The 55,549-nt window shown below is 67.2% G+C and carries 55 protein-coding genes and 1 CRISPR repeat array (1 of these 56 only partly in view); of the genes, 31 read left to right on the forward strand and 24 right to left on the reverse strand.

Going from position 1 to position 55,549, the window contains the following annotated elements:
- The 5 genes from ntrC to glnA all read right to left on the reverse strand — a co-directional run.
- Positions 1 to 1,317 (reverse strand): nitrogen regulation protein NR(I) (ntrC, locus tag CR157_RS13740; protein WP_258364175.1); only part of this gene is annotated, 1,317 nt, incomplete at its 3' end.
- Positions 1,310 to 2,356, reverse strand: coding sequence for a nitrogen regulation protein NR(II) (gene glnL, locus CR157_RS13745; RefSeq protein ID WP_110284105.1), 1,047 nt, complete (start codon positions 2,354 to 2,356; stop codon positions 1,310 to 1,312). The genes ntrC and glnL, both read right to left, overlap by 8 nt.
- Positions 2,357 to 2,644: 288 nt before the next feature.
- Positions 2,645 to 2,821, reverse strand: a complete 177-nt coding sequence (locus CR157_RS22625; protein WP_181422067.1) for a hypothetical protein — start codon at positions 2,819 to 2,821, stop codon at positions 2,645 to 2,647.
- Between the two features lie 93 nt (positions 2,822 to 2,914).
- Positions 2,915 to 3,493 carry a DUF4124 domain-containing protein gene (locus CR157_RS13750; RefSeq protein WP_110284106.1) on the reverse strand — a complete coding sequence of 193 codons (579 nt, stop codon included), beginning with the start codon at positions 3,491 to 3,493 and terminating at the stop codon, positions 2,915 to 2,917.
- A 178-nt stretch (positions 3,494 to 3,671) separates the two neighbouring features.
- Positions 3,672 to 5,078: a glutamate--ammonia ligase gene (gene glnA, locus CR157_RS13755; RefSeq protein ID WP_110284107.1), complete on the reverse strand. Its 1,407-nt coding sequence runs from the start codon at positions 5,076 to 5,078 to the stop codon at positions 3,672 to 3,674.
- Positions 5,079 to 5,636: 558 nt separating this feature from the next.
- Here glnA and CR157_RS13760 point away from each other — a divergent pair.
- Complete coding sequence (locus CR157_RS13760) at positions 5,637 to 6,176, forward strand: hypothetical protein (protein WP_110284108.1); 540 nt, start codon at positions 5,637 to 5,639, stop codon at positions 6,174 to 6,176.
- 13 nt (positions 6,177 to 6,189) lie between these two features.
- Here CR157_RS13760 and CR157_RS13765 read toward each other — a convergent pair whose 3' ends face one another.
- Positions 6,190 to 6,780 (reverse strand): helix-turn-helix domain-containing protein, encoded by a 591-nt coding sequence (locus CR157_RS13765; RefSeq protein ID WP_258364176.1) that lies wholly within the window; start codon positions 6,778 to 6,780, stop codon positions 6,190 to 6,192.
- A gap of 200 nt (positions 6,781 to 6,980) precedes the next feature.
- On the opposite strand from CR157_RS13765, the gene tdh reads away from it, so the two are divergent.
- From tdh to CR157_RS13810, 9 genes are all read left to right on the forward strand, one after another.
- Positions 6,981 to 8,006, forward strand: coding sequence for an L-threonine 3-dehydrogenase (gene tdh, locus CR157_RS13770; protein ID WP_110284109.1), 1,026 nt, complete (start codon positions 6,981 to 6,983; stop codon positions 8,004 to 8,006).
- Positions 8,007 to 8,010: 4 nt separating this feature from the next.
- Positions 8,011 to 9,210 (forward strand): glycine C-acetyltransferase, encoded by a 1,200-nt coding sequence (gene kbl, locus CR157_RS13775; protein ID WP_110284110.1) that lies wholly within the window; start codon positions 8,011 to 8,013, stop codon positions 9,208 to 9,210.
- 194 nt (positions 9,211 to 9,404) lie between these two features.
- The gene (gene typA, locus CR157_RS13780; RefSeq protein ID WP_110284111.1) at positions 9,405 to 11,231 is read left to right on the forward strand and encodes a translational GTPase TypA; all 1,827 of its coding nucleotides are present in this window, start codon (positions 9,405 to 9,407) and stop codon (positions 11,229 to 11,231) included.
- A gap of 191 nt (positions 11,232 to 11,422) precedes the next feature.
- On the forward strand, positions 11,423 to 11,749 hold the full coding sequence (locus tag CR157_RS13785) for a hypothetical protein (protein WP_110284112.1): 327 nt from the start codon (positions 11,423 to 11,425) through the stop codon (positions 11,747 to 11,749).
- Positions 11,750 to 11,929: 180 nt separating this feature from the next.
- Positions 11,930 to 13,375 carry a sodium-dependent transporter gene (locus tag CR157_RS13790; protein ID WP_110284113.1) on the forward strand — a complete coding sequence of 482 codons (1,446 nt, stop codon included), beginning with the start codon at positions 11,930 to 11,932 and terminating at the stop codon, positions 13,373 to 13,375.
- Between the two features lie 90 nt (positions 13,376 to 13,465).
- A complete protein-coding gene (locus CR157_RS13795) occupies positions 13,466 to 14,236 on the forward strand; it encodes an ABC transporter ATP-binding protein (protein ID WP_110284114.1) in 771 nt (256 codons plus the stop codon).
- A gap of 81 nt (positions 14,237 to 14,317) precedes the next feature.
- Positions 14,318 to 15,022, forward strand: a complete 705-nt coding sequence (locus CR157_RS13800) for an ABC transporter ATP-binding protein (protein WP_110284115.1) — start codon at positions 14,318 to 14,320, stop codon at positions 15,020 to 15,022.
- Between the two features lie 46 nt (positions 15,023 to 15,068).
- Entirely contained in the window at positions 15,069 to 16,076 is a 1,008-nt protein-coding gene (locus CR157_RS13805; protein ID WP_110284116.1) for a branched-chain amino acid ABC transporter permease, read from the forward strand.
- Complete coding sequence (locus CR157_RS13810; RefSeq protein ID WP_110284117.1) at positions 16,073 to 17,371, forward strand: branched-chain amino acid ABC transporter permease; 1,299 nt, start codon at positions 16,073 to 16,075, stop codon at positions 17,369 to 17,371. The genes CR157_RS13805 and CR157_RS13810 overlap by 4 nt, the downstream gene beginning before the upstream one ends.
- Positions 17,372 to 17,451: 80 nt before the next feature.
- On the opposite strand, the gene CR157_RS13815 is transcribed toward CR157_RS13810, so the two are convergent.
- The gene (locus CR157_RS13815) at positions 17,452 to 18,657 is read right to left on the reverse strand and encodes an ABC transporter substrate-binding protein (protein ID WP_373681020.1); all 1,206 of its coding nucleotides are present in this window, start codon (positions 18,655 to 18,657) and stop codon (positions 17,452 to 17,454) included.
- Between the two features lie 247 nt (positions 18,658 to 18,904).
- Here CR157_RS13815 and CR157_RS13820 point away from each other — a divergent pair, with 247 nt between their 5' ends.
- Entirely contained in the window at positions 18,905 to 19,663 is a 759-nt protein-coding gene (locus tag CR157_RS13820) for a dienelactone hydrolase family protein (RefSeq protein WP_110284574.1), read from the forward strand.
- A gap of 1 nt (position 19,664) precedes the next feature.
- The gene (locus CR157_RS13825) at positions 19,665 to 20,720 is read left to right on the forward strand and encodes a C45 family autoproteolytic acyltransferase/hydolase (protein ID WP_110284118.1); all 1,056 of its coding nucleotides are present in this window, start codon (positions 19,665 to 19,667) and stop codon (positions 20,718 to 20,720) included.
- 16 nt (positions 20,721 to 20,736) lie between these two features.
- On the opposite strand, the gene CR157_RS13830 is transcribed toward CR157_RS13825, so the two are convergent.
- Positions 20,737 to 21,012, reverse strand: coding sequence for a hypothetical protein (locus CR157_RS13830; RefSeq protein WP_110284119.1), 276 nt, complete (start codon positions 21,010 to 21,012; stop codon positions 20,737 to 20,739).
- A 26-nt stretch (positions 21,013 to 21,038) separates the two neighbouring features.
- Between CR157_RS13830 and CR157_RS23225 the strand changes: the two genes are divergently transcribed.
- The gene (locus tag CR157_RS23225; protein ID WP_110284120.1) at positions 21,039 to 21,263 is read left to right on the forward strand and encodes a DUF6746 family protein; all 225 of its coding nucleotides are present in this window, start codon (positions 21,039 to 21,041) and stop codon (positions 21,261 to 21,263) included.
- Positions 21,264 to 21,285: 22 nt separating this feature from the next.
- Here CR157_RS23225 and CR157_RS13840 read toward each other — a convergent pair whose 3' ends face one another.
- From CR157_RS13840 to casA, 9 genes are all read right to left on the reverse strand, one after another.
- Positions 21,286 to 21,876, reverse strand: coding sequence for a DUF4202 domain-containing protein (locus tag CR157_RS13840; protein WP_110284121.1), 591 nt, complete (start codon positions 21,874 to 21,876; stop codon positions 21,286 to 21,288).
- A gap of 77 nt (positions 21,877 to 21,953) precedes the next feature.
- Positions 21,954 to 22,775, reverse strand: a complete 822-nt coding sequence (locus CR157_RS13845; RefSeq protein ID WP_110284122.1) for a CmcJ/NvfI family oxidoreductase — start codon at positions 22,773 to 22,775, stop codon at positions 21,954 to 21,956.
- A gap of 785 nt (positions 22,776 to 23,560) precedes the next feature.
- A CRISPR array of direct repeats spans positions 23,561 to 25,785; the repeat unit is 29 nt; unit sequence CGGTTGAGCCCCGCGCCTGCGGGGATCGG.
- A 110-nt stretch (positions 25,786 to 25,895) separates the two neighbouring features.
- Positions 25,896 to 26,189 (reverse strand): type I-E CRISPR-associated endoribonuclease Cas2e, encoded by a 294-nt coding sequence (gene cas2e / locus CR157_RS13850; RefSeq protein ID WP_110284123.1) that lies wholly within the window; start codon positions 26,187 to 26,189, stop codon positions 25,896 to 25,898.
- Positions 26,189 to 27,109, reverse strand: a complete 921-nt coding sequence (gene cas1e / locus CR157_RS13855) for a type I-E CRISPR-associated endonuclease Cas1e (RefSeq protein ID WP_110284124.1) — start codon at positions 27,107 to 27,109, stop codon at positions 26,189 to 26,191. The genes cas2e and cas1e overlap by 1 nt, the downstream gene beginning before the upstream one ends.
- Positions 27,110 to 27,133: 24 nt before the next feature.
- Positions 27,134 to 27,832: a type I-E CRISPR-associated protein Cas6/Cse3/CasE gene (gene cas6e / locus CR157_RS13860; RefSeq protein WP_110284125.1), complete on the reverse strand. Its 699-nt coding sequence runs from the start codon at positions 27,830 to 27,832 to the stop codon at positions 27,134 to 27,136.
- Positions 27,832 to 28,587 (reverse strand): type I-E CRISPR-associated protein Cas5/CasD, encoded by a 756-nt coding sequence (cas5e, locus tag CR157_RS13865; RefSeq protein WP_110284126.1) that lies wholly within the window; start codon positions 28,585 to 28,587, stop codon positions 27,832 to 27,834. The genes cas6e and cas5e overlap by 1 nt, the downstream gene beginning before the upstream one ends.
- A gap of 9 nt (positions 28,588 to 28,596) precedes the next feature.
- Complete coding sequence (gene cas7e, locus CR157_RS13870; protein ID WP_110284127.1) at positions 28,597 to 29,670, reverse strand: type I-E CRISPR-associated protein Cas7/Cse4/CasC; 1,074 nt, start codon at positions 29,668 to 29,670, stop codon at positions 28,597 to 28,599.
- A gap of 38 nt (positions 29,671 to 29,708) precedes the next feature.
- On the reverse strand, positions 29,709 to 30,383 hold the full coding sequence (casB, locus tag CR157_RS13875; protein ID WP_110284128.1) for a type I-E CRISPR-associated protein Cse2/CasB: 675 nt from the start codon (positions 30,381 to 30,383) through the stop codon (positions 29,709 to 29,711).
- Positions 30,380 to 32,062: a type I-E CRISPR-associated protein Cse1/CasA gene (gene casA / locus CR157_RS13880; RefSeq protein ID WP_110284129.1), complete on the reverse strand. Its 1,683-nt coding sequence runs from the start codon at positions 32,060 to 32,062 to the stop codon at positions 30,380 to 30,382. Before casA ends, casB begins: the two co-directional genes overlap by 4 nt.
- Positions 32,063 to 32,280: 218 nt before the next feature.
- Between casA and CR157_RS13885 the strand changes: the two genes are divergently transcribed.
- Positions 32,281 to 32,712, forward strand: a complete 432-nt coding sequence (locus CR157_RS13885; protein WP_110284130.1) for a DUF29 domain-containing protein — start codon at positions 32,281 to 32,283, stop codon at positions 32,710 to 32,712.
- A gap of 8 nt (positions 32,713 to 32,720) precedes the next feature.
- Here CR157_RS13885 and cas3 read toward each other — a convergent pair whose 3' ends face one another.
- The gene (gene cas3, locus CR157_RS13890) at positions 32,721 to 35,399 is read right to left on the reverse strand and encodes a CRISPR-associated helicase Cas3' (RefSeq protein WP_110284131.1); all 2,679 of its coding nucleotides are present in this window, start codon (positions 35,397 to 35,399) and stop codon (positions 32,721 to 32,723) included.
- 150 nt (positions 35,400 to 35,549) lie between these two features.
- Here cas3 and CR157_RS13895 point away from each other — a divergent pair, with 150 nt between their 5' ends.
- The gene (locus tag CR157_RS13895; protein WP_110284132.1) at positions 35,550 to 36,419 is read left to right on the forward strand and encodes a WYL domain-containing protein; all 870 of its coding nucleotides are present in this window, start codon (positions 35,550 to 35,552) and stop codon (positions 36,417 to 36,419) included.
- A 151-nt stretch (positions 36,420 to 36,570) separates the two neighbouring features.
- Positions 36,571 to 37,230: an SOS response-associated peptidase gene (locus CR157_RS13900; RefSeq protein WP_110284133.1), complete on the forward strand. Its 660-nt coding sequence runs from the start codon at positions 36,571 to 36,573 to the stop codon at positions 37,228 to 37,230.
- 24 nt (positions 37,231 to 37,254) lie between these two features.
- Here CR157_RS13900 and CR157_RS13905 read toward each other — a convergent pair whose 3' ends face one another.
- From CR157_RS13905 to CR157_RS13920, 4 genes are all read right to left on the reverse strand, one after another.
- Entirely contained in the window at positions 37,255 to 38,535 is a 1,281-nt protein-coding gene (locus CR157_RS13905) for a Y-family DNA polymerase (RefSeq protein ID WP_110284134.1), read from the reverse strand.
- Positions 38,532 to 38,972, reverse strand: coding sequence for a LexA family protein (locus tag CR157_RS13910; RefSeq protein WP_110284135.1), 441 nt, complete (start codon positions 38,970 to 38,972; stop codon positions 38,532 to 38,534). Before CR157_RS13910 ends, CR157_RS13905 begins: the two co-directional genes overlap by 4 nt.
- Before the next feature lie 366 nt (positions 38,973 to 39,338).
- Entirely contained in the window at positions 39,339 to 39,500 is a 162-nt protein-coding gene (locus CR157_RS13915) for a DUF3309 family protein (RefSeq protein ID WP_110284136.1), read from the reverse strand.
- Between the two features lie 418 nt (positions 39,501 to 39,918).
- Positions 39,919 to 40,671 (reverse strand): HIRAN domain-containing protein, encoded by a 753-nt coding sequence (locus tag CR157_RS13920; RefSeq protein WP_110284137.1) that lies wholly within the window; start codon positions 40,669 to 40,671, stop codon positions 39,919 to 39,921.
- Between the two features lie 220 nt (positions 40,672 to 40,891).
- Between CR157_RS13920 and CR157_RS13925 the strand changes: the two genes are divergently transcribed.
- On the forward strand, positions 40,892 to 41,893 hold the full coding sequence (locus tag CR157_RS13925; RefSeq protein ID WP_110284138.1) for an aldo/keto reductase: 1,002 nt from the start codon (positions 40,892 to 40,894) through the stop codon (positions 41,891 to 41,893).
- A gap of 134 nt (positions 41,894 to 42,027) precedes the next feature.
- Here the strand turns inward: CR157_RS13925 and CR157_RS13930 are convergent, their stop codons facing one another.
- Together CR157_RS13930 and CR157_RS13935 are read right to left on the reverse strand one after the other, a co-directional pair.
- Positions 42,028 to 42,261: a hypothetical protein gene (locus tag CR157_RS13930; protein WP_110284139.1), complete on the reverse strand. Its 234-nt coding sequence runs from the start codon at positions 42,259 to 42,261 to the stop codon at positions 42,028 to 42,030.
- 206 nt (positions 42,262 to 42,467) lie between these two features.
- Positions 42,468 to 43,061, reverse strand: coding sequence for a malonic semialdehyde reductase (locus tag CR157_RS13935; protein ID WP_110284140.1), 594 nt, complete (start codon positions 43,059 to 43,061; stop codon positions 42,468 to 42,470).
- Between the two features lie 169 nt (positions 43,062 to 43,230).
- Here CR157_RS13935 and CR157_RS13940 point away from each other — a divergent pair, with 169 nt between their 5' ends.
- From CR157_RS13940 to CR157_RS14000, 14 genes are all read left to right on the forward strand, one after another.
- Positions 43,231 to 43,896: a hypothetical protein gene (locus CR157_RS13940; protein ID WP_110284141.1), complete on the forward strand. Its 666-nt coding sequence runs from the start codon at positions 43,231 to 43,233 to the stop codon at positions 43,894 to 43,896.
- Between the two features lie 103 nt (positions 43,897 to 43,999).
- Positions 44,000 to 44,905: a metal ABC transporter permease gene (locus CR157_RS13945; protein ID WP_110284142.1), complete on the forward strand. Its 906-nt coding sequence runs from the start codon at positions 44,000 to 44,002 to the stop codon at positions 44,903 to 44,905.
- A 147-nt stretch (positions 44,906 to 45,052) separates the two neighbouring features.
- Positions 45,053 to 45,208, forward strand: a complete 156-nt coding sequence (locus tag CR157_RS22630; RefSeq protein ID WP_181422068.1) for a hypothetical protein — start codon at positions 45,053 to 45,055, stop codon at positions 45,206 to 45,208.
- Complete coding sequence (locus CR157_RS13950; protein ID WP_110284143.1) at positions 45,208 to 45,945, forward strand: metal ABC transporter ATP-binding protein; 738 nt, start codon at positions 45,208 to 45,210, stop codon at positions 45,943 to 45,945. The genes CR157_RS22630 and CR157_RS13950 overlap by 1 nt, the downstream gene beginning before the upstream one ends.
- Positions 45,939 to 46,829, forward strand: a complete 891-nt coding sequence (locus CR157_RS13955) for a metal ABC transporter permease (protein WP_110284144.1) — start codon at positions 45,939 to 45,941, stop codon at positions 46,827 to 46,829. The genes CR157_RS13950 and CR157_RS13955 overlap by 7 nt, the downstream gene beginning before the upstream one ends.
- 37 nt (positions 46,830 to 46,866) lie before the next feature.
- The gene (locus CR157_RS13960) at positions 46,867 to 47,946 is read left to right on the forward strand and encodes a metal ABC transporter solute-binding protein, Zn/Mn family (protein ID WP_110284145.1); all 1,080 of its coding nucleotides are present in this window, start codon (positions 46,867 to 46,869) and stop codon (positions 47,944 to 47,946) included.
- A gap of 90 nt (positions 47,947 to 48,036) precedes the next feature.
- On the forward strand, positions 48,037 to 48,720 hold the full coding sequence (locus CR157_RS13965) for an ABC transporter ATP-binding protein (RefSeq protein WP_110284146.1): 684 nt from the start codon (positions 48,037 to 48,039) through the stop codon (positions 48,718 to 48,720).
- Positions 48,707 to 49,390: a TVP38/TMEM64 family protein gene (locus CR157_RS13970; protein WP_110284147.1), complete on the forward strand. Its 684-nt coding sequence runs from the start codon at positions 48,707 to 48,709 to the stop codon at positions 49,388 to 49,390. The genes CR157_RS13965 and CR157_RS13970 overlap by 14 nt, the downstream gene beginning before the upstream one ends.
- Before the next feature lie 145 nt (positions 49,391 to 49,535).
- The gene (locus CR157_RS13975) at positions 49,536 to 52,019 is read left to right on the forward strand and encodes an ABC transporter permease (protein WP_110284148.1); all 2,484 of its coding nucleotides are present in this window, start codon (positions 49,536 to 49,538) and stop codon (positions 52,017 to 52,019) included.
- A complete protein-coding gene (locus CR157_RS13980) occupies positions 52,016 to 53,149 on the forward strand; it encodes a lipocalin-like domain-containing protein (protein WP_110284149.1) in 1,134 nt (377 codons plus the stop codon). The genes CR157_RS13975 and CR157_RS13980 overlap by 4 nt, the downstream gene beginning before the upstream one ends.
- Positions 53,150 to 53,209: 60 nt before the next feature.
- Positions 53,210 to 54,127, forward strand: coding sequence for a LysR family transcriptional regulator (locus tag CR157_RS13985; RefSeq protein WP_110284150.1), 918 nt, complete (start codon positions 53,210 to 53,212; stop codon positions 54,125 to 54,127).
- Positions 54,128 to 54,215: 88 nt separating this feature from the next.
- Positions 54,216 to 54,599 carry a DoxX family protein gene (locus CR157_RS13990; RefSeq protein WP_110284151.1) on the forward strand — a complete coding sequence of 128 codons (384 nt, stop codon included), beginning with the start codon at positions 54,216 to 54,218 and terminating at the stop codon, positions 54,597 to 54,599.
- A 67-nt stretch (positions 54,600 to 54,666) separates the two neighbouring features.
- The gene (locus tag CR157_RS13995; RefSeq protein ID WP_110284152.1) at positions 54,667 to 55,404 is read left to right on the forward strand and encodes a dioxygenase family protein; all 738 of its coding nucleotides are present in this window, start codon (positions 54,667 to 54,669) and stop codon (positions 55,402 to 55,404) included.
- Positions 55,405 to 55,488: 84 nt separating this feature from the next.
- A protein-coding gene (locus CR157_RS14000; protein WP_110284153.1) for a hypothetical protein crosses the window boundary here: on the forward strand, positions 55,489 to 55,549 show its 5' portion. 287 nt of this gene lie beyond the right edge of the window; only the first 61 of its 348 coding nucleotides appear in the window; it begins with the start codon at positions 55,489 to 55,491; its stop codon lies off the right edge, out of view.

The following is a 55,549-nucleotide window of genomic DNA, read 5'->3' on the forward strand; positions in this document are numbered from 1 at the left end:
ACCGCCGGTGTGCTTGAGCGCCGTCTCGATCAGGATCTTCTCGAAATCCGGTACCGCTTCCTCGAGCAGATGGGTGTGGCCGGCGGCCAGCGCCCGGTCGGCCCAGTCGCGGAAGGCCGCGCGCCAGTCGCCGGTGGCGGCCTCGCCGCCACTGCCGTCGCGCAGCTCCGGCGGCAGGTCCTCGATCAACACTTCGCGCCCCGAGGCCATCACCGTCAGCCAGCGGCAGGTGTTCTCGAGCTGGCGCACGTTGCCCGGCCAGGGCAGCCGGGTCAGGTGCTCCTCGGCCTCGGCGGTCAGCACCTTGACGTCGGTCGAGAGTTCCTTGGCCGCCTCGGCCAGGAAGTGGCGCGCCAGCCGCGGGATATCCTCGCGCCTCTCGGCCAGCTTCGGCAGGTGCACCCGGATCACGTTGAGGCGGTGAAAGAGGTCCTCGCGGAAACGGCCGTCATCCACCAGCGTCTCCAGGTTCTGGTGGGTGGCGGCGATGATCCGCACGTCCACCTTCACCGGGGTATGGCCCCCGACCCGATAGAATTCGCCGTCGGCCAGCACCCGCAGCAGCCGGGTCTGGGTCTCGGCGGGCATGTCGCCGATCTCGTCGAGGAACAGGGTGCCGCCGTTGGCTTGCTCGAAGCGCCCCTGGCGCTGGGCGGTGGCACCGGTGAAGGCGCCCTTCTCGTGGCCGAACAGTTCGGACTCGATCAGGTCACGGGGAATCGCCGCCATGTTCAGCGCGATAAAGGGCTGTCCTCCCCGGGGACTGTGTTGGTGGAGGGCACGGGCGACGCGCTCCTTGCCGGTCCCCGACTCGCCATTGATCAGCACCGTGATATGGGAGTGCGACAGGCGGCCGATGGCGCGGAACACCTCCTGCATGGCCGGCGCCTCGCCGATGATCTCGGCGTCGAGCCCCTCGGGCACGCTGACCGGGCGCTTGCGCTCGCGGGCGTGGGCCACGGCGCGGCGTACCAGGGCCAGTGCCTCGTCGACGTCGAAGGGCTTGGGCAGGTACTCGAAGGCACCGCCCTGGTAGGAGGCGACGGCACTCTCGAGGTCGGAATGGGCGGTCATCACGATGACCGGCAGGTCGGGGTGGGCCTCGCGCACCCGCGACATCAGGTCCAGGCCATCGATGCCCGGCATGCGGATATCGGTGACCAGCACGTCGGGCGGGTCGTCGAGCAGCCGGCCGAGGGCGGTATCGGCGCGCTCGATGCACTCGACCTCCAGGTCGGGCTGGGCCAGGGCGCGCTCCAGCACCCAGCGAATGGCACGATCGTCGTCGACGATCACGACACGTGCGGCATCAGTCATGGCGCTTCTCCAGCGGAATCAGCAGTCGGAATTCGGTTCGGCCAGGCGAGGAGTCACACTCGATCAACCCCTGGTGCTGGTGCAGGATCGCCTGGGCGATGGACAGGCCCAGGCCGCTGCCGTCGGCCCGCCCCGAGACCATCGGGTAGAAGAGCGTCTCGCGCAGCGTTGCGGGAATGCCCGGGCCGTTGTCGATGATCCCCACCTCGCACACCAGCCGGTGGCGCTCGGCCCCCAGGGTGAACTGGCGACGGGCCCGGGTCCGCAGCACCAGCCGCGGCTCGGGGATGCCGGCCTCGGTCATCGCCTCCACGGCGTTGCGTGCCACGTTGAGCGCCGCCTGGATCATCTGCGACTCGTCGCCGGCGAGATCGGGCAGGCTGGGATCGTAGTCGCGCTCGATATGCACCCCAGACTGCTCGACGATCAGCAGCGAGCGTACTCGTTCCAGCACCTTGTGGATGTTCAGCGGCTCATGGCGGGCCACCCGGTTGGGGCCCAGCATGGAGTCCACCAGGTCGCGCAGGCGGTCGACCTCCTCGACGATGATATGGGTGAACTCCTTGAGCCCGGGATCGTCGAGGTCACGCTCCAGCAGTTGGGCGGCGCCGCGGATCCCGCCCAGGGGGTTCTTGACCTCGTGGGCCAGTCCGCGGGTCAGTACCTTGATGGTCTCCTGGCGGGTCATCAGGGCCTCCTCCCGGGAGATGCGCATCAAGCGGTCACGCGGCTCGATTTCCAGCAGCAGCTCGTCGGCGCTGAGTGGCGTGACCGTGTAGTCCACCGTGAGCGCCTCGCCACCGACCACCACCAGTCGCGCCTCGCGCTGGGTGAAGGGGTGGAACTCCTCGCGGGCCTTGTCGAGCACCTCGGCGATGCCGTCCTCACTGCCCACCACAGTGGTGAACGCGACGCCCTCGACCCGACTCAGGCTGACGGCCAGCAGGGCCTCGGCCGAGGGGTTCATCCAGCACAGGCGCAACCGGCCATCCAGCAACAGTACCGCCGTGGTCAGGTGCTCCATCAAGCGTTGATACATCGGGTCTTCTCGAATCATGGCGTTGTCCCGCTCACCGTCCGTGGAGGGGCTGTGACCTCTCGGCTCCCACCGCCCCGTCCGGACATGGCAAGGCGTGCTGCCCATAGCACTGCAAGAAGCGCGCCAGCACCGGAAAGAGCGTCCTGGCGCCGTTTCGGTGCCCTCATGCCCCCCTTTTGTGCACCAAAATAGTGCATTGAAGAAAGTGGCGCACGAAAGCGAGCCAGTGGATCGTCCCGCTGCACCAGCAACGGGAATGTTAGCCCAGGGCGGGCACCAGGGGGGCCGTCAGGGGTGATGGGGGTCGAAGCGTCGCTTGAATCGGCGCCTCCCTTTCGGTCCGTCGAGTTCGTCACGGGAGGGCGAACGGCGCTCGAGGCGACGCCTCTCGCGGCGCCGCTCCTCCCGGTCCAGGGACTGGAACTCCAGGTCGACACTGCGGCGAATCCGCTCGGCGCGATCCATGGGATCAAGGGGCCGCTCGTCACGCGTCACGTCACGACAGGGCCTCGGACTGCCGTCCGGGCACAACGGCCGGGGTGCCCGGCGAAGGGGCAGCTAATCGGGGCGGTTGGGATTCTGGGGCAGGTTGACGCTGGCCCGCTGCACGTAGAGGGTCACCGGCGGGGTACGATGGCGGACCTCGCCGTTGGCATCGAGCAGCTCGGCCTGCAGCACGTGCTCGCCGCGATCCAGGTTGGTGAGCATGAAGGCGCTGGTGTGCATGGCCGACTGACTGACCTGGCCATCCAGCAGCAGGCGCACCCGATGATCCTCGCGCAACTCGGGCTCGATGCCGAGCTCCACCTGCACATTGCCGGCATGGCCGGTCGGCAGCGTCTCCTCATGGGCCGGCGCGAGGATCCGGAAGCCGTCGTAGGGCATGAAGGGCTGCCCCGGCGAGGCGCTCACCGCCGCCGCACCGCTGCCCTCGACCCGCGGCACCGCCTGCTCCCGGCGCACCTCGCGGGAGGGCACCACGGTGAGCGGCGAGAGCTCGACCTCCTCGCCGCCGCGGTCCGGATTGTCGGTGAAGACCACATTGCCCTGGGCATCGGTGGTGCGGTAGATGGTCTGGGCCTGGGCCGCGAGACTCACCGCAAGCCCGAGCGCCAGTACCGCCAGTGCCTTGTTCATGCCTGCTCCCCCGCGTCGGTGCCGATGCCTTCCGGGAACACCGGCCCTGTCGCTCATCTGGTCTTGCCCACGTTGCTTCTTGGATAGTGTACGAAAGAAAGGGGTTCCGCCATGGCGGAACCCCTTTTCCCTTCGACGCACCGGGGCGCCGTGCTGGCCGGCCCCGCAGGGCCGGGAATCAGCAGCTGTAGTACATGTCGAACTCGACCGGATGGGTGGACATGCGGATACGCTCGACGTCTTCCATCTTGAGCTCGATGTAGGCGTCGATCATCTCGTCGGTGAAGACACCGCCCTCGGTGAGGAAGGCGCGATCGGCGTCCAGCGCCTCCAGCGCCTGGTCCAGGCCGCTGGCCACGGTCGGCACGGCCTTGCCCTCTTCCGGCGGCAGGTCGTAGAGGTTCTTGTCCATGGCATCGCCCGGATGGATCTTGTTCTTGATGCCGTCGATACCGGCCATCAGCATCGCCGCGAAGGCCAGGTAGGGGTTGGCGGTCGGATCCGGGAAGCGGCACTCGACGCGCTTGCCCTTGGGGCTGGCGGTATAGGGGATGCGGATGGAGGCGGAGCGGTTGCGGGCGCTGTAAGCCAGCATCACCGGCGCCTCGAAGCCCGGCACCAGCCGCTTGTAGGAGTTGGTGGAGGCGTTGGTGAAGGCGTTCAGGGCGCGGGCGTGCTTGATGATGCCGCCGATGTAGTAGAGCGCCATCTCGGAGAGACCCGCGTACTCGTCACCGGCGAACTGGTTGACGCCATCCTTCCAGAACGACTGGTGGACGTGCATGCCGCTGCCGTTGTCGCCGACCAGCGGCTTGGGCATGAAGGTGGCGGTCTTGCCATAGGCGTGGGCCACGTTGTGGACGACGTACTTCATCTCCTGAAGTTCGTCGGCCTTCTTCACCAGGGTGTTGAACTTGACGCCGATCTCGTTCTGGCCGGCGTTGGCCACCTCGTGGTGGTGCACCTCGACGCGCTGGCCGATGGCCTCCAGGGTGTTGCACATGGCACCGCGGATGTCGTGGAAGCTGTCCACCGGCGGGACCGGGAAGTAGCCGCCCTTGACGCGCGGACGGTGTGCCAGGTTGCCGCCCTCGATGGGACGGTCGGTGGACCAGGCACCCTCTTCCGAGGAGATCTTGTACATGGCGCCTTCGATGTCAGCCTTCCAGTGCACCTCGTCGAAGATGAAGAACTCGGGCTCCGGGCCGAAGAAGGCGGTATCGCCCAGGCCGCTGGACTGCAGGTAGGCCTCGGCGCGCTTGGCGATGGAGCGCGGGTCGCGGTCATAGCCCTGCATGGTGGCCGGCTCGATGATGTCGCAGCGCAGCACCAGGGTGGCGTCCTCGGTGAAGGGGTCGAGGAAGGCGGTGCCATCTTCCGGACGCAGGATCATGTCCGACTCGTTGATGCCCTTCCAGCCGGAAATCGAGGAGCCGTCGAACATCTGGCCGTTCTCGAAGAACTCCTCGTCGACGTCACGGGCCGGGATGGAGACGTGCTGCTCCTTGCCTTTGGTATCGGTGAAACGCAGATCGATCCACTTGACGTCATGTTCTTCGATCAGGGCGAGAGTCTTGGCAGGCATGTTGTCCTCCACTGTGAGCTTGGCTCGATATGTTGGGATGATGATCCACTGGCGCTGGTCGGCCCAGCGAGAGTTTTATCACGTCGCAGGCATCCTGCCCACGTCCGCCATGCGCGAACATGGCGCTGGCCAAATCAATGCAGGCGGCGTGCCATAATTGCACCAGCATGACGTGCCATCACGGCAACCACTTTATTTCATTGAATTTTCCCATGCGGCATGAAGCACTCTCCTGCACCATGCCGGCCGCATCTCGCCTGGGGAGGCTTCGCAAGGCCCCATCACGGCACCCTATTGGTGCACAAAGAAAGACCATTGCACAATAATGGCGCATGGCTGACGCCGGCCCGCGCTACGGCGGCCTTGCTGATAGCACGGCTCATGCCGTCACAGGGCAGACCTCCTCCTCGTGCCCCAGGAATTTCACCCGGGAAACGCATTGATACGCTTAACAACCAAAAACTACACTCAATTACACACAGGCACCGGTTCGGGAACGCCCGCGTTTCGGCCCCGGCGCCATGGCATGGTGTCCAGTCCAGCGGAGCGCACCCGAGCATGTTTGCTTGCAGCATTTTCCTCGATGCCCGCTCCACGGGCACTAGCCTCCCCAGGCGCCTGGCGGCGCTTCAGAGGCTGCTGCGGGGCCGGGACGGCCGTATCGAGCTGCTGCTGGTCGACGACACCGCCGACCCGCGACTCCCCAGGCTCGCCAATCGCTTCGGTGTCCGCCTGCTACCCTGCGCGAACGAGCCACTGGGCGGCCGCCTCAACGCCGCGGTGGCACGCAGCCAGGGGACGGTGCTGATCTTTCCCGCGCCGACCCTGCCCATCCCTACCGACTGGCTCGCCGTGGTCGTCGACGGGGTCGAGCATCGCGCCTGGGATGTCATGGTCCTGCCCTCGGGGTCCCGCGGCCCGGCCACCCGGCTGTGGCAATGGCTGCGCCGCGCACCTCCTGCCGACACCCTGTGCGTGGTACGGGAGTGGTTCGACCGCATCGGCGGCTTCGACCCCTCGCTGGACACAAGGGCCCTCCCCGAGCTGCTGGAGCGACTGCGCGCCTGCCAGGCCCGGGTCCACTCCCGGTTCCGCTGAGGCCGCCCGGCCATCACTGATAGGTCACGACCAGAAAGCCTACCAGCTCCTCGTCACTGATGTTCTCGATGGTGTGCTCCAGGTCGGCGTGGTAGTGGGCGGAATCGCCGGGACCCAGGACACAGCGATTGTCGCCGGCCTGCACCCGGGCGCTGCCCCGGGTGACGGTCAGGAGCTCGCGGGTCCCCTCGAAGTGCGGCGCACTGTGCAGGCGGGCACGCGGGGCGAGGCACAGCTCGTAGAACTCCACGCTCTTCTCCAGGTGCAGGGGGGAAAGCGTGCGGATCCGACACTCCTGGTCGTCGCGAAACATCTGGCTGGCATCGTCACGGCGCACGATCTCGATCCGGGAGGCGGTCCAGGGCTGATCCACCAGTTCGCCGATGTTCAGGCCAAAGGCCTGGGCAATGCGCAGGGTCACCGCCAGGGTGGGGTTGGCCCGGCCACGTTCGATCTGGCTGAGCATCGAGCGGCTGACCCCCGAGGCGGCCGCCAGTTGCTCCAGGGTCAGATTGCGCTTCTTGCGCAGCTCGATCACGCGACTCGACAGCACCTGGCTGCCCACATCGCCGTGCTGATCCCGACTGACTGTTCTACCGTTCAAGCAAGGCACCTCGTTGTCATGCGGCAAGGTCTCGTGTCCACCAGGCCCGCTTCCTTCACGGCACTAATCCACTATGTGAGAAAAAACTCTTGTATGGTGGAACCGTTCTGCAATACTGGATAATGTTCTTGCATACTAAACGCCTTGCGACAGATTGCCAGGGCCCCGATACAACCACGCACAGGCAAGGGGATAGGGTCATGAAAGCACTGGTCAAGCGAGAGGCCGCGCCGGGCCTATGGCTGGAGGAGGTTCCCGACCCCGAGGTCGGCATCAATGATGTCCTGATCCGGGTGAAGCGCACCGCCATCTGCGGAACCGACATGCACATCTATCACTGGGACGGCTGGGCCCGGAAGACCATTCCCGTGCCGATGGTCGTCGGTCACGAGTTCGTCGGCGAGATCGTCGCGGTCGGCTCCAACGTCAATGACTTCCATCCCGGCCAGATCGTCTCCGGCGAGGGCCACGTGGTCTGCGGCCGCTGCCGCAACTGCCTGGCCGGCCGGCGCCACCTCTGCGCCCATACCAGCGGCATCGGGGTGAACCGGCCCGGTGCCTTCGCCGAGTACGTGGCCCTGCCCATGTCCAACGTCTGGGAGCACCGGCCGGGCATCGACCTCGACGTGGCGGCGCTGTTCGACCCGCTGGGCAATGCCGTGCATACCGCCCTGCAGTACGACCTGCTCGGCGAGGACGTGCTGATCACCGGCGCGGGGCCCATCGGCGCCATGGCCGCGGCGGTCTGCCGTCACGCCGGAGCGCGCCACGTGGTGATCACCGACCTCAATCCCGGGCGCCTGGCCCTGGCCGCCCGCCTGGGCGCCACGCGCACCGTCGACGTGCGCCGCGAGAGCCTGGCCGAGGTGCAGCGCGACCTGGGCCTCCACGAGGGCTTCGATGTGGGGCTCGAGATGTCCGGCAACCCCGACGCCTTCCGCGACATGCTGGCCAACATGTGCCACGGCGGCAGGGTGGCGCTGCTCGGCATTCCCAGCGAGGAGATGGCCATCGACTGGAACACCGTGATCTTCAACATGCTGACGCTGAAGGGGATCTACGGCCGCGAGATGTACGAGACCTGGTACAAGATGTCGGTGATGGTCGACTCCGGGCTCGACATCTCGCCGGTGATCACCCATCGGCTCCCCTACACCGACTTCCAGCAGGGCTTCGATGCCATGCACGCCGGCGAGGCCAGCAAGGTCGTCCTCAATTGGGAGTAACACCATGTACGGCAACTTTCAGCACCACCTGCGCGGCGAGCTCGACGCCATCGAGTCGGCCGGGCTCTACAAGCACGAGCGCCAGCTGACCACCCCCCAGGGGGCCCGTGTCGGCATCCAGGAGGGCCGCGAGGTGCTCAACCTCTGCGCCAACAACTATCTCGGCCTGGCCCAGCATCCGGCGGTCAATGCCGCCGCCGCGGAGGGCCTCGCACAGTGGGGCTACGGCATGGCCTCGGTGCGCTTCATCTGCGGCACCCAGACCCTGCACAAGCAACTGGAGCAGCGGCTGAGCGAGTTCCTCGGCACCGAGGACACCATCCTCTACCCCTCCTGCTTCGACGCCAACGGCGGGCTGTTCGAGACCCTGCTGGGTGCCGAGGACGCCGTCATCTCCGACGAGCTCAACCATGCCAGCATCATCGACGGCATCCGGCTGAGCAAGGCGCGGCGCTACCGCTACCGCAACAGCGACATGGCCGACCTCGAGGCCCAGCTCCAGGCCGCCGACCGGGACGGCGCCCGCTTCAAGCTGATCACCACCGACGGCGTCTTCTCCATGGACGGCTACATCGCCAGGCTCGACGAGATCTGCGACCTGGCCGAGCGCCATGGTGCCCTGGTGCACTTCGACGACTGCCACGCTACCGGCTTCCTCGGCGCCGGCGGGCGCGGCACTCACGAGCGCCTGGGCTGCATGGACCGGGTGGACATCACCACCGGCACCCTGGGCAAGGCCCTGGGCGGCGCCAGCGGCGGTTACACCAGCGGCAGGCGCGAGGTGATCGAGCTGCTGCGCCAGCGCTCGCGCCCCTACCTGTTCTCCAACACCGTCGCACCGCCGGTGGTGGCCGGTGCCCTGAAGGCGCTGGAGCTGGCCGCCGGATCCGGCGAGCTGCGCACGCGGCTCAAGGACAACACCGCCTTCTTCCGAGCCGGCCTGGAATCCCTGGGGTTCACCCTGCTCCCCGGCGAGCACCCCATCGTGCCGGTGATGCTGAACGATGCCGCCGTCGCCGGCCGGTTCGCCGAGGCCATGCTCGAGGAGGGCATCTACGTCACCGCCTTCTCCTACCCCGTGGTGCCGAAGGGCAAGGCCCGCATCCGTACCCAGCTGTCGGCGGCCTTCGAGCGCGACGACCTGGAATTCGCCCTGGCGGCCTTCGGCCGGGTGAAGCGGCGCCTGGCCATCGACGGGGGCTGATCCGCCACGCCCCGCCCGCCACCGTGGAGGCGGGTGGGGCGATTTTCCGTCGGAGCGCCATTTCCGGCCGTCGCCAAGCCATTGAATTCCCGCACCGGGGCCCTCGTCTCGTGGGATAACCGCCGACAGTGCTGGTAGGGGCCACCGCCCTGGCTTTATAATGCGTCCCCACTTTTTCCCAGCAGGATCGCGTCGTGATCGAGAAACTTCGCAACATTGCCATCATCGCCCACGTCGACCACGGCAAGACCACTCTGGTCGACAAGCTGCTCAGCCAGTCCGGCACCCTGGACCGCAAGGCCGAGGGGCAGGAGCGCATCATGGACTCCAATGATCAGGAAAAGGAACGCGGCATCACCATCCTGTCGAAGAACACCGCGATCCGCTGGGAAGATGCCTCCGGTACCCCCTATCACATCAATATCGTCGATACTCCGGGACACGCCGACTTCGGTGGCGAGGTCGAGCGCGTGATGTCGATGGTCGACTCGGTACTGCTGCTGGTCGACGCCGTCGACGGCCCCATGCCGCAGACCCGCTTCGTCACCCAGAAGGCCTTCGACCAGGGCCTCAAGCCGATCGTGGTGGTCAACAAGATCGACCGCCCCGGTGCCCGCCCCGACTGGGTCATCGACCAGATCTTCGACCTGTTCGACAACCTCGGCGCCACCGATGAGCAGCTCGACTTCCCGATCATCTACTGCTCGGCCCTCAACGGCATCGCCGGCATGGACCCCGAGGAGCTGGCCGACGACATGACCCCCATGTTCCAGGCCATCGTCGACATCGTCGAGCCGCCCGAGGTCGAGCTCGACGGCCCCTTCCAGATGCAGATCTCGGCCCTGGACTACAACAGCTACGTCGGCGTCATCGGCCTGGGCCGCATCAAGCGCGGCGCGGTCAGGCCCAACCAGCAGGTCGTGATCGTGGATCCCGACGGCAAGACCCGCAAGGGCAAGGTCGGCCAGGTGATGACCCACCTGGGCCTGGAGCGGGTGCAGACCGACGAGGCCACCGCCGGCGACATCATCTGCATCACCGGCATCGACGACCTGTCGATCTCCGACACCCTCTGCGACCCGGCCGCCGTCGAGGCGCTGCCGCCGCTGTCGGTCGACGAGCCGACCGTCTCCATGACCTTCCAGGTCAACGATTCGCCCTTCGCCGGCAAGGACGGCAAGTTCGTCACCAGCCGCAACATCAAGGATCGCCTCGAGCAGGAGCTGATCCACAACGTGGCGCTGCGCGTCGAGCAGGGCGAGACCCCGGAGAAGTTCAAGGTCTCCGGCCGCGGCGAACTGCACCTCTCGGTGCTGATCGAGACCATGCGTCGCGAGGGCTTCGAGCTGGCCGTGGGTCGCCCCGAGGTGATCATCAAGGAGATCGACGGGGTCAAGCAGGAGCCCTACGAAGAAGTCATCATCGACTGCGAGGAGCAGCACCAGGGCGCCATCATGGAGGAGCTCGGCTACCGCAAGGGCGAGCTGACCAACATGAACCCCGACGGCAAGGGCCGGGTGCGCCTGGACTTCATGATCCCCGCCCGCGGCCTGATCGGCTTCCGCGGCCAGTTCATGACCCTGACCTCCGGCACCGGCATCCTCACCAGCCGCTTCGACCACTACGGCCCGCTCAAGCCCGACGCCTCCATCGAGCGTCGCAACGGCGTGCTGGTCTCCATGGTGCCCGGCAAGGCGCTGGCCTACGCCCTCTACGCCCTGCAGGAGCGCGGCAAGCTGATCATCGACCACGCCACCGAGGTCTACGAGGGCATGCTGGTGGGCATCAACAACCGCGCCAACGACATGGTGGTCAACCCCACCAAGGGCAAGAAGCTCGACAACATGCGCGCCTCGGGCAACGACGAGAACATCGTGCTGACGCCGCCGGTGAAGTTCACCCTGGAGCAGGCGATCGAGTTCCTCGACGACGACGAACTGGTCGAGGTCACCCCCAACCACATCCGCCTGCGCAAGAAGCATCTCACCGAGAACGAGCGCAAGCGCGCCAGCAAGAAGTAATCGCTGACCGGCATCAGGCCGCCTTTCCCGAACCGACCCCCGAAAGTTGGACACTGGTCCAACCGTAGGGGGTTTTGGTTGTTTGGCACCCGCCCGCGACGGCCCACCTTGGCATTCCCGGCCACTCGGCTAGGCTCAGGGAAGCGGGGGCGGCATGCCCCCGCACCATGTCCAGCAGAGGAGACCGCGTCATGCACAAGCACGTCGATTGGGACGATCCGGGCGCCGATAGCGTGATACGCCACTTCGAACGGGACCCCGCGGGCTACGCCGCCCCGGGGCCCGGCGACATCCTCTCGGCGCGCCACGAGGGGGCCACCGTGCGGGTCAGGGTCGAGGCCTACGTCGAAGGCACCAGCATCGGCGAGGTGGTGGCGCTGATCTCGGCCGACAACGGCCGGCGCATGAAGTCCCACGGCAAGCTCGCCCTGGGCGACACCGTGCGCCTGCCCGACGCCAGCCGGGCCCTGGAGCCGCAACGCGACCCCCGCGAAGACGACAGCGAAGCGCGGGGCTGATCCAGCGGGACGATACCATAGCGTGTCCTTAACGCACCCTAAACGATCGCCCACTAGTCAGGCAGCGGGGTAATGACGCAAAGTTGGCGCCTGCGTCGGGACATGCCCCAACGCTGCACACTCCGGCCCACCAGGCCGACCCGAGGCCCACAAGGCCGATCAGGAACACCCGGAACCTTCATGAGCACGCACAACGTCTGGACACACAAGGGCACCTTCCTGCTGGCCGCCGTCGGCTCGGCGGTGGGGCTCGGCAACCTGTGGCGCTTCCCCTATCTCACCGGCGAGAACGGCGGCGGTGCCTTCATCCTGGTCTATGCCCTGACCATCTTCGCCGTGGGCATCCCGATCCTGATCGCCGAGACCATGCTCGGTCGGGCCAGTCGCCGCAGCCCGATCATGGGCATGCGCCACCTGACCCGGACCCACCACGCCTCGCGGGCCTGGGAGTCGATCGGCTGGCTGGGCGCCTCCTCGGCCTTCCTGATCCTCAGTTTCTATTCGGTGATCGCCGGCTGGGCGATCCACTATACCTGGCAGATGCTCACCGGCTCGCTCACCGGCGCCGATGCCGAGACCATCGGGGCCGGCTTCGACGCCCTGCTCGCCTCACCAGGCCTGCTGACCCTCTACCACACCCTCTTCATCATCGCCTCCGGCCTCATCGTCGGCATGGGCATCCACCGGGGCATCGAGAGCAGCCTGCGCATCATGATGCCGTCACTGTTCGTGATCCTGCTGGTGGTACTCGCCTACGGCATCGCCAACGGCGATATCGGGGCCGCGGCCAGCTTCCTGTTCACCTTCAACCTCGCCGACCTGAGCCTCGAGGGCTGGCTGCAGGCCATGGGGCAGTCGTTCTTCACCCTGAGTCTCGGCATGGGCGCGATCATGGCCTACGGCGCCTACATGTCCAGCGAGGCCTCGCTGACCCGCACCGCCATCGCCATCGCCGTCGTCGACACCGCCGTGGCCATGGTCGCCGGCCTGGCGATTTTCTCGCTGGTGTTCGGTGCCGGCCTGGGCCCGGGCCAGGGCCCCGGCCTGATGTTCGTCACCCTGCCCCTGGCCTTCGCCGAGATGCCCTTCGGCGCGCTGATCGGCGGGGTCTTCTTCATCCTGGTGCTGGGAGCGGCCATCAGCTCCTCGATCTCGCTGATCGAACCGGTAGCCGCCTTCCTGGTCGAGCGCTTCGACCTGACCCGCCCCCAGGCCGTAACCCTCATGGTGGTGGCCAGCTGGGCGCTGGGCCTGCTCACCGTCACCAGCTTCAACGTCTGGGCCGAGGGTACCCTCTTCCACGCCCTGTTCGGCCGCAGCGCCTTCGACCTCATCGAACTGCTGACCAACATCTTCATGCCGCTGGGCGGCCTGCTGATCGCCCTGTTCGCCGGCTGGGCCCTGACCCACTCCGAGGTGATGAAGGAGATGCGCACGAGCGAGGCCTGGTTCACCGTCTGGCGCTTCCTGGTGCGCTTCGTCGCCCCGGCCGCGGTGGCCTTCGTCTTCCTGCGCAGCATCCCGCAGGTGGAGGGCTACCTGATCCCGACCATCGGCGCCCTGGTGATCGTCGGCGCCTTCGCCGCCGGCCGCACCTTCCTGGTGGAGCCTAGCCAGGAGCCGTGAGCCGTCTCGCCTGCGGTACGACAGCGGCGCCCGGGTAGCGCCTCCGGGCGCGCCACACAACAGCCGCACACAACAACAATGGAACGGGACATGGCAGCCATCATCGACGTTCGACACGTCCACAAGGCGTTCGGTGGCCTCAAGGTCATCGACGACTGCTCGATCCGGGTGGAAGAGGGCTCGATCACCGGGCTGATCGGCCCCAACGGGGCCGGCAAGTCCACCCTGTTCAACATCATCGCCGGCGCCCTGCCGCTGGACAACGGCCAGGTGCTGTTCGACGGCGAGGACATCACCGGCCTGCCCGCCAACACCCTCTTCCACCAGGGGCTGCTGCGCACCTTCCAGATCGCCCACGAGTTCTCCCAGTTGACGGCGCTGGAGAACCTGATGATGGTGCCGTCCCATCAGGCCGGCGAGAACCTGTTCCATGCCTGGTTCAAACCCGGCCTGGTGCGTCGGCAGGAGGCCGAGGTGCGCCGCAAGGCCCTCGAGGTGATCGACTTCATCGGCCTGCACCAGGTGCGCAACGAGCTCGCCGGCAACCTCTCCGGCGGCCAGAAGAAGCTCCTCGAGCTCGGCCGCACCATGATGACCGACGCCCGGGTGGTGCTGCTCGACGAGATCGGCGCCGGGGTCAACCGCACCCTGCTCGGCGACCTGATGAGCAACATCGAGCGCCTCAACCGCGAACTCGGCTACACCTTCCTGGTGATCGAGCACGACATGGCCATGATCGCCCGGCTCTGCGACCCGGTGATCGTGCTGGCCCAGGGCAGCGTCCTGGTCGAGGGCACCATCGACGAGGTTCGCAACGACCCCCGGGTCATCGAGGCCTACTTTGGCTCCAACGTCGCCTGAGGGCGCCGGCGCCGCCTGAGGGCCTCCGCAACGCGATCACCCCGGGCACCAACAAGACAGTCATTGCGCAGGGAACCATCGATGCCACTACTCGAAGCGCGCGAAGTGCACTGCGGCTACGGCGCCATGAACATCCTCCACGGGGTGGACATGGCGATCGAGGCCGACGAGATCGGCGTGATCGTCGGCCCCAACGGGGCCGGCAAGTCGACCATGCTCAAGGCCGTGTTCGGCCTGCTCACCGTCAGCCAGGGCGAGATCCGGCTGCGCGGCGAGCCGATCCACAACCTGGCGCCCAACCGGCTGGTACAGAAGGGCATGGGCTTCATCCCCCAGGAGCACAACGTCTTCCCGAGCCTGACGGTGCAGGAGAACCTGGAGATGGGCGCCTACCTCAAGCCCGAGAACGTCAAGCGCATGTTGACGCAGGTCTACGAGCTCTTCCCCCCGCTCCAGGACAAGCGCCACCAGCCCGCCGGCGAACTCTCCGGCGGCCAGCGCCAGATGGTCGCCATGGGCCGGGCGCTGATGGCCGAGCCCAGCCTGCTGCTGCTCGACGAGCCCACCGCCGGCCTCTCGCCGCTCTACATGAACGAGATCTTCGAACGGGTGAAGACGATCAACGCCGCCGGGGTCGGCATCCTGATGGTGGAGCAGAACGCCAAGCAGGCGCTGGCCATCGCCGACAAGGGCTTCGTGCTGGCCGCCGGCCAGAACCGCTTCACCGACACCGGTGCCGCCCTGCTGGCCGACCCCGAGGTCGCCAGAAGCTTCCTGGGCGGCTGAGCCGCCTCGCTCGCGCCCTCCTGGCCTAACCCGCGGAGAACACGCCTTGAACGAACTGGTCTTCTTCATCAACAACGTGGTGGTGGCCGGCAGCGTGACCGGCTCGATCTACGCCATCGGCGCCGTCGGCGTGACGCTGGTGTTCAGCATCATGCGCTTCGCCCACTTCGCCCATGCCGACATGATGACCTTCGGTGCCTCCATGGTGCTGCTGCTGACCCTGGCCTTTCCCGGCGCCGGGAGCGCCGTGGGGCTGCCCACCGCCGTCGTCATGCTGCCGCTGGCCATCGTGCTCACCGCCGCCCTGGCGGTCGGCATCGACCACGCCTTCTACAAGCCGCTGCGCGCCCATGGGGTCAAACCCATCGTCATGGTGATCGCCTCGCTGGGCGTGGCACTGATGCTCCAGGGGGTGATCCGGCTGTTCGCCGGCACCGGCGGCCGGAACCTCTACATCGCCGAACGCAAGGAGATCTACCGGATCGACCTGCCCTTCGAGACCGTCACCCGCCCGGTGGTCGTTACCGAACCCCAGGTGATCCTCTTCGTGCTGACCATCGCCGCGGTGGTGGGGCTGCACCTCTTCCTCAGCCGCTCGCGGCTGGGCAAGGCGATGCGCGCCATGTCCGACAACCCCGATCTGGCCCAGGCCTCCGGCATCAACACCCACACCATCGTGGCGGTGACCTGGGTGATCGCCGGCGGCCTGGCCGCCATCGCCGGCACCCTGCTGTCGCTGGACGTGACCTTCAAGCCCGACCTGAGCTTCTTCCTGCTGCTGCCGATCTTCGCCGCGGCCATCGTCGGCGGCGTGGGCCACCCCTTTGGTGCCATCGCCGGTGGCTTCGTGGTCGGCTTCGCCGAGACGCTCGCGGTGTTCAACTGGACGGTGCTGCTGCGCCCCCTTCAGCAGCACTTCCCCGAGTGGCTGGAACTGCCGCGCAGCCTGGCCTTCGTCGGCACCGAGTACAAGATCGTGGTGCCCTTCTTCATCCTGGTCGCCATCCTGGTATGGCGCCCTACCGGACTCTTCAAGGGCAAGGTGATCACATGACCGACACGACCCGATCCCAGCCCCCCGTCCGGCGCTTCCCGCGGCGCGAGGTGCTCCTGTTCGCCGCCCTGCTGGTGGCCGTGCTGGGCGTCTATGCCGTGATGGGCGTCGCCTACAGTACCCGCATGCTGGTGGAAGCCGCCTGCTACGCCATCCTGGCGCTGGGGCTGACCATCCAGTGGGGCTATGCCGGCCAGTTCAACGCCGGGGTAATGGGCTTCGTCGCCCTGGGCGGTTTCAGCGCCATGTTCTTCAGCGTACCGGTCAACGACGCCTTCTGGGACAGCGAGCTGCCCGGCGAACTCGGCCTGGCGCTGCTCTACCTGCTCGGTGCCGCCCTGGTGGTCTATGGCGCCACCAAGCTCGACCGCCTGGGGGTGCCGAAGCGACTGCGCACGGTGATCGCCGTGGCATTGGCGGTAGTGCTCTACCTGATGGTGATCAGCGTGCTGCGCGGGGTCACCGACGAGATCGAGTCGCGCGCCGGCTTCATCGGCGGCCTGGGCCTGCCGGCCTGGACCGGCTGGATCGTCGGCGGGATGCTGGCCGGCGGCATCGGCTACTTCATCGGTCATATCTGCCTGGGGCTGCGCAGTGACTACCTGGCCATCGCCACCCTGGGCATCGCCGAGATCATCAAGGCCTTCCTCAAGAATTCCGACTGGCTGACCCGCGGCACCGCCACCGTCTCGCCGTTGCCCTGGCCGACACCCGGAGCCGGCGACCTCGGCTTCGTGGTGTCCCGCTCACTCTATCTGTCGGTCACGGCGGTGATGATCGCGGCGATCTTCTTCCTGCTGCACCGCGCCTATCACGCCCCCTGGGGCCGCATGATCCGCGCCATCCGCGACAACGAGGTCTCCGCCGCGGCCATGGGCAAGGACATCAACCGTCGCCGCCTGGAGATCTTCGTGCTGGGCTGCATCCTGATGGGCATCGGCGGGGCGGCGCTGACCAGTTTCAACGGCATCTTCGACCCCCAGGGCTTCCTGCCGCTGAACCACACCTTCCTGGTGCTGGTGATGGTGATCCTCGGCGGGCCGGGCAACAACCTGGGCACCATCTTCGGTGCCGTGGCGGTCTACCTCATCTGGATCATGTCCGAGCCCTTGGCGCTGCTGCTGATGCACCTGGCCGTCAGCTTCGGCGAAGGCGTCTTCGGCTGGGAGGCGCCCAGCCATCTGGAAAGCCGCGCCCTGCAGGCCCGGGTGTTCGTGATCGGCCTGCTGATCACCCTGGTACTGCGCTTCGCGCCCAAGGGGATGCTGCCGGAGAAGGTCAAGCACCACGGCTGACCCCTGTCGACACCCGGCCAGGCAAAGGCCCCGGCGGTTGCCCGCCGGGGCCTGCATCTTCACGCCTCGGGCAGCGGGAATCAGAGATCCACGAAGCCCCTGCCGACGAAGGCACCACCCTCGACCGCCATCTCGACCACCACGCCCGGCACGTCGCCGTTCTCGTCGAACTCGTGGCTGCCGGAGGCGCCCTCGTAGTTGATCTCGGTGCCGGCGGCAATCAGCTCCACGGCCTTCTCCCACTCGCCGGGCAGGATCACCTCGCCGGGGGCGGAAGAGACGCTGCGCAGCGCCTCGGAGAGCCCCTCGCGCTCGGCGCTGCCGTTCTGCTCGATGGCCAGGGCCAGCAGGAAGGCGGCGTCGTAGGCCTGGGCGGCGAATACCGCGCTGGGGTCGAAGCCGGCTGCCTGGGCGGCCTCGTTGAAGATCTCGGTCCCCGGCAGGTCGGGGCTGCCCGGGCGGGTGGCGATCATGCCCTCGAGCACGTCGGCCCCCACGGCCTCGATCAGGCCCTCGCCGACCATGCCGTCGCCGCCCACGTACTGGGTGAACATGCCGCCCTCGTAGGCCTGGCGCAACACCGTCTGGCCGGACGTATCGGCATAGGCCAGCACCACCAGGGTCTCGACACCGGAGGCCGACAGCGAGCCGAGCTCGGAGCGGTAGTCGGCCCGGTTGTCCTCGTGGGCCAGGTTCTCGGCCACCAGGCCGCCATTGGCCTCGAAGGCCTCGGCGAAGGCATCCGCCAGGCCGCGGCCATAGTCGTTGTTGACGTAGGTGACCGCCACCTCGTCGATGCCCTTCTCCAGCAGCAGCTTGGCCAGCATCTCGCCCTGGAAGGCGTCCGAGGGCACGGTGCGGAACACCAGGTCGTTGTCGTCCAGCTCGCTCACCGCCGGGGCCGTGGAGGCCGGCGAGACCATGGTCACGCCGCCGGGAATGGCCGCGTTATTGGCCGCGGCGATGGTGGCGCCGGTGCACAGCGCCCCGACGATGGCGGTGACCTGTTCGGAATTGACCATGCGGTCCGCCGCGTTGGAGGCCGCCGAGGCATCGCTGCAGGTGGTGTCACCGCTGGGGATCACCAGCTCCTGGCCGCCCAGGATGCCGCCCTGCTCGTTGACGTGTCGCACCGCCAGTTGGGCGCCATCGAAGATCGGCGGCGTCAGGCTCTCGATCCCCCCGGTGAACCCGCCCAGGAAACCGATCTTCACCTCGGCATGGGCGGCTCCGGCCAGGGCCAGGGCGGAGGCCGCCACCGCCATCGACAGTACGTTCTTCTTCATGATTGTCGTTCCCCTTCGTATGACTGCGTGCGCGATTGGCATCGTTATAGCTTCACGACCTAAATCTGGAAGGCAACGGCCCAAAACACAAGCCCGCGCTGCCAACGTTGGGCATCGCCGGTGCGCAGCCAACCGCCCGAGCGGCCCCACCGTCTCCGGCCCTGCCACCCTGTCGGACGACTGGCCGCGCCGGTTGCCTATACTGAGAGGCTGGATCCCCGCCCATTCGACAGGAGCCCCCATGCCCATGCGCCCCCGGACCGCTTCCGCCGTGCTGCTGGCCACCCTCGGCCTGGCCGCCAATGCCCATGCCTTCACGCCTGCCGGCGACGACGTCCTCTACGATGTCGGCGATGAGGCCTTCGAGGGCTATCTCGCCGCCGCCGAAGGCGAGGCACGCGGCACCGTGTTGATCGTTCACGACTGGGATGGCCTGGGGGACTACGAGCGCCAGCGCGCCGACATGCTCGCCGAGCAGGGCTATGACGCCTTCGCCGTCGACCTCTTCGGCCAGGGCAACCGCCCGGCGACCACCGAGGCCCGCCAGGCCGCCACCCGTGCCCTCTACGAGGACCGCGAACGCATGCGCACCCTGACCCTGGCCGGCCTGGCCGAGGCCCGCAACCAGGGAGCCGCCGAGACCACCGTGGTGATCGGCTACTGCTTCGGCGGCGCCGTGGCCCTGGAGATCGCCCGCTCCAGCGAGGCCGAGGGTGTGGCCGGCTACACCAGTTTCCATGGGGGGCTGGGCACCCCGGAGGGCCAGGCATGGCCCGAGGAGGTCCCGCCGCTGCTGATCGCCCACGGCGGTGCCGACAGCGCCGTGCCCATGAGCGATGTCGCCACCCTGACCGAGGAGCTCGAGGCCGCCGGCGCCACCTACGAGATCCAGGTCTACTCGGGCGCCCCCCACGGCTTCACGGAATTCGGCAGCGACCGCTACCAGGAACGCGCCGACGAGAAGTCCTGGGCCGCCTTCCTCGAGTTCCTCGACGAGGTGCTGTGACATGCGCCTGACCGAACTGACCGGCAGCCGCCACGCGATCGGCGAGGCCCACGGCCTGGCCCATGCCCGGCTCATCCACCGCAGCATCGAGGTCTACGACCGGCTGTTCCTCGACTTCGTCGGCATCCGCTGGAAGGAGGCCCGGGAGGAGGCCGACCGCTTCGCCGCCATGATCGAGCGCGGCTTCCCCGAGATCCTCGACGAGATGGCGGGCATCGCCCGCGGCGCCGGGGTCGACCTCGCCGACATCCTCACCCTCAACTGCCGCAGCGAGATCTCGCTGACCCGGGCCAGCGGCGGCTGCTCTGCCTTCGCCCTGCAACGCGCCGGCCAGCAATGGCTGGCCCAGAACTGGGACTGGCGCACCGACCAGCTGCACAACGTCGTGGCGCTGAAGATCACCGGCGAGCAGGCCGCCCCGCTGCTCAGCATCGGCGAGGCCGGCATGGTGGCCAAGATCGGCATGAACGCCCACGGCATCGGCGTCTGCCTCAATGCCATCCGCTCCCGGACCTGTGGCCAGGGCCTGCCGATCCATGTCGCCCTGCGCAAGATCCTGGAGAGCCCCGACCTGGAAAGCGCCGTGGCCGTGGCTACCCGCGACCGGGTCTGCTCCCCCGCCCACTTCCTGATCGCCAGCGCCGACGGCCAGGCCGCCGGCCTCGAGGTCCACCCCGGCGAGCCCGGCCGGCTGGCCCCCGAACACGGCATGGTCACCCACACCAACCACCTCTACGCCCGGGCCGCCACCTGCCAGGTCGAGGACTTCCCGCGCCCCGACTCCCGCCCACGCCTGGCGAGGCTCGACCGGCTACTGCGCGACCAAATGCCCGACCACGTCGAGGTCGACGAAGCCGCCCTGTTCGACATCCTCAGTGACCACCACGACGCCCCGCTGTCGATCTGCCGCCACTTCAACCCCGACCAGCCACCGGAGGAGCGCATGGAGACGCTGTTCGCCGTGGTCATGAACCTCAGCGAACGCCGCCTCACCCTGCGCCACGGCAAGCCCTGCGAGACCACCGATATCCTGAGCGTGACCCTCGACCCCGCCTAGCTCGGCGCCGGCACGCCTAGCGCCCTGCCTGCCGCCAGCGCCAGGCGCCCAGCGCCGGCGCCTCGTCCAGCTCACCCTTGAGGTACTGCTCGGTGGTCAGCAGGAACAGGCGGCGGAAGAGGTCATGGATCGCCTCCTCGCGCCTGAACTGCAGCAGCTCGAGTTCCTCCTCCGAGAGGTGGGGGTCGCGACGGGGGTACTCCCAGGCCACCCGCACGGAGCCCGAGCTGGCATCGCAGATCTGCAGGGTCGGGTTGGAGCCCTTGAGTCCGGTACTGATGCGGTACGGCATGCTTTCCTCCTTGATCATCCCTGCAAATGATAACAATTATCATTTGCAATGATCAATCTAGGCGCCATGCCGCGCCCTGTCAAATCCTGCGCCAAGTCAACGAGAACGCCCTCGAGAAGATCAACGAAGAGACGGCCGAGATGGCCATTACCCTGGAAGAGGTCCACCTGGGCTCGGAAACCGGCGACGTCGAGCGCGTGCGCGCCAACGGCGAGACCTACCTCGACGCCGCCCAGACGCTGGTGAAGTGAGCTGCCCCGCGGCGGCGGCCTATCAGCCCGCCAGGGCCTCCTCGACCAACGAGCGCGCCTCGGGGGCCATGGGTAGCCCCAGCGCCAGCTCGTGGGCCCGCGGCGACATCTTCTTCCAGGTCTTCTGCACGATGCGGATCAGGTGGTCATGCTCCACCTGTTTCGAGAAATCGGCGAAGTAGTTCTCCAGGAACACCAGGCAGGCGCAGTCCTCCACCGCCTGGGTGCCCTCGTCGCGCCCCAGGCCCTGCTTGCGGATCATCTGCGCCACCCGCTCGGCCTGCTCGGCCGCGTAGCCGGCCTCCTCCATCAGCCGCGCCGTGGTCTCGCCGGCCCGCTTGCCCTGGTCGCGTCGCCAGGTGAGATAGCCCACCCGGCCCTCGGGGTAGTCGCCGCGCGGCACCTGCCAGCGCTGCAGGTGCTGCGCCCGCACCGCCAGCTGCACCAGCTCGTCCGGGGCATCCACCAGCTGCTCGAGCCAGGCACTCATCCGCCGGCCATGCCACAGCTCCAGCGGCAGCGACTCGCCATCGACCTCGACACGGCGCGGGTCCTCCGCGTGCAGGGCATCGATGGCGGCGAGGGTCTTGTCGAAGGGGGTCTCGGGGGTCATGGCACGGTTCCTTGCGATGATGGGCCTTGGTCAGAGGGTAACAGGATCGGGGCGGCCCACGCCCGGGTGGCGGGAGCCTAACCGAAGAAGGCCAGGGTGCGGACCTCGATACTCTCGCGCGGCGGGGCGCCCGGCGGCGTGTTGGGGTCCTGGAAGGCGGTATGGGGGGTGAAGCGGGCACGGCCGTCGCGACGCGAGTCATACCCCTTGATCAGCAAGGCTTCGTCACGGCGCATGTCGGGAAAATAGTACCAGCGTTGGTGCGGATGGTAGGCCAGGTGGTAGATCTCACCGAGGCGATCCGGGTAGACCAGATCGGTGGCCAGCAGGTCGCCGGGGTCGAGCGTCGAGGCGTCCAGCAAGGCCAGCGGCGAGCGCTTCACGGGCCCGCGTATCGGGCGCCACAGGTTGATCTGGGCCACCGGCACCGCTTCCAGGGCGGCGGCCTCGTCCCGCCCCAGCACGTCGCGGATACGCTCGGGCCCCGAGCGCTCGGTGTAGTCGTTATGCACACGGCAGGCCGGGCCGCGAATATCGCGCTGCTCGGCGTCGCTGCGCCGGGTGTGATCGAAGATGACGACCCGGCTCGCGCCGGTCAGCTCCTTGATCAAGGCCTCGACCTCGGCATAGTAGGCGGTTTCGACCGTCGCATCGTCGTAGAGGTCGTCGACCGCCGTCTCCCGCTGGTGAAGCTCGAACCCCTGCGTGTCCAGGGACAAGCCGTCCGCCAACGGACGACCGTTGTATAGCGTGACCTCGCGCGCCTCCTGCTCGGCAAAATAGTGCGGCTCACTGTCACCGGTCAGCGCCTCGGTATGCACGTAGGGTTTCGCATCGCGCTTGACCAGATAGGTGAGTGTCGCGGTGACGCTGGCGGGCATGTCGGTCGTGCGCTGCATGTAATTGCCTCCCGGTCGGTTGGCCGCCTCCGGTGTGATGTCACCGTGGCGGCGCGGTAGCTTGCCTGTCGGTTCCGTCCCTATCAGGTATATGGCTTCGAGCGGGCGCTTTCAAATGCGCCCGGAGGTGCATGGCCCCGACGGGAACGAGCGGACACGGCTCGGTGACATGCGGCGCGTTGTTATCCCGAAGCTCGTGAGGATCAGGATGTGGTCCAGAGGCATCCCAGGAACATAGCGGAAAAATCAGATGGTTGTGGCCGTCTTGGAGATAAGCACCGGCGCGGGTGACCTGCGGGGTCAGACCCCGGCGGTGTCGAATCCGCTCGCTAAGCGCACGATGATGGGCCAATCACTCGGCCGGGGTCTGACCCCGCAGGGACATCCTCGGCGCCTTTTTCGGCGAACATGCCGCCATCGTCGAGATATTCGTGGGTAGCCCCAGGATTAGACTCTCTGCATTACCGGCTGGCCGTCTGGTTGAGCCCCGCGCCTGCGGGGACTGGGCCTGACGGATCCCCAGGAGTCTTACTAAAAAAATCAGCGTGTTGAGGGTGTTATGGCGGTGAACTGCCAGCGCTGGGAGGCCCTATGGGGTCAGACCCCGGCGGTGTCGAATCCGCTCGCCACGTGCACAATGACAAGCCTGGCAACTCGGCTGGGGTCTGACCCCATAGGGGCGGGCCTAGGCGCCTTTATTCGGCGAACATGTCGCCATCATCGAGAAATTCGCGGGGGTACCTCAGGGACCGGGCCCACCAAATAACGCCCTGGTGGGGCGACGCCGGTTGAGCCCCGCGCCTGCGGGGATCGGGATTTGCAGCAGCGCCATGCCCAGCTTGTGGGCGGTTGAGCCCCGCGCCTGCGGGGATCGGGCCAGGCCAATGAGGTAGCGCATGGGCATATCCGGTTGAGCCCCGCGCCTGCGGGGATCGGTCGGCACAGAGCAGCATCTGGGCGAAAACGTGCGGTTGAGCCCCGCGCCTGCGGGGATCGGGACAACATGCCTTGCTGGCCGTCGCACCCGGCCGGTTGAGCCCCGCGCCTGCGGGGATCGGGCCCCGGCGTGCCAGTCGGTGTGCCGCCAGAGCGGTTGAGCCCCGCGCCTGCGGGGATCGGCGCAGGTCCGCGCCCACCACGCCTCCGTAGTGCGGTTGAGCCCCGCGCCTGCGGGGATCGGGATGCGCCGATGCGCCTCCTCACCGGCTATCGCGGTTGAGCCCCGCGCCTGCGGGGATCGGAGCAGCTCGTAGCTGGACGGCGCCCTGGGTTTCGGTTGAGCCCCGCGCCTGCGGGGATCGGAGCACCGGGCAGCGCAGGCGCATCGCCAGCAGCGGTTGAGCCCCGCGCCTGCGGGGATCGGGCCCATGCCGACGACGCCATCCGCGTGTTGTGCGGTTGAGCCCCGCGCCTGCGGGGATCGGGTGTGGTCATACCAGCGATAGAACCGCTCCTGCGGTTGAGCCCCGCGCCTGCGGGGATCGGGTGGTGTACAGCGGTTCGCCGGTGCGCTCGTGCGGTTGAGCCCCGCGCCTGCGGGGATCGGGGGTCGATGTCGCCGCTCAGCGACTTGATCGACGGTTGAGCCCCGCGCCTGCGGGGATCGGGTCGAGCGCACTTCGCTGACGGGTGCTGCCGCCGGTTGAGCCCCGCGCCTGCGGGGATCGGGCCACCAAGACGCTCGACTCCAGCATGGTGGCCGGTTGAGCCCCGCGCCTGCGGGGATCGGGACGCCCAATCTGCATGCCAGCGCCGGCACGCCGGTTGAGCCCCGCGCCTGCGGGGATCGGAGTGACTACGTCTACGTGTTCGGCGAGAGCGCCGGTTGAGCCCCGCGCCTGCGGGGATCGGTACCGACCGCACACTTGGCAGTGCTCGCCCGCCGGTTGAGCCCCGCGCCTGCGGGGATCGGGTGACGATGGACACGTCGAACAGCCGCGCCTCCGGTTGAGCCCCGCGCCTGCGGGGATCGGATCTCGGCCAGCCTGGGGTTCAGGTTGATCATCGGTTGAGCCCCGCGCCTGCGGGGATCGGGCCTACGGCGAGGGCATGGACCAGGCCGAGCGCGGTTGAGCCCCGCGCCTGCGGGGATCGGGTGGCGCCATCGACCCCGCCGATGACGTTGGTCGGTTGAGCCCCGCGCCTGCGGGGATCGGCCGATCAGGCGACCTCGCTAAACCCCAAGTTGCGGTTGAGCCCCGCGCCTGCGGGGATCGGGCGATCACCGCCACCACCAGCGAGGAGGCCGCCGGTTGAGCCCCGCGCCTGCGGGGATCGGGATGTAGGGCTCGTGCCAGTGGGGGTTCAGCGCGGTTGAGCCCCGCGCCTGCGGGGATCGGGCTGACCGCCTACGTGGGCATTTGCTCAGGAGAGGTTGAGCCCCGCGCCTGCGGGGATCGGGGTTCTCTTGAGGCTAGCCCACGGATGCCGATCGGTTGAGCCCCGCGCCTGCGGGGATCGGTATATAATCGCCATGTTGGGCAGTGGAGATATTGGTTGAGCCCCGCGCCTGCGGGGATCGGATAACCGACTGCGCTACAGGCACCCCGATTTGCGGTTGAGCCCCGCGCCTGCGGGGATCGGGTACCAGTAGCCGAGCCCCTGGCCCCGGAAGGCGGTTGAGCCCCGCGCCTGCGGGGATCGGGTCGCCGCCTCGAATGACCGCCTGCGCGAGGCCGGTTGAGCCCCGCGCCTGCGGGGATCGGTGTCGGCGTCGACCGCCTGCATGGTGCCGTCGCGGTTGAGCCCCGCGCCTGCGGGGATCGGGGCGGTGGTGGTGGCATGGCCATGCGCGTCCCCGGTTGAGCCCCGCGCCTGCGGGGATCGGCAGTTCCAGTTTTCCCACAGCGCCGGGCGCACCGGTTGAGCCCCGCGCCTGCGGGGATCGGTTTCTTGAAGTGCACCGCCATCAAGCGAGGGCCGGTTGAGCCCCGCGCCTGCGGGGATCGGATTTGCGGTTTGCTGTATTCATGGTTCGGTTCCGGTTGAGCCCCGCGCCTGCGGGGATCGGACTAATCGTAGATTATTGTTCTACAAAAGGAAAATCGCCGATGGAAATTCCACCGACGATTTTGCCTATTTTTTGTACAGCGTGTTTTTTTAAAGAGCCTTGCGTTTCAACTACTTAATCTCTTGAGGAATAAAGCGCACCAAGCGTAGGCCATCATGGTCCCAGGGAGCGCGTCGGTTGGTGCCATAGGTCTGGAACTCGAAGCCGGATTCATCATTGCTGGCCCAGGCCATGGCGACATTGCCATCCTCGGCAAGAGCATCGATCTGCTCCCAGATCATTTCCCTGATGCGTTTGCTGACATCCCCAACATACACTCCGGCGCGAATTTCCAGCAGCCAGACGGCAAGCCGTCCTCTCAGGCGGGGCGGCACCGCTTCGGTCACTACCACGAGCATGGCCATCATCCACTCCTATGGCCGGCATCACCGATGGATGGCGGTTCGGGAATCGCCGGCGGTACGGCTTCCGGTGCAGGTGGTGGTGGCGTGATCTCCCCGGCCGCCAAGACCTCCTCGATCATCGGGATCAGCCGCTGCAATATCTTGGTCTGCTTGAAGGCGTCCCGGCAGGCGATACGAACCTCACGCTCCGCCATGGGAGGATTGCGCGCCGCGACCCGAAAGGCCGCGGGGACCACCGTCTCGAACTTGACGATATCGGCAATATCGTAGACGAAGCTCTTTGGCTTGCCGGTATGCAGAAAGCCTATGGCCGGGGCATAACCCGCCGCCAGAATGGCGGCCTCACTGATGCCATAGAGACAGGCGGTGGCGGCGGAAAGGCATTGGTTGGCTACATCGGAGGCGTCCCACTGGGTCGGATCGTAGCGCCGCCCCGACCATTTGACGCCATACTGCTTGGCGATCAACTGATAGGTCTTGCGAACCCGTGCGCCCTCGATGCCTCTCAGTTGCTCGACGCTTCGCCGCTCGGGTGGTGGCTCGCCGAAGCGCAGCTCGAACATCTTGCGTACGACCTTCAAGCGCAGTTTGTCATCGAGTGCCAGCTGGGCCTGATAGAGCAGCTTGTCGGATCGCGCGCCTCCTGGCTGCCCGGCACTATAGAGACGAACCCCGGCATCCCCGACCCAGATCAGCAAGGTTCCAACGGCTGCCGCCAACTTGACGGCAGCGTGGGAGACCCGGGTGCCCGGCTCCAGCAACAGGCAAGCCACCGATCCCACCGGGATATGCATGCGCTCGCCATTGACCTCATCGATGACCACGAAGGCGCCATCGCGCACATCGATCTGGCCCATACCGACGAAGATCATCGACATGCGATCCTTCATGGGGATCGGCTTGAGCGGGATAAAGCCCATCATGGCCTCCTTGCCGAGGTTGTCCTACGGTCGGCGGATCAGCATCAACCCACAGCCGAAGGCCTTGGCCCGACCGATACCATGCGCCAGGGTCTCGACCAGGCGACCCGGCTCGGTGACCTCCAGCAAGCCCTCATAATCCACGCTCGAATACTGAATGGCATTACGTCGCCCCGGCTTCTGCAGGGCATGTTGGCGATACGCCCCCACTTCCGGCGCCACCGGCAGATGAAAGCCGAGTTCTTCGACCCTCGTCTGCAGCCAGTCTCGCGCCGCCTGATCCATCGCTTGAACACATTCGGCACTTGTACGCTGTCCTGGTGGAAAGGGTTTCTTCGCGGCCATCAGCACATCGCTGCGGGGAGAGTGCTTGGCACCCTCCACCCGCCGTGCCACCGTAGGGTTTGCTCGCAGTCGAAAGGCCAAGCGATCCCCCTGGCGAAGCTCAGGGGCGAATGGCTTGCACTGGACGTCGAGCAGCCCCGGGATGGTCGAAGGCTCACAGCTGGAGAGCACGTAGAACAAGGGCAGCCCCTTGGGAGGCTTGCCTTGTTCGGTATCCTCTTCCATCTCCTGACGGAAAAGAAAGGGCCGGGGGCCCTGATGGCCTGGAAAGACCTGCCAAAGCAGTTGGTGGACACCATAGGCGCCACCCTGCATCACGTCGAACAGGGCTTCGCGGGAGAGGCCATTGAGATCGACACGAATACGTGAAAGGTACATCAGCGCCCCTCCTCTGCTCGAACAAACCGCCGAAACTCGGCACGTGGCCCGAACTGCCAGCGACGACGGTTGAGTGGCCGGTCCCATACATCGCTGGACTCTACGCCGCGGCTCTCGCCATCCAGCAGATCGGCCCGTCCTTCCCAGGCATACATCACATCGTCGGTAAGTCTCAAAGCTGCTTTTTCAGCCTTTTCCTCTTTACCAACCAGCACGGGAAACACCGTGTCCAGTGCATCACGCAGCCGCTCGGCCTGGACCAGCCGGGGAGCCAAGGGCGCTGCCAGGGGGCAGGACTTACGCCCCAGATAGAGCATGTAACATGGTCGTTTTAACGCTGCTTCCAATTCCTCCAAGGTATGCACCGCATCGTCGGAGAGCCATACCGTGACGGTCCAGAGACCGTCGCAGCGATAGTCGCGGCTGGAGAGGATGGTGTTGATCGCCTTGCGTGGCACATTCAACTCATCGCGGCGAGTGCGATAGCTCACCTTGGCCTGAGACCCCGGCACCTGGGCAGTGTGATAATCGCGCAGCAAGGTACCGGGGGAGAGCTGCTTGACGGCAATGTGAACGCTGCCACACAGCGCCTGCTGGCCGGCTTCGTCTTCGCGCTTGATGCCCAGGGCCGCCCCTAGAAGCCCGATGATCGCCCCTCGCCCGGGATGGGTAGCGGTGGGGCGCGACTCGCCCACTGCCGCTTCCCCCCAGCTGGCTAGTGGCGCATAGAGCCGAAAGACTAGATATTCCGTCATGTCGGCTCCTTAGCGCTCATTGCTGAGAAACTCGATCAAACCATCGAGATTACCCGTCACGATGTCTCCTTCGAGTGCTGGGCCCTGATAATCGGGCAACGCGGAGACGACATAGCGCCGATCGGCCCCCGCCCCATAGGCCCTGTCGAAGGCTTTCGCTTGCTCCTCGAGTCGTTCCACGGCATCACCGGCCTGATCCTGGCCGGCAACCGGGCGCAGGAAGGCGGCCGATAGCGAGCGCGGTTGCTGGTCGCCCTTCTCGGCCAGCACATAGCTGGCATGGGCACGGGAACCGAAGCTGTTCTGCTTGCCCTTCGGCGAAATACGCACAGCAGCCTCTACCAGAGCGGCAATGGCGCGGTCGGCGAGTTCGATATCTCCCTTGAGGTTGTCGAGCAATTGCTGACGGTCGATACAGACATAGCTATAGAACAGGCCGGCAGCGAAACCGGCTTCGCCGACATGGGCGGCCCCCCGATGTTCATCACCGGTGTTGAGGTCATCCACGGCGGTGAAGTAGTCGTCCTCCACCTCTGCCGCGTGGACGGTGATGGCATGGGCCACCTGACAGGCCGCCTCGACGTTGTATTCCGGCACCGCTGCCAACATACGGCCAAACAGCGCGATATCCGCCGCCGCCGGCTTGTGGCGGAGCAGGTCGAGATCGGCCTTCTCGGGCGCACGGTTCTCGGCGGCCAGGGTCTCGACCAGGGCATCTACCGCGGATTGCTCCTCGGGGCCGATATGCACCAGCTGGCTGGTTGCCAGCTCCCCCTTGGCGACGTCTCCAAAGACCCCGGCAATCTCGGTCGCCCACGCCCTGGCGTCCTTGTCATTGACGCCTTTTTCCAGCAGGTGCTTCTCTGCCTCGAGGCCCACGCGCTTGGTGCGGTGACCACGATACTGGCCCAGAGCTTCCTCGAACAGCGCGGAAGTCCGCCAGGTGCGCTTGAGGCTCTGGGAGGAGACGCGCAGGCGCTTGGCACCCCCCATGATGGCGGTCTTCGGCCGTCCCAGGTCGTCACGATTGAGATTGGCCGGCGGGTAGGAAGTCAGCAAATGCAGTTGAATGAAGTGGTTCATGATGAAGTTCCCTGTCGTAATAGATGGCGAAAGCTGGATCAGTCACTGGCGCGCTGATAGCGGGACAGCGCCTCGAAATAGTCATTGGCCCAGAGAAAGCCGAGCCGGCTGGATGGCTGGGGGGCCAACTCGCCCCGAGATTCGCGCCACCAGAGCGCGATATTGTCGGCCAGGTGGACAACGCTGACGCCTCGCTTGTCTGGCTTATCCTGAGAATCAACGAGTCTCAAGGCTCGCCTTAACCTTTTGATCAGTTCTTCCGATGATTGGCAACTCATAAGCTGCTGAAAACGTAGCTCACTCATGCAAGGCTTACCCGTTTCACTCTTCTGTTGCCCCAGTTGCCTCCCTAACGGGACATCTGAGATATCCTTGCGTAACTCGGACAGAATCAGGGCAATACAAGCCCAGGCCTGTAATCGGCTATCGCGCGGCTCGATGCTGTGCTTCCCGACTTGCTCCACTCGATGCCACAGAGTCCGAAAGGCCTCAGCCAGCATGGCAGCCTCCAAGGATTCACAGCGGCGCAACCTGGCCCGCACACCTTTCGGCCAGGGCGGTGCCTGGGTGAAGGCTTTCAGTTCCTCGGCAGGTAACGTCAAACGCCTCCACCAGTGACGCACCTCGTAGGCCTCTTCAGGACGCAGTGCCTGCAATCGTTCGGTGACTGCTGGTGCGCTCTCCGCCACCTCCATCGTTTCTCCCTCGCTCATGGCGCAACCTCCTCGGTTGATGTGGCTTCCTTGGATCCTGTTATCGCGAACCCTCCCTTCTTGGCGAACTGGGTGACGACCTTGCTCCCCTTGCTGCGCCCCGACAACCAGGCCCGCAGGTTACGGCGGGCCCCTGTGATGCGCTTCATATCCAGCTCGGCCATGGGTCCAGTCAGGGCCTGCGCATCGAACAACTGCAGGGCTTCGTGCCTCAAGGTTCGATACCAGTTTTCTGCAGCAGAGGACGGCATATGCGTACTCTCGCCCTCGCCGAGGGCTTGCTGCATATCAAAGAGGGCGCGAAAGAAAGCAGCCTGTGTTCGCTCATAGAACTGGGTATCGATGGGGCTCATGTCGCCCTTGGCATCGGCGGGACGCGAGAACCAGGCGGTCTTGACCTGGTTGCGCACCATCCAGGCCACTTGGCGGGCCAACTCGGTGAAGTCCTGCACCCAAGATCTCAGTACCGCCTGCTTCGCCGGCGGCACCGCGACCAGCGGCATCTCCACGCTATACCAGCCACGGGGCTTCATATTGTCCATGTCATAACCGAAGGCCCAGAGCCGGGCCTGACTCAGCAACGCCTCGAACGCCTCGCCATCGCGTCGTGCATCGCGATTGGCAGGCGCCTTGCCATGCAGGTAGTCATGCACCACGGCCGCCGGCAATGCGCCACTGTTCTCGGCATCCTTCAGCACCAGGTTCGACCAGTGGCGATAGCCCAGTCCGCCCGGCTGGCCCTTGGTGGAAAGCGGTGGCTCATTGGGCTTCTTCGGGTCACAGCGATAAGGGGTCAACGGATGCTCCCAAGGGCCGTCATAGTTGGCGCCGTAGTTCTTGGCCCGAATCTCGCTGACGGATCGGGGCGCTTCCCGTCCACAAAGATCACACTGACAGGGGCGCTCCTCGACGAGCAGGCGGAAACGACGCGGCATGGCCCAATAGGCATGCAGGGCATGCATGTCATTCGGCGACACGACGGCGCCCTTCTTGTCGCTGATGCGGGTAGGCCCAACCCAAGGAAAGAGGGTGTCGTCGTCCGGGCGAGGCGTCTCAACCTTGCCCTGCCGTGCAAAAGATTTGGTCGGCATCACGTTCAGCCACAGCCGTTGCCACAGGCTGGCCTCGGTATCATCCGGCATCACCAGGGTGGTAAGTGGGCCGCCACCGCGTAACCCCACCCGATACCCAGCACCTCCCGATGGGGCATTGATTTGTATGGTAAACAGGGCCAGTGCCGCACAATCGGAGCAGATCGCCTCGACCCGGCCACGCTTGACGAAGTGGTCGGTGTTGAGCTTGAGCCCATTGGCACCGGGCGAGTCGATCAGCAGGCCAGAGACCGGCGCAGGCTTGACATCCTCGAGCGGGTCGAGATCCTGCATAAAGCGCGGCCCATCGCCGTCTAGCTCGAACGCCGCCGCGATGGGCGCGAAGGCCGCTTCGAGAGCGTCGCGATCCAGCGGCTCAGCCAAACGATCCATCCAGCCATCGTGCTCTTCGGGCGGGAGCGCGGTCTGCACCAGCCCGATCAGCCATTGATAGGCGGCACCCTGAAAGTCGGCGCGGGGCAGCGCCAGATCGACGATATCGGGGTCGGCAATGGCCGAGGGCGAGCAGTAGGCCACGCTTCCATCCCTGGTGCGGAGGGGCAGCCATGCATGCATTAGCAGGTTCATGTCGACTCCAATAAGTTTATGTATTCAGTGACGATCAATTCACTGTAGACCATAATCCCCGAATAGCACCCTCCCTGTCCGTTCGGGGTTGAACCGTTTATGTATTCGACGGGTGCTGTGTTCCCCGCCCTGGCGGGGCTTTCTCCTCGTGACCCGCTGACGACGTGGCAGTTATCATGTCCAATAGACGTCGCAGGCGGGATCCAAGGAGCCGACAGATGCCGACACACTACGATCAGGACGCCTATGCCTGGGCACTGGAACAAGCGGCCCTGCTGCGTAGCGGCAAGCTGGATCAGCTGGATATCGAGCACCTTGCCGAGGAGATCGAAAGCATGGGCAAGAGCGAGCGCCGCGCCTTGATCAGCCAGTTGGCTCGACTTCTCATGCACCTGCTGAAATGGGACCACCAGCCTGAACGCCGCTCGCGTAGTTGGCGCCTGTCCATTCAGGATGCCCAGGCCAAGGTGGCTCGGCTGCTGGAAGACAACCCCAGTCTCAGGGCGACAATGCCCGAGCTGATGGCAAAGGCCTATGAGGATGCTCGCCGGGCAGCCGCCATCGAGACCGATATGGAGCCAGACAGCTTTCCCGGGGAGTGCCTGTACGGTTTCGACGAGACCATGGCCTTCGTTCCTGAGGAACACTGAGCAGAGGTTCACGACTGGCTCCCTTCAACGGCGACCAGTCCCCAGTGGGCACTGTAGCGCCAGCCTGAGTCCTTTTCGGCCAGCCACGGCTGTACGTAGCGCAGCGCCTGGTAGCGCTCCTGCAAGGCCTCCCACCGGGCCTGATACTCGGAGGGCAAGTCGGCCAACTTGCGGGCCTGGCTCTGGCGCAGCTTGATCTGGCTGAGCATATCGGCATGGCGCTTCTCCTCGGCCCAGAGCCCCAGAACACCTTCGGTATCACGCTTGAGTAGCGCCACATTGACCGTCGGTTCATCGACCAGTCGCGTGCCCATCTCCTGCTCTTCCTGCCACTTGTGGCGATCCCAGGCGTAGCCCGCCTCGAGCTCCAGGGCGTTGAACGTCGCCATCGACTCAGCGACACCCTGCATGCCCCGTTGCTCCCAGCGCGCCTCCTGAAGACCATCCGGCACCAGATCGATCACAGAGCCATAGACGCCCTCGATCAGTGCACGCGCTTCCTCAGGCATGCGGATTGCCCCCAACTCGCGCAGGATTCTCTGGGTCAACCACAGCAGGGAGGTATCCCGATAGACGGCATTGGTGCCAGGCAAGGCTCGCTTCAGCCACGACTCATCCGGCTCTTCCGACCATTCGGGTGCCAACACATGGAGGGCGGGGGTCCGGCGAGGGCCCCGCATATGACGCTGGAGACGCCCGGCACGCTGGACCAGCAGGTCGATGGGAGCAAGGTCGCTGATCATCAGGTCCACGTCACAGTCCAGCGACTCCTGAAAGACCTGGGTGCTGATCAGCACCTGACCTCGGCGCCCATCCGGCGTGGATGCCTTCCCGAAGCGTTCGATGACGTCGGACTCGATACGCTGACGGTCGATCATGGCGAAGCGGCTGTGGAACAGCAGGCACCGCTCCGGCTCGGGATGCCGCTCACGGATGGCGTCGAAGGCACGGATGGCGTCATCCACGGTATTGCGCACCCAGGCGACACAGTCGCCGCCCTCGACGGCCGCCATGACGGCGTCGATGGCTTGCTCTTCCTGGCTCAGCCAACCGACCTGGACCTCCCGCGATACCTCCGGGCGCGACTGCAACGCAACCTCACGAGGCGCCTCCTGGGTGATCTGCGTCAGCAGCGGAAATTCCTCCTGCTCCAGGGGAGCCGACTCCATGCCAAGCCCGCCCCGCCAGGCCGCAGCCAATGACTGGCGCATCGCTTTCGGCAGGGTAGCGGTCAACAGAATAGCGCTGCCGCCCTGACGTGCGTGATAACTCAACAGCTGATTGAGTAAGGTCTGCATGTAATGGTCATAGGCGTGCACTTCATCGACGATCAACACCTTGCGGGCCAGACCATAGAGACGCAGCGACTGATGGCGGAACGGCAACAACCCCATGAGTGCCTGATCGATGGTGCCTACCCCCACCTCGGCCAGCAGCGCCTTCTTGCGTGAGTCGGCGAGCCAGCGGTTGCACTGGGCGGTCGCCGTGGCCTCCCCAGGCTCATAGTCCCGATCCCCTGGCTGCGGCCTGTCGATGGCGGCCGAAAACGATTCACTCAGCTTGCTGGCTCCATGGGCCAGCACGAAGGAAGGATTGGAATCGGCCGTGTAGAAGCGCCGATGCAGCTTGCCGAGGCGGTCATACATGGCATTGGAGGTCGCCATGGTCGGCAAGGCGAAGTAGAGGCCTTCAGCATGGCCGGCGGCCAGTAACCGCTGGGCAAGGATGCAGGCCGCTTCGGTCTTGCCCGCGCCGGTAACGTCTTCAAGGATAAAGAGCTGCGGCCCCGCCGAAATCGTCAACGTCTCGACTTCTTGCTGCAAGGGGGTTGGCCTAACCGGCTTGCCATCGAACCAGGGCTCGAGCCCGGCATAGGGCAACGGCTCCGGTAGTTGACCGAACCCGGTATCGCTGAGTATCGCCTCGGCCCGGGGCAACGCATAACGCTCCCAATACGCGGCCAGCGGCATCTCTGCCTGACAATAACGAAAGCGCTCCTGGTTGGAGCCCAGCCAGTCGCTAAGCGTCGCCCAGCCCGCAATGGTCCAGCTCAGTGACCGGAAGATATCCAGCCATTCGGCCGAGACCAGTTGCACGACGGGCCACTCGATTTCGATGAGTTCTGCCCATTCCTCGGTGAATCGACGGGCGGCTTCGGTGTCGGCACTGATGGCGTCTTCGGCGAAGAACCGTTCGGGAATAAGCTGATCCGCCTCAACCGGCTGGCCATGATGGCCAAAGAAGGGAACCAGCAATACCTGCATGGCCTTGCGGCGCTGACGCTTTGCCTGACGCTCCAGATGCACCTCGGACCAGCGCAAGACTCCGCCTTCCAGCCAAGTCAACCAGTACTCCTGCCATAGAAGGGCACCCAGTCGGTCATGTCGCACGGTATATTCGTATCGCTCGACGGGCGAAACCAGCTTCACGCCTTCGGGCCGAGCCAGCCCCTGGAAAGTGCGAGAAAACTTGCCGAGATCATGCAAACCAAGCAGAAAGACGAAGAAGCGACGCAGCGCCTCGGGAGACATGGCGAGCTGTGTCGCCAAGTGCAGAGCCAGTGGGCGTTCAGGAGCGAGCAGATACCAACCGACGGCGGCCACATCGAGGCTGTGATAAGGCAATAGATGGCAGCTCTCACCCTCTCCCGATGGCTTCGCCTTGCCCCAGTACCGGAAATAACTCATTCCCGAACTCCATTTCGTTATTGATTGTTACTGCCCCATCTAAGCACCCTATCCCTGTTGCCACCACCACTGTCCATGAGACCAGCATATTTTTCAGGCCGATATTGATCATGGCCATGGTCGCAGAACAGCACCTGATAAGGAGGTTGTATGACCGCAATGGCACCACTTCCCTGGGACACCCTGGCCCGCTACCGGTTGATCGAGATCCTGGCGCTATGGGAGGGCCGGGTGGTGGCGTCGCAGCTTGGCCAGGCCTTCGGCATCGGGCGCCAGCAGGCGCAGAAGGTGCTCAAGCGCTATCGGGAATTGGTGCCCGCGAACCTGGTGTATGACGAGTCGCGCAAGGGCTTCCTGCCCGCCGAGGACTTCTCGCCACACTTCACCCTCGGCCGGGTCGAAGAGTACCTACATCTGCTGGGGTCGGGTCAGGGGCTGGACTCGCCTTTCACCGGGCTCGGCCTGGGGGCGGCGGATACCGAGTCGTTGCCCCTGCCCAGCCGCCAGGTGTCACCGGGGGTAGTACGCGAACTGGTCAAGGCGTCGCGCCAGGGGCTACGGCTGGAGGTGACCTATGCGTCGTTTTCCAGCCCGGCGGGGGAGGAGCGCATCATCGTGCCGCACACCCTGGTGTTCGCTGCCGGGCGCTGGCATGTGCGGGCTTTCTGCGAAAAGCACCTTGCCTATCGGGACTTCGTGTTGAGCCGCTTCCGCAGCGTGCCGGAGCCCTGCGGAGAGATGCTGGGGGCTCATGGCGGCCAGCATGACGAGAAGTGGCACACCCAGGTGGCGGTCAGGCTGATCCCCGACCGGCGGTTGCCCGAAGCCGAGCGTGAACTCCTCGCCATGGACTACGGCATGACGGATGGTGAGCTACTGCTGTATTGCCGAGGCCCGCTGGTGCTCTATGCCCTGCGGGAACTCGGTGTGAACCCGCATCACAGCGAACCCGATCCGCGCGCCCAGCAGATCGAGATCGCCAACCGCGAGGCGCTGGCCACCTGGATCCGCTGGGATTGACCCTGGGGCCTCTCCACGAGCCTCTCGAAAGATGGAAGCATGTTCAGCGAATAACGCACCGAGACCATCCCCTATGGGCCAGATCCTAGCGGACCCCCAGGTTTCTCCCGACCGGGGCGAGCGGCGACGACTGATCGCCTATCCTTAGACCATGTGCGGCCGCTTCGCTCTGTATAGCCCACCTCCCAAGCTCTCCGAATCGCTGCGCTTGCCGCTGGTGGAGCGGGAGCTGACGCCACGCTACAACGTGGCGCCGGGGACCTTTATCACCGCGGTGCGTCGTGCGGATGACGACGCGCCACTGGTGATGGACGACTTGTGGTGGGGCTCTAGGCCGCACTGGGCCCAGGGGACGGCACCACAGCCGATCAACGCCAAGGTCGAGTCGGTGGCCACTTCCAGGTACTTCCGCGGTGCGTTCGCACACCACCGTTGCCTGGTGCCGGCCGATGGCTGGTTCGAGTGGCTGCCGGTCAACGGCCGAAAGCAGCCCCACTACCTGACCAGGGCCGATGGCGAACCGCTATGGTTGGCGGGGATCTGGGCCGAGCGGGCGGATGGCAAGGCCGGCTGCGCGATCCTGACGGAACCGGCGCGCGGGGTGACCAAGGAGATCCACGACCGGATGCCGCTGGCACTGGATGCGGAGAGCCTGGAGCCGTGGCTCGATCCGCATCTGACCGATCGGGAGACGCTTCGCCAGCTGGTGCATCACCTCGAGGCGGAGTTGATGACTCACTGGCCGGTGAGTACACGGGTGAATCGGCCCACACAGGACGACGCTTCGCTGGTCGAGCCCATCTCGTCATGAAGGGTGTGGGCGATGCGGTAGCGGCTACCGGATATTGGCGCTGGGTAGCTCTTCCCACCGCGTGGTCCATCTGGGCGTTCGATGGGCACAGCGCAGGTGCCAAGCGGCGCCGGGGCTGGGCCTGCCAAGCGTGACCGTGCCGCGCCCCATCTTCTGGTTGATCTCGTCAAGCGCCGCCATCAGTTGGTGGCCCTTGTCGCGCTGGGCGGCGCGTTCCGGCGTGTCGAGCAGCGAGAGTTGTTGGCGGTTGGCGTCCACCAGGTCGATGAGCATGACCCCGCCCTTCATGAAGGCGAAGTTCGGCCGGTAGATGGCGGTGAGCGCCTGGCTGGCGGCGTGGAGGATCGCGCGGCTGTCGTCGGTGGGGCGTGCCAGCTCGGCGATGGCGCTGGGGGAGTACTGGGGCAGGTCTGGCCGGTGGGGGTTGGTCTTGAGGAACACGTAGACGGCGCGGGCCTGGCTTCCCTGGGCCCGGAGCTTCTCGGCGCTGCATTGGGCGTGCTGGCGGATGGCCTGGTGGATCTCGCCCAGGTCGCCGCTGAGGCGGCCGAAGCTGCGCGAGGTCATGATGCGCTGGCGGGGCTCGTTGCCGTCGATCATCTCGATGCAGGGGATGCCGCGAAGCTCGAGAGCGGTGCGCTCCAGGGTGACTGAAAAGCGCTGCCGGATCCGCTTCGGATCGGCCTGGGCGAGGTCCCATGCGCTCTTGATGCCCATGAGCGCCAGGCGCTCGACCAGCCGGCGGCCCACGCCCCAGATGTCGCCAAGCTCGATCTTCTGAAGCAGGCCGCGGGCCTCCAGGCTGTCGGCCTGCAGCACGCACACGCCGCCGTAGGCCGGGATCTTTTTCGCCGCCCGGTTAGCGAGCTTGGCGAGGGTTCGGGTCGGCGCGACACCCACGCATACGGGAATGCCAGTGTACTGGCGGACCTTCTGGTGCAGCTGCCGGGCGTGCTCGAGCAGTTGGCCCGACGCGAATCCATCAAACCTCACAAACATCTCATCAATGCTGTAGGGCTCGACGCCAGCGGAGAACTCCTCGAGCACCGCCTGCACGCGTTGGCTCATGTCGCCGTAGAGCTCGTAGTTGCTCGACAGGAGGTGGATACGGCCCTGGCGCACCAAGTGCTGGATCTCGAAGGCAGGCATGCCCATCGGGATGCCGATGGCCTTGAGTTCGGTGGAGAGGGCGATCACGCAGCCATCGTTGTTCGACAGCACGCCGACGGGAAGGGCAATCAGCCGCGGTTGGAACACGCGCTCGCAGCTGACGTAAAAGGAGTTGCAATCGACGAGGCCGATCATACGGGGTACTCGTGGATGACCGAGCGGACCACACCCCAGACCTGGCAGTCCAGGTTGTCGAGGGGGATCGGGGCATAGCGGGGGTTGCCCGAGCAGAGGTGCGGCCGGTTGCCGAGCAGCTCGTAGCGCTTCACGGTGATTTCGCCATCGACCAGGGCCACCAGAATGTGGCCGGGGCGCGGATCAATGGAGCGATCGACCAGCAGCAGGTCGCCTTCGTGGATGCCGAGGCGGACCATGCTGTCGCCGGTGACGCTCATGAAGAACGTGGCCGAAGGGTGCTTCACCAGGCGCTCGTTGAGGTCTAGGGTGCGGCCCTCGTAGTCCTGGGCCGGGCTGGGGAAGCCGCTGAGCCCGACGCGGGTGAGCGCGAGGGGGTGCGGAAGGGGCTGTGAGGGGGGTGCCGGGTGGGCCGGGATGATCAGATCGTGTGGCATGTCGGTGGCCTCTCGTCGAATACTGGCCATATATACAGTATTTTCGACAGGACCGACCACAGGCAAGCGCTAATGTAAGGTGGAGGTCGGTAGATCCCAGCCATCCACACCGCTCACCATCGGATCGAGTCACAGAGTACGCCTGCTTGCGCCCGCCCACCGGAAGCCATTCATACCAGCCATCGGCCGGTACCCAGCAGTAAGGACGGCCAAGGAAACGCGGACGGAGGTCTAGCAGGAGCCAGCGACGGCGTAACCTTCAGGCCGTCGCTGTTCTGCCAGGAGCGGACCTTCAGCAAGGTCTGATGTAACGACAAAGTTCAGCAGCCTGCGCTTAACCGTCCCCGGGCGGGCATTCAATCACCGTTATAAACGGCCCATCAGGAAAAGAATAAGGAGGACGATCAGGATTAGCCCGACTATGCCGCCGCCCCCGGCGAGGATGTTGTTGCCGCTGCGGTAGCCGTAGCCGCCACCCAGCAGAGCGACAGCCAAGATCACGATAAGGATCAGTACGATAGGATCCATTGTTTATTCCTCGCTAATAAAGACGAACACCCGGCCTCCATCCCCTGCCGTTTTGAAAGGCGTTCCTTCGCTGCAGAGGCTGTCCCGATAAGGCACAATTTCTCGGGATATCGGACGGGCTTCAATTGGCCCCGATACCTTGGCCGGATACCCTGCCGAGGTAACGGGCTGGTGAGCAGACCGCTTACGCCTGCCATTCGCCCCTGGGACATCTGGCCGGCGGTCGCCCTGCCCACAACCACTCGCCCTTCGCGTCGCCTAACGTGAAGCTCAGCCGCAGCGAAGCCGTCGGCTATAGGTTGATGTTAGCTGGATCCCATTCGCTTCGCCGCATCGAGCTCCAAGCATCGAAGTCATTACGTTTACCGCCCGAGCACGATGAGGACCACAACCGTGGCCATCCAAAGCACTGCCAGGCCTACGCCTGCATCCTGAGGGCATGAGACGGCAGGGAACGGTGCTCCTGTGAGATCCGAGTCAGTACATAGACCAGGGGGCGGTTATCGGTGCCATTGATCCGGAAGATCACTCCCTCCAGGCGGGCACCTTGGCCGAGCATGCGGTGCAGCATGTCGAGATGCCCCCGAGGCACGTAGCCCAGCTTGCGCCCGGCGTTCTCCATGCGAATGGCCTCGGAGTCAAAGGGGTTGCCAGGCTCCGCCACGAACTGGACAGTACTACCCTCCCGCAGCTCGCCGGCCGCGGCCTCCGACTCGTGGTCGTGGCGAAAGCCGGCCACTTCCAGCAACATCTCGAAGGCTTCAGGCGGTTCGTCGAAGGGATGGACCAACTCGAAGCCGTCGTTGGGCAGCTTGGCACCGCTGTAGCCCAGCAGGGCAAAGTCACTGACCTCGGCAGCTGCCGGAATGGCCCGCAGCTCCAGGTAGCGGCTGAAGTCGCGGCGGCTGCGCGGCGGCAAGCGCCGCATGAAGGCGTCCATCACCTGGTGGCTATGCTCCGCCTGCTTCAGCGGGAACGCCGGATAGCCCTGAAAGCCCATTTCCCTGGCCTCCGCCATCTCGGAGCCATCCAGGTCGTACTGGAGCACCACCTGACCGTCCCGCTTCACCAGCTGGCCCACACGGTAGCGAGAGCAGTTCTTGCTCTCACGGGCCTGCCAGTAGAGCAGCAGACGGCGCGGTTCCACCAGGTGTTCGATAAAACGGTTCATGTCAGTTCTCCAGAGCCTGCAGCAGGCGTGCGCTCCTCGTCAGTAATTGGGAGGCAGCGAGCGGCATATATTCATATAGTATCAAGGCTCGGCAATGGCGCTCGAACATGGTGTTACTTCCCCACCTTGCGATCCCCTACCCCGCCTCGGCATGATGAAGCGCAACCGCCTCCGGCTCCGCCGGTGATTGCCTTTCCCTGCCCCCTGACCAGGAATCTCCATGTCGACCGTCTTTGCTCGCCTCAAGGAAGTGGCCGCGCCCCGCATCGGCCTGGGCTGCATGAACCTCTCCCATGCCTACGGCAGGCCGGTGCCCGAGGCCGAGGCGCTGCGCGCCCTCGATGCGGCGTTCGACATGGGCTATCGCCACTTCGATACCGCGACCCTCTACGGGGCGACGGCCAACGAGCGCCTGGTGGGCAAGGCGCTGGCGGGCAAGCGGGACCAGGTGCTGCTGGCCAGCAAGGGCGGCATGGCCTTCGATCCCGAGCTCGGCCGGAAGGTGATCGATGGGCGCCCCGAGACGCTGCGCCGGCAGTGCGAGGCGAGTCTTGCGCGCCTGGGCACCGACCACCTGGACCTCTACTACCTGCACCGCCTGGATCGCCGGGTGCCCATCGAAGAGAGCGCCGGGGCGCTGGGGCGCCTGGTGGAGGAGGGCAAGATCCGCGCGGTTGGGCTGTCCGAGGTCTCCGCGACCACCCTGCGCCGCGCCAGGGCCGAGCACCCCGTCGCCGCGGTGCAGTCCGAATACTCGCTGTGGACCCGCAACCCCGAGATCGCGCTGCTCGAGGCGTGCCGGGAGGCCGACACGGCGCTGGTGGCCTTCAGCCCCCTGGGAAGGGGCTTTTTGACGGGGACCGTCAAGGATCCCGCCCGCCTCGAGGAGAGCGACATGCGCCGCCACATGCCGCGCTTCAGCGCCGAGAATCTCCCCCATAACCTGCGCCTGCTGGAAGACTTCATGACCGTGGCGAGCGAACTGGGGATGACGCCCGGCCAGCTGGCCCTGGCCTGGCTCACGGCCCAGGGGGGTGACGTCATTCCGATCCCCGGCTCCCGCTCCGTCGATCACATGCGCGAGAGCCTCGCCGCCGAGGAGCTGAACCTGGAGGCCGCGACCGTCACCCGCTTGAACGCCGTGCTGACGCCGGACCACGTGGCGGGCGCCCGCTACAGCGAGGCCCAGCAGGCGGATATCGACACCGAGGAGTTTGGCTAGCCCGAAACAAGCCCCCCGCCTACGCGTTGTCTTAGACTCGAAGAGTCAAGAGGCGGGGGCGTGCTGGTTGTCACGAGAGTGCGGCAGCGCCGCGTCTTGCCCGGTGTCGCGTCGGGCGGGCATGCGGCCCCGCTTCAGTTATGGTCGACCAGCCCGGACTCACCGGCCATTTCGGCACAGTGGGCGCAGCAAAAGATCGTGTCACCGTGCTGCACGCCGTGCCCGACCACCCGGCAGCCGCACTGCACACAGGTCGGCGCCAGCTTGTGGATGGCGCATTCGAAGGAGTCGAAATCGAAACTCTCACCGTCCTTGCTGACCGTGAAAGTGTTGTCGTATTGATTACCGCAAGTTGCACAGGTACCCATCACGCACCTCCTGTCTTCAGCAAGTGAACCTGCACTCAAGCCCCGCCACCGCGACTTCCAACGCCGCGGCCTCCCCTGGCTCACCCTCAAGCCTAGTGGACACCAGGCGAGGCAGCGATCCCTCGAGGGCTCGGGGCGGTGTATTGCGGGGGATAAACGCCCCAGCAAACTGATGTTGCATCGAGATTTCCGGGAACCCGCAGCCCTCAAAGTATCTCCGCCACCTCCTCGAAGGCGAGCCGTGGCGCTCGGGGGCGGGTCATCCTGGGGTCGGCAACGCCCAGGTTGACCAGGAAGTTGCTCTGGTAGCGGCCGTCGGGGAAGAACTCCTCGTCCACCATGGCATTGTCGAAGCCGCTCATGGGGCCGACGTCCAGGCCCAGGGTGCGGGCGGCGAGAATCAGGTAGCCGCCCTGCAGGGTGGCGTTGCGCAGGGCGGTTTCGCGGGCCTTCTCGGGGTTGGCGGCGAAGCGCTCGCGGGCGTTGGGCGAGGTGGGGTACTGCGTCGGCAGGTGCTCGTAGAAGCGGGTATCGGTGGCCACGATCACGGTGGCGGCGGCCTGGACGGTCTGGTCGCGGTTGCCTTCGGAGAGCGCCGGAATCAGCCGCGACTTGGCCTCGAGGCTGGTCACGAAGGCGTAACGCGCCGGCTGGCAGTTCATCGAGGTGGGGCCCCACTTGAGCAGGTCGTAGAGCCGCCGCCAGGTGGCCGGGTCGACGGGCTCGTCGAGAAAGCCGTGGGCGGTGTGCGCCTCTCGAAAGAGGGAGTCGAGGGCGTGGTCGTCGAGGGACGGGCGCATGGGGTCCTCCTCATGGCTGCGCCCTTCGACTCTACGATATCCGCCGGTGAGCGGTCACTTCCACGCCCGGCGGTGTCGGCTCACGCCGCCTGCATCGCCATGGGGAGGGGAAAAACCGGCCGTCGGTGATACGCTTGGAAGGCCCCGCCCTTGTCATCCGGAGACCACCATGCCATCGACTCGTCTGCTGGCCTGCCTGCTGGCCCTGCTGCTGACCGCTCTTGCCGCCCCCACCCTGGCCCAGACGCCCGAACAGGAGTTGCAGGCCTACGAGGATGCCCTGGCCCGGGGCGAGCGCCACGCCAACCGCTGGCAGGCGGGCTGGACCGGGGTCTATGCGACCGGCCTGGCCGTCAACGCCTGGCTGGCCAGCGAGGCGAGCGACCGCGACGATCGCTTCGATGCCCGGGTGGGGGTGGTGAAGTCCGCCCTGGCACTGGGAGGCATGTTCCTGGATCGCCAGCCACACCCTCGGGCCCATCGGGAGCTGCGTGACGGCGAGGGCGATCTCGAGAGCGCCCGGCGGCTGCTCCAGGCCGTGGCCGAGGAGGAGCGCCGGCGGCGCAGCCTGGAGGCGCGGCTGGGGTCACTGGCCGTGAACACCCTGGCGGGGCTGGTGATCGCCGTGGGCGACGGCCGCGAGGGCGACGGGGCGATCAACTTCGCCACCGGCATGCTGGTCAGCGAGCTGCAGCTGCAGACCCAGCCGCGCCAGGCCTTGGCGGCGGTGAACCGCTTCCAGCCGGCGCGGGTGTCGCTCGGCGATATCCATCTCGAGGGGGAGTACGCCTTCCTGGTGGGACCCAATCAGTTGGGGGTGGCGCTGCGCTACTGACCCGCACCCCGTCCTGAAGGGTGGTCCGACATGAAAGATGGGCAGCGACCGTGATAGTTATGTTATAACATAGCACTCAAGACATGCCTCCGGGAATGCTGCGATGCTCGACTCCCTGCTGTGGTGGCTCACCTCGCCACTGGACTATGGCTTCATGCGCCGCGCCCTGGCCGCCTGCATCGCCCTGTCGCTGACCGCGCCGGTCATCGGCGTGCTGCTGACCCTGCGCGGCATGAGCCTGATGGGCGAGGCCCTCTCCCACGCCATTCTGCCCGGCGTGGCCGTGAGCTTCCTGCTGGCGGGTTTCTCGCTGCCGCTGATGATGCTCGGCGGGCTCATCGCCGGCCTGGTGACCGTTGCCATGGCCGGCAGCATCTCCACCATCAGCGGGCTGCGGGAAGACGCCGCCATGGCCAGCCTGTTCCTGGTCGCCATGGCGGCCGGGGTGATGGTGATGTCCCTGTCGGGATCGCCGCTGGATCTCGGCCATGTGCTGTTCGGCTCGATCCTGGCCGTGGACACCCCCACCCTGCTGCTGGTGACGCTGGCCAGCAGCGCCGTGCTGATCACCGTGGCCATCGCCTTCCGGGCCCTGGTGGTGGAGTGCCTCGACCCGGGTTTCCTCACCCTGCAGGGCCGACACGCCGGGTGGTTTCATGCCCTGTTCATGGGGCTGGTGGTCGCCAGCCTGGTGATCGGCTTCCAGACCCTGGGCACCCTGATGGCCGCCGGGCTGATGCTGCTGCCCGCCACCTCGGCACGCTACTGGAGCCGGCGGCTCGAGGGCATGATCGCCATTGCCGTGGGCGTGGCGCTGGCGTCCAGCGTGACCGGCCTGCTGGCGTCCTACCACCTGGGCCTGCCCTCCGGCCCCTGCATCATCCTGCTGGCCGGCGTGGGCTACCTGGCCTCGCTGCTGGCCGGCCCCCGGGGCGGGCTGCTGCAGCGCTGGCCGCCACCGCGCCGGCGGCAGTGCCCGGCCCTTCCGCGACATCGAGGTGGCTCGTGACGCCCGGGGCGGTTCCATTTTTCGCGAAATGCGGGATACTGCACTCCCCGCGGCGAATCAAGCGGGGGGAGGTCGATCCCGAGGCTGCGATCGGGCCTCGCATTTGTTATGTTATATCTTAATCCTGATACCCAGAGGAGCCGTGTCATGGCACACCGCTCACACACCCATCGGCACCGCCCCGAGGGGCCCTGCCATTTCTCCCTGATGTCGCTTTCCGCCACGCGCCGGCTGCTGCTGGCGACGATACCGCTCGCCCTGCTGTGGCTGACGGTGTCCTGGGCGGCGGGGTGGTGGTCCTGATGTCCCGGGCCACAGCGACTCGACTGCGGCTGCACGACCTGCAGCTGGCCCAGGGCAACCGTACCGTACTCGAGCATGTGGAAGGCAGCTTCCGCGACGGCGCCATCACGGCGCTGATCGGCGCCAACGGCACCGGCAAGAGCACCCTGATCCAGGGCATCATGGGCATGCTCAAGCCGATCGCCGGTCGTGTCGAGTGCTCGGTGCCCAGGGAGCGACGCGCCTGGCTGCCGCAGCAGCTGGCCCTGGACCTCAGCTTCCCCATGAGCGTGGAAGAGCTGGTGATGACCGGCAGCTGGCCCAGCCACGGGGCGCTGACGGGCTACTGCGCCTCGCACTACCGCCGCGGCCGCGAGATCATGGCCCGCCTGGGCATCTCCCACCTGGCCCACCGGCCGCTGGGGGAGCTTTCCGGTGGCCAGCGCCAGCGGGCGCTGATCGGCCGCACCCTGATGCAGGAAGCCGAGCTGCTGCTGCTCGACGAGCCCTTCGCCAACGTCGATGCCGAAACCGTCGACGTGCTGATGACCGTGCTGCGCGACATGGCCCAAGCCGGGGCCACCATCATCGTGGTGTTGCATGACATGGAGCAGCTCGCCCGGCTGGCCGATGAGGTCGTGCTCCTCGCCAGCGGTCACGTGCAGTGGTCCTCGCCCGATGCCGTCCTCAAGACCCAGGCCCCCCACGCGGCGGCCGCCTCGCTGTCGATCGCCATGCCGGGGGTGGGCACATGCTAGCACTGCTGCACGAGTGGCTGATCGCGCCCTTCGACTATGGCTTCATGCGTCGCGCCCTGGTGGCCGGCCTGGCCCTCTCCCTGGCCGCCCCGCCCATGGGCGTGTTCCTGGTGCTGCGCGGCATGAGCCTGATCGGCGATGCCATGGCCCACGCCATCCTGCCGGGCGTGGCACTGGGCTTTCTGGTCGCCGGCTTCTCGCTGCCGATCATGAGCCTCGGCGGCGTGCTCTCCGGGTTGCTGGTGGCGGTGCTGGCGGGCAGCGTGTCGCAGATGACCGGCCAGCGCGAGGATGCCGCCATGGCCAGCTTCTTCCTGATCTCGCTGGCCGCCGGGGTGATGCTGGTCTCGCTGGGCGGCAGCAGCGTCGACCTCACCCATGTGCTGTTCGGCTCGATCCTCGCCGTGAACAGCACCGCCCTGATCCTGATCGCCGCCATCAGCAGCCTGATCGTGGTGATACTCGCGAGCATCTTCCGCGCCCTGGTGGTGGAGTGCCTCGACCCGCTGTTCCTGCGCGGCCAGGGCGTCCACGGCGGCCTGGTCCACGGCATCTTCCTGGGCCTGGTGGTGCTCAACCTCACCGCCGGCTTCCAGACCCTGGGCACGCTGATGGCGGTGGGCCTGATGATGCTGCCGGCCACCGCCGCGCGCTTCTGGAGCAAGCGCCTGGAGGGGCTGATCGGCGTCGCCGTCGGCATCGCCATGGTCGCCAGCAGCGGCGGCCTGCTGCTCTCCTACCACCTCGGCATTCCCTCCGGCCCGGCGATCATCCTGCTGGCCGGCGTCGGCTACATGCTCTCTGCCCTGCTCGGGCGACACCACAGCCTGCGAGCCCGCCTGCAACGGCAGGCCGCCCCGCTGGGTGCCCCCGAACCCCACTGATATGCCTCCATACTGCTAACCCCCAAGGAGCCCTTGCATGCTGCGCAGTCTCAGACCCTCCGCCCTGGTGATCGGCACCTCCGCCATGCTGGCACTGCCGGCCGCCGTCGCGGCCGAGCGCATCCAGGTGATTGCCAGCTTCAGCATCCTCGCCGACATGGTCGAGAATGTCGGCGGCGAGCACGTCGCGGTGACTTCGCTGGTCGGCCCCGACAGCGACACCCATGTCTTCTCGCCGAGCCCCGGCGACGCCCGGGCGCTGGCCGACGCCGACCTGGTGGTGTTCAACGGCCTGCGGTTCGAGGGCTGGATGGAGCGACTGATCGACTCCAGCGACTATGCCGGTCCGCTGGTTGTCACCAGCGAGGGCATCGACCAGCTGGACTACCCTGGCCACGCGCCTGATCGGGCCCATGGGCACGACGACACCCCCGATGACCACGGCCACGACGACCATGACGATCATGAGGATGAAGGCCATGCAGATGAAGGCCATGCGGATGAGGGCCATGACGATCATGACCACGGCGACCAGGACCCCCACGCCTGGCAGGACCTGGCCCTGGGACAGGTCTATGTGGTCAATATCCGCGACGGCCTGATCGCGGCCGACCCGGACAACGCCGAGGCCTACAAGGCCAATGCCGAGCGCTACATCAACGAGATCGAGGCCACCGGGGACGAGATCCGCGAGCTGCTCACCGAGATCCCCGCATCCACCAGCGTGATCACCGGCCACGACTCCTTCGGCTACTTCTCCCAGGCCTACGGCCTGCGCTTCCTCTCGCCGGTCGGGCTCTCCTCCGAGGCCGAGCCCAGCGCCGCCGACATGGCGCGGCTGATCGACGTGATCCGCGAGCAGAACGTCCAGGCGCTGTTCCACGAGAACATGACCAGCCCGGCGGTCATCAATCAGCTCGCCGAGGAGACCGGCCTGCCCATCGCCGGCACCCTCTACGCCGACGCCCTGGCCACCGAGGGCGAGGCGAGCAGCTACCTGGGCATGATGCGCCACAACGCCAAGACCCTGCATGAGGCCCTGGCCGAGCCGGGCCATGACGATGACGGCGGTGACGATCACGGCCATGACGAGGACAGCCACGGCCATAGCCACTGACCCTCGTCCCCGACGACGGTTTCCGGCGCCACCTACGGGTGGCGCCTTTTTTGTGGGACCATCGAAGCCTGAATGTGACGGGAGCCCTTCATGCTCGAGTTCTGCCAGGTCCACAAGGCCTATGCCACGCCCCAGGGGCCGCTGTCGGTGCTGGCCGGTGTCGACCTGATCCTGCACGCCGGCGAGAGCCTGGCGCTGATGGGCGAGTCGGGCAGTGGCAAGTCGACCCTGCTGCACCTGGCCGCGGGGCTGGACCTGCCCGATGCCGGCGAGGTGCGACTGGCGGGCCGGGCGATCTCGATGCTTGCCGAGCCCGACCGCGCCCGGCTGCGCCGTGAATCCCTGGGCCTGGTGTTCCAGCAGTTCCACCTGGTGCCGAGCCTGAACGTCGTCGACAACCTGCGCCTGCAGGCCCGCCTGGCCGGCCGCGAGAATACCGCCTGGACGGCACGGCTGATCGAGCGGTTGGGCCTGGCCGGGCTCGAGAAGCGCTACCCGGAGCAGCTCTCCGGCGGCCAGCAGCAGCGCCTGGCGATCGGCCGCGCCCTGGCCCCGCGCCCCGCCCTGCTGCTCGCCGACGAACCCACCGGCAACCTCGACGAGACCACCGCGGACGAGGTGCTCGCGCTGCTGCGGGCCCTGGTGGATGACGCCGGCAGCGCCCTGCTGGTGGTGACCCACAGCCCCCGGGTGGCGGCGCCGCTGGACCGCTGCCTGCGCCTGTCCCATGGCCGGGTAAATGACGCAACAAGGGAGCGACATGACCCGGCGTGACTGGATATTTCGTTCGGGCGTGCTCATCGCCGCGGCGATGAGCATGACCCTGGTCTGGCTGGTGCTGGGGCGGCTGGGCATGCCCGACTCCCTGTCGCCCGACGCCCTGTCGCGGTGGCTGAACGGCCGCGGCGCGCTGGGGCCGCTGCTGCTGGTGGCCCTCATGGTGCTGACGGTGGTGGTCGGCCCCCTGCCCACCCTGCCGGTCACCGCCGCCTCGGGGCTGGCATTCGGTATCCTTCCCGGGGCCCTGCTCTCGGTGACCGGCGCCCTGTGCGGGGCACTGATCGCCTTCTTCCTCGCCCGGCTGCTGGGGCGTGACCTGTTGCGCGAACGGTTCCGGGACAATCCGCTGTTCGGTGCGCAAGGTTCGCAGCGGCTGCTCTTCCTCACCGTGCTGCTCACCCGCCTGATTCCCATCTTTTCCTTCGCCCTGATCAGTTACGCCGCCGGCGTGACCGCCATCAAGGCATGGCGTTTCGCCCTGGCCTCCGTGATCGGCATGCTGCCGATGACCGTGGTATTCGCCAGTCTCGGCCATACGTTCGAGCTCCATCCCCTGCTCAGCACCACGGCGGCCATCACGATCCTCGCCGTCATGGCCCTGCTGCCCTGGTACCTGAGCCGCCATCGTCACTCGCGACTGGCCCGCTGGCTGCATCTCGATTAATCCGCGTCGGGCTCGACCGGTCAGCGAAAGGTGGCCGGGGGGCGAGACCGCGCTGTGCCTGCCACTCCCCGCCTCGCCGCTTCTGTGAGACGATGCCGGCACAAGGGGCCACAAGGCCCCGGTCGATCCTCACCCTTGTGCCCCCATGCTCACCGCCCTGGCCACCCTGCTCTCCCACTATCGCCGCCACCCCGGCCAGCTGGCCATGCTGCTGCTGGGCCTGTGGGTGGCCAGCGCCCTGTGGAGCAGCGTGCAGGCGATCAACGCCTCGGCCCGCGACAGCTACGCCCGCGCCGAGGCGCTCTTCTCCACCGGCCTGGACCGCCTGGAGCGCCGCGACGGCGAGCCGCTGACCCGCGACGACTTCCTGCGGCTGCGCCGGGCGGGGCTGCCGGTCTCGCCGCTGCTCGAGGGCGAGCTGGAGACCCCGGACGGCACCCGGCTGACGGTGATCGGCATCGACCCACTGACCCTGCCCGGCGACAGCCCCTTCGCCGGCGGCACCGGCGACTTCCTCACGCCGCCGTGGCAGACACGCCTGGCCCCCGACACCCTGCCCGCCCTGGCGGTCACGGCCAGAGACGCGCCGGGGGCCGAACCGCGCCTGCCCGACGGCCGGCGGCTGCCGCCCCTGACCCTGGCCCCCTCGCTGCCCCCCGACACCCTGGTGATGGATATCGCCGCCGCGGCGGCCCTGCTGGACAGCGGCGCGACGCTCACGCGGCTGGTCAGCGCCGCCGACGCCCTGGCCGAGGCACCCGAGGGGCTGGTGCTGACCCGGGCGACGACCCTGGTCGCGCCGGGCCAGCTCACCGAGAGCTTCCACCTCAACCTCACCGCCATGGCGCTGCTGGCCCTGGTGGTGGGGCTGTTCATCGTGCAGGCGGCGCTCGGCCTGGCCCTGGAGCAGCGGCTGGGCATGCTGCGCACCCTGCGGGCGTTGGGCGTGCCCGGCCGCCGCCTGGTGGGCCTGCTGCTGCTCGAGCTGGTGCTGCTGGGGCTCGCCGGCGCCCTGGCCGGCATCGTCAGCGGCGTCTGGCTGGCCCGGGCGCTGCTGCCGGACGTGGCCGCCACCCTGGACAGCCTCTATGGTGCCGGGGTGACGGCCGAGCTCCAGCTGCCCTGGCACTACTGGCTCGGCGGGCTTGCCGTGACCCTGGGCGGCCTGCTGCTGGCCGGCAGCGGCGTGCTATGGCGGGCCGCCCGGCTCAGCGTACTGGGCCTCGGCCAGGCCCAGGCCTGGCGCACGGGGTTCCACCGCCAGCTGCGGCTGATGGCCGCAGCCGGCACCGCCTGTGCCCTGCTCGGCCTGGCGCTGTGGGCCTGGCTCGCCCGCCAGCCGCCCGGCGAGGGGCTGCTGGCCGGCTTCGGCCTGATGGCCATGCTGCTGCTCGCCTGCGCGCTCTGGCTGCCGCCGCTGCTGGCGCTGGGCCTCGCCGGGCTCGCACGCCTCGCCCGGCGGTGGCCGCTGGTCCAGTGGGCCCTGGCCGACCTGCAGCTGCAGTTGCCGCGCCTGGCCCTGGCGATGATGGCGCTGCTGATCGCGCTCTCCGCCAACCTGGGGGTGAGCAGCATGGTGGGCGGTTTCCGCCTGACCTTCCTCGACTGGCTGGACCAGCGCCTGGTGGCGGACCTCTACCTGCGCCCGCCGGCGGAGCGGTATGACGAGATCCACGACTGGCTCGCCGACCGGCCGGAGGTCGAAGAGCTGCTGGCCACCCGCCGCACCGACGCCACCCTGCTCGACGCCGGCACCGACGCCACCCGGCCGCTCAACCTGCCGGTCGGCCTCTACGGCATCACCCCGGGCGAGCGGCTCGTGCCGAGCTGGCCGCTGCTGTCGACCCTCGCCGGGCGCGAGGCGGCCTGGCAGGCCTTCCGCGGGGGCGCGGCCTTCATCAACGAACAACTCGCCATCGCCACCGGCCTGGCGCCGGGCGACCGGCTGACCCTCGACGCCAGGGGCCGCCGGGAGACGGTGAGCCTGGCCGCCATCTACCCGGACTACGGCAACCCCCGCGGCGAGGTGCTGCTGGCCACGCCACGGCTCGCCGAGCGCTTCCGGGCACCGCCGGGGTCCCTGGGCATCGTGCTCCACGGCGACGCCGACGAGGCGACGCTGCGCACCGCCCTCGGCGACCGCCTCGGCCCGGACCGCGAGTCCCTGCTGGACCAGCGCGAGGTGAAACGCGTCTCCACCGAAATCTTCGAACGCACCTTCACCATCACCCGGGCGCTGAACACCCTGACCCTGGGCGTGGCGGCCCTGGCGCTGTTCGCCAGCCTGCTGGCCCAGGCCCGGGAGCGCCGCCGCCAGCTGGCCCCGCTCTGGGCGCTGGGCGTGCCCCGGGCCCGCCTGGTGGTGAGCCAGCTCGTCCAGGTTGGCGGCGCGGCGCTGGCCACCGGCCTGCTCGCCGTGCCGCTGGGCATCGCCGTCACGGCGGGGCTGGTGGCGGTGATCAACGTGGCCGCCTTCGGCTGGCGCCTGCCGCTGCAGCTCTTTCCCGGCGAGATCCTGCTGACCCTGGCCACCGCCGTGGCGGTGGCGCTGCTGGCCACGGTGCTGCCGGCCATGGCACTGTGGCGCACCCCGCCCCGGGCCCTGCTGGCCGAGGAGGAGACCCCATGACGCGGCTCGCCATGCTCGGCCTGCTGGCCGCGCTGGTGCTCATGGGCTGCGAGCGCGATGCGGCCACCGACACCGGCCTCGCCGAGCCGGGCGAGGCGGCCGGGGGCTTCGTGCAGGCGCGCCCCGGCACGACACTGCGCTTCCCCGAGGATCATGGCCCCCACCCGGATACCCGCATCGAGTGGTGGTACCTCACCGCCAACCTCGAGGACGAGCGCGGCGAGCCGCTGGGCCTGCAGTGGACCCTGTTCCGCCAGGCCCTGGTCTCCCCCGCCGAGCGGCCACGTCCCGGCCCCTGGGTCGCCGACCAGGCGTGGATGGCCCATATGGCGGTCTCCCGGGGCCCGACCCACCGGGTGGCGGAGCGCTTCGCCCGCGGTCATTCCCGGCAGGACGATGGCCAGGCCGGCGTCCGGGCCCGGCCCTTTGCCGCCTGGCTCGACGACTGGCGACTCGAGAGCCGGGTGGACGACCCCGACGCCGATACCTTCGCCGAACTCGCGCTGCTCGCCCACCAGGATGACGAACACGGCGGCTTCGGCTACCGCCTCGACCTCACCGCCGAGGGACCCCTGGTGCTGCACGGCGAGGCCGGTTTCAGCCAGAAGACCGCCGACGGCCAGGGCTCGATCTACTACAGCCAACCCTTCTGGCGCATCGAGGGGGAGGTCACGCTCGACGGCGAGACCCGCGCGGTCAGCGGCCGCGGCTGGCTCGACCGGGAGTGGAGCAGCCAGGTGCTCGAACCCGAGCAGAGCGGCTGGGACTGGGTCGCGCTGCATCTCGACAGCGGCCACAAGCTGATGGCCTACCGGCTGCGGGGCGGTGGCGAGGAGGGCGGCGACTTCCTGTTCGGCAATGTGATTGCCCCCGACGGCGCTGCCACCCCGGTCGCCCAGGGAGGACTGCGCCTGACGCCACTGAGCACCAGCCTCGTCGCCGGCCGCGAGATGCCCACCCGCTGGCGGCTCGAGCTGCCGGCGCAGGGCCTCGACCTGGTGGTCGAGGCGCGCCACAGCGAACGCTGGATGGCCACCAGCGTGTCCTACTGGGAGGGCGAGGTGACGGTCAGCGACCATGACGGCGGCGAGGCGCTGGGGGTGGGCTATCTGGAGATGACCGGCTACTGAAGGGATGACACGGCCCGCCAAGCGACCCGACGCCGTCGCAGGCCGCAGAAAGGAGACACCATGAACCTGCTTGTCGCCATGACGGCCTTCGTCCGGGTCGCCGAACTGGGCAGCTACACCCGGGCCGCCGAGCAGCTCGAGCTGTCGCGCACCCAGGTCTCCAAGCTGGTCATGCAGCTGGAGACACACCTGCAGGTGCGGCTACTGCAGCGTACCACCCGACGCCTGCACCTGACCGAGGCCGGCGAACGCTACCTGGCACGTGCCCTGGGCATCCTGCAGGCACTGGAGGAGGCCGAGGCGGAGGTCGGCGCCGGTGTCACCGAGATCCGCGGCCGGCTGCGGGTCAACGGCCCGATGGCCTTTGGCACCGACTACCTGGCGCCGCTGGTGGCACGCTTCATGGTCCGGCACCCGGCCCTGGAGATGCGCCTCGACCTCAACGACCGCCGGGTGGACCTGCTCGAGGAGGGCTACGACCTGGCGATCCGCATCGGCAGCCTGCCGGACTCGAGCCTGGTCGCCCGGCCCCTGACCCGCTGCCATCTGCTGCTGTGCGCCTCGCCCGCCTACCTGGCCGCCCACGGGGAACCGCAACGCCTCGAGGAGCTGACCGAGCATCGCTGCCTGCGCTACCGCACCTCGGGCGGCGGCACCACCTGGCAACTGGGCGATCACAGCCTGCCGGTGAGCGGGCCGCTGGACAGCAACAATGGCGTGGTGCTGGTCCAGGCCGCCGAAGATGGGCTGGGGATCATCCAGCAGCCCAGCTTCCTGCTCACCGAGAGCATCCGGGAGGGACGCCTCGTGCCCATCCTCCCCGAGGCGCCCCCCGTGACGCTGGGGGTCTATGGCCTCTATCCGGCCCGGCGACACCTGCCGGCCAAGGTGGAGCACTTCCTGGATTTTCTCGCCGAGGCCTGGGGCGAGCCGCCCTACTGGGAGGCCGAGCTGGGATTGCCCTCCAAAAGGAAATAATGATGTTCGAGCACGGGTGATTATCCCGCCAAGGAATCTCTCTAGAGTAGCGACATCACCCCCCTGCCAGACTCAATGGAGATTCCCCATGCAAGCACAAGCCATCACCCTGCTGCGCCTTTCCCTCGGCACCATGACCCTGGCCCACGGCCTGCTCAAGGTGTTCGTGTTCACCATCCCCGGTACCGTCGGCTACTTCGAATCGCTCGGCTTCCCGGCCCTTCTCGCCTACCTGACCATCCTGGCCGAAGTCGGCGGTGGCCTGGCGCTGTTGCTGGGCCTCTACACCCGCTGGGTGAGCCTGGCCCTGGTCCCGGTGCTGCTCGGCGCCGCCGCCGTTCACCTGGGCAATGGCTGGATGTTCTCCAACGAAGGCGGCGGCTGGGAATTCCCGGTGTTCTGGGCCATCGCCCTGCTGGTGCAGGCCGGCCTGGGCGGCGGTAACCTGACCCTCAGCCGTCGCTTCGCCTGAGCCATCCCCCCTGGCCGACACCGGTCCCGAATCGGGCCGGCGTTGGCCCATGAAGAGGAGATTCAAGATGTTACCCAGCCTGTACATCTCCCACGGCTCGCCCATGCTGGCGCTCACGCCGACCCCGGCCCACGACTTCCTGCGGGAACTGGGCCGCCACTACCGCCCGGCGGCCATCGTGGTGGTCTCGGCCCACTGGGCGACCCGCGGCCTGGCCGTCAGCACCAGTGCCCGGCCCGAGACCATCCACGACTTCGGCGGCTTTCCGCGGGAACTCTACGAGTGCCAGTATCCCGCCCCCGGCGAGCCCGAACTGGCACGGCGGCTGGCCGAGGAGCTCGGCGCCACGCCGGTGGAGCGCGGCCTCGACCACGGCGCCTGGGTCCCGCTCTCGCTGATGGTGCCGGAGGCCGATATCCCGGTGGTGTCGCTGTCGCTGCCCACCACCTGGTCCAACGCCGCACTGGTCGCGCTGGGCGAGAAGCTCGCCCGACTGCGCGAGGAGAAGGTGCTGGTGATCGGGTCGGGCAGCCTGACCCATAACCTGGGGGCCATGACTCCGGAGCACGGCACCGTGCCCGCCTGGGTCAGCGACTTCATCGACTGGGTGCACGGGCGCCTGCTGGCCGACGATCGCCCCGCCCTGCTCGCCTGGGAGCAGACGCCTCACGGCCGTGCCAACCACCCGACCCCGGAGCACTTCCAGCCGCTGCTGGTGGCGATGGGGGCGGGCGGCCAGGCACAACGCCTGCACCACAGCGTCGAGCACGGCGTGCTGGCCATGGATGTCTACGCCTTCGCCTGAGCCCCCTGGTGAGGCAGGGACGCGAAGGAGCGCCTATGTTGATAAGGATACGCCCCTGCCACCGGAACGAGTCGAGGGTTCACCATGACTGCCATCGACATGAGCCTGGGTGACCACATCACCCTCAAGCAACTGTCCTACGCGC

The organism is Halomonas sp. LBP4 (assembly GCF_003202205.1).
In the GTDB taxonomy this organism is placed as follows: Bacteria; Pseudomonadota; Gammaproteobacteria; order Pseudomonadales; family Halomonadaceae; genus Halomonas; species Halomonas flagellata.

Coding starts and splice junctions, on each gene's coding strand:
- CR157_RS22625 (WP_181422067.1), bottom strand. CDS start 2,821: ATGGATCGCGCCGAGCGGATTCGCCGCAGTGTCGACCTGGAGTTCCAG.
- CR157_RS13910 (WP_110284135.1), bottom strand. CDS start 38,972: ATGCCACACGATCTGATCATCCCGGCCCACCCGGCACCCCCCTCACAG.
- cas6e (WP_110284125.1), bottom strand. CDS start 27,832: ATGTACCTTTCACGTATTCGTGTCGATCTCAATGGCCTCTCCCGCGAA.
- CR157_RS13840 (WP_110284121.1), bottom strand. CDS start 21,876: ATGACCCCCGAGACCCCCTTCGACAAGACCCTCGCCGCCATCGATGCC.
- CR157_RS13955 (WP_110284144.1), top strand. CDS start 45,939: ATGCTAGCACTGCTGCACGAGTGGCTGATCGCGCCCTTCGACTATGGC.
- CR157_RS13975 (WP_110284148.1), top strand. CDS start 49,536: ATGCTCACCGCCCTGGCCACCCTGCTCTCCCACTATCGCCGCCACCCC.
- glnA (WP_110284107.1), bottom strand. CDS start 5,078: ATGCCTGCCAAGACTCTCGCCCTGATCGAAGAACATGACGTCAAGTGG.
- CR157_RS13915 (WP_110284136.1), bottom strand. CDS start 39,500: ATGGATCCTATCGTACTGATCCTTATCGTGATCTTGGCTGTCGCTCTG.
- CR157_RS13845 (WP_110284122.1), bottom strand. CDS start 22,775: ATGCAGCGCACGACCGACATGCCCGCCAGCGTCACCGCGACACTCACC.
- CR157_RS13825 (WP_110284118.1), top strand. CDS start 19,665: ATGCGCCTGACCGAACTGACCGGCAGCCGCCACGCGATCGGCGAGGCC.
- cas2e (WP_110284123.1), bottom strand. CDS start 26,189: ATGGCCATGCTCGTGGTAGTGACCGAAGCGGTGCCGCCCCGCCTGAGA.
- CR157_RS13950 (WP_110284143.1), top strand. CDS start 45,208: ATGTCCCGGGCCACAGCGACTCGACTGCGGCTGCACGACCTGCAGCTG.
- CR157_RS13795 (WP_110284114.1), top strand. CDS start 13,466: ATGGCAGCCATCATCGACGTTCGACACGTCCACAAGGCGTTCGGTGGC.
- CR157_RS13830 (WP_110284119.1), bottom strand. CDS start 21,012: ATGCCGTACCGCATCAGTACCGGACTCAAGGGCTCCAACCCGACCCTG.
- cas5e (WP_110284126.1), bottom strand. CDS start 28,587: ATGACGGAATATCTAGTCTTTCGGCTCTATGCGCCACTAGCCAGCTGG.
- CR157_RS13935 (WP_110284140.1), bottom strand. CDS start 43,061: ATGCGCCCGTCCCTCGACGACCACGCCCTCGACTCCCTCTTTCGAGAG.
- kbl (WP_110284110.1), top strand. CDS start 8,011: ATGTACGGCAACTTTCAGCACCACCTGCGCGGCGAGCTCGACGCCATC.
- CR157_RS13925 (WP_110284138.1), top strand. CDS start 40,892: ATGTCGACCGTCTTTGCTCGCCTCAAGGAAGTGGCCGCGCCCCGCATC.
- cas1e (WP_110284124.1), bottom strand. CDS start 27,109: ATGGGCTTTATCCCGCTCAAGCCGATCCCCATGAAGGATCGCATGTCG.
- CR157_RS13985 (WP_110284150.1), top strand. CDS start 53,210: ATGAACCTGCTTGTCGCCATGACGGCCTTCGTCCGGGTCGCCGAACTG.
- CR157_RS13905 (WP_110284134.1), bottom strand. CDS start 38,535: ATGATCGGCCTCGTCGATTGCAACTCCTTTTACGTCAGCTGCGAGCGC.
- CR157_RS13940 (WP_110284141.1), top strand. CDS start 43,231: ATGCCATCGACTCGTCTGCTGGCCTGCCTGCTGGCCCTGCTGCTGACC.
- CR157_RS13885 (WP_110284130.1), top strand. CDS start 32,281: ATGCCGACACACTACGATCAGGACGCCTATGCCTGGGCACTGGAACAA.
- CR157_RS13820 (WP_110284574.1), top strand. CDS start 18,905: ATGCGCCCCCGGACCGCTTCCGCCGTGCTGCTGGCCACCCTCGGCCTG.
- CR157_RS13980 (WP_110284149.1), top strand. CDS start 52,016: ATGACGCGGCTCGCCATGCTCGGCCTGCTGGCCGCGCTGGTGCTCATG.
- CR157_RS23225 (WP_110284120.1), top strand. CDS start 21,039: ATGATAACAATTATCATTTGCAATGATCAATCTAGGCGCCATGCCGCG.
- CR157_RS13920 (WP_110284137.1), bottom strand. CDS start 40,671: ATGAACCGTTTTATCGAACACCTGGTGGAACCGCGCCGTCTGCTGCTC.
- CR157_RS13785 (WP_110284112.1), top strand. CDS start 11,423: ATGCACAAGCACGTCGATTGGGACGATCCGGGCGCCGATAGCGTGATA.
- glnL (WP_110284105.1), bottom strand. CDS start 2,356: ATGTATCAACGCTTGATGGAGCACCTGACCACGGCGGTACTGTTGCTG.
- CR157_RS13930 (WP_110284139.1), bottom strand. CDS start 42,261: ATGGGTACCTGTGCAACTTGCGGTAATCAATACGACAACACTTTCACG.
- CR157_RS13895 (WP_110284132.1), top strand. CDS start 35,550: ATGACCGCAATGGCACCACTTCCCTGGGACACCCTGGCCCGCTACCGG.
- tdh (WP_110284109.1), top strand. CDS start 6,981: ATGAAAGCACTGGTCAAGCGAGAGGCCGCGCCGGGCCTATGGCTGGAG.
- CR157_RS13960 (WP_110284145.1), top strand. CDS start 46,867: ATGCTGCGCAGTCTCAGACCCTCCGCCCTGGTGATCGGCACCTCCGCC.
- CR157_RS13815 (WP_373681020.1), bottom strand. CDS start 18,657: ATGAAGAAGAACGTACTGTCGATGGCGGTGGCGGCCTCCGCCCTGGCC.
- CR157_RS13990 (WP_110284151.1), top strand. CDS start 54,216: ATGCAAGCACAAGCCATCACCCTGCTGCGCCTTTCCCTCGGCACCATG.
- cas7e (WP_110284127.1), bottom strand. CDS start 29,670: ATGAACCACTTCATTCAACTGCATTTGCTGACTTCCTACCCGCCGGCC.
- CR157_RS13900 (WP_110284133.1), top strand. CDS start 36,571: ATGTGCGGCCGCTTCGCTCTGTATAGCCCACCTCCCAAGCTCTCCGAA.
- CR157_RS22630 (WP_181422068.1), top strand. CDS start 45,053: ATGGCACACCGCTCACACACCCATCGGCACCGCCCCGAGGGGCCCTGC.
- CR157_RS13965 (WP_110284146.1), top strand. CDS start 48,037: ATGCTCGAGTTCTGCCAGGTCCACAAGGCCTATGCCACGCCCCAGGGG.
- CR157_RS13970 (WP_110284147.1), top strand. CDS start 48,707: ATGACCCGGCGTGACTGGATATTTCGTTCGGGCGTGCTCATCGCCGCG.
- CR157_RS13750 (WP_110284106.1), bottom strand. CDS start 3,493: ATGAACAAGGCACTGGCGGTACTGGCGCTCGGGCTTGCGGTGAGTCTC.
- CR157_RS13945 (WP_110284142.1), top strand. CDS start 44,000: ATGCTCGACTCCCTGCTGTGGTGGCTCACCTCGCCACTGGACTATGGC.
- CR157_RS13995 (WP_110284152.1), top strand. CDS start 54,667: ATGTTACCCAGCCTGTACATCTCCCACGGCTCGCCCATGCTGGCGCTC.
- casB (WP_110284128.1), bottom strand. CDS start 30,383: ATGAGCGAGGGAGAAACGATGGAGGTGGCGGAGAGCGCACCAGCAGTC.
- CR157_RS13790 (WP_110284113.1), top strand. CDS start 11,930: ATGAGCACGCACAACGTCTGGACACACAAGGGCACCTTCCTGCTGGCC.
- CR157_RS13760 (WP_110284108.1), top strand. CDS start 5,637: ATGTTTGCTTGCAGCATTTTCCTCGATGCCCGCTCCACGGGCACTAGC.
- CR157_RS13810 (WP_110284117.1), top strand. CDS start 16,073: ATGACCGACACGACCCGATCCCAGCCCCCCGTCCGGCGCTTCCCGCGG.
- casA (WP_110284129.1), bottom strand. CDS start 32,062: ATGAACCTGCTAATGCATGCATGGCTGCCCCTCCGCACCAGGGATGGA.
- CR157_RS13800 (WP_110284115.1), top strand. CDS start 14,318: ATGCCACTACTCGAAGCGCGCGAAGTGCACTGCGGCTACGGCGCCATG.
- cas3 (WP_110284131.1), bottom strand. CDS start 35,399: ATGAGTTATTTCCGGTACTGGGGCAAGGCGAAGCCATCGGGAGAGGGT.